Raw genomic sequence first — 42,065 nt, forward strand, 5'->3', positions numbered from 1 at the left:
GGAGTACGCGAAGCTCCGCGCCAGGTCGATGCCGTGCTCCTCGGCGAAAGACCGGACAGCGGTCGCCTTGCCGGAGCGCCACAGCAGCGGACCGCCGGGGCGGCCCGTGCAGATGCCGTCCACGATCTCGACCGGCGAGACCAGGATGTGCTCCACGCCCATGGCGCGGGCGGCCGGCTCCACCTGGAACCGGGTGGCCGACGACGCCAGGACGACCGTGTGCCCCGCCTGCAGGTGGGCGGTGACCAGGCGCCAGGCCTCCGGGTACAGCGAGCCGGCGATGCCCTGCACGAACAGCCGCTCACCGAGCTCGACCAGCTCGTCCTCGCTGCGGCCGGCCCACGCCTTCATGCCGGCGACGGTGAACCGCTCGAAGTCCTCCTCGGTGGTCACCCCGCGCAGACCGGTGAGCAGCAGCTGCCCCAGGTCGGCGGGCGTCACGTGCAGCGACCGCAGGTGGTGCCGGGCGAACGCGGCCAGCGAGTACCCGTCGATCACGGTGCCGTCGAAGTCGAAGAACGCACCGATCCGCGGCCCGCGCGGTGCGGCGTCGACGTCGGCGAGCAGCTGCTCCTCGCTCCACTCGCCCGCCCGCGCCGTGGTGGCCGGTTCCTGCTGGCTGCTCACGGTTCCACTCCCACGCTCTCCCGCCGGGTGGCGGCGTCCAGCTCGTCGATGACCACCACGCGGCGGACGACGTCGCGCACCTGCGCCGCCCACTCCTGCCGGCCGCGGGCCAGCTCCTCGCGGCCGGGGTCCACCAGGTCGAGGTTGCGAGCCAGCTGGAGCGCGGTGGCGAACAGCTCGCGGGAGAGCGACTCGGGCCCGTGCAGCCGGCCCTGGAGCAGCATCTGCTGGCCCATCCCGCTGCACTCGGCGAGGAACTCCGACTCGACCACCGGCGTCCGCGGATCGCGCGCCGCCAGGCGTTCGGCCACCACGAGCTGCGCGTCGACGAACGAGCGCAGCACCCGGTGCGCCACGAGCAGCGGGGCGTCGCAGAGCACCTCGCGCCCGTCCGCGGTCTCCCAGTCGGGGGAGAGGCGCTCGAGCTCCGCGCCGATGCGCTCGCGGTAGGCGTCGCGCTCGGGGAAGAAGAACTCGAACTTCAGGTGGTCGCGCAGCCGCATCGCCTCGTCCCAGCGGTCGACCGGGTCGGCCAGCATGACCAGCTCGGCGATCGCCCGGTCGACGAAGTGGTGGATGGCGCTGTTGCGGTAGAACGCCGCCACCAGGTGCTGGCCCCGCTCGATCGCGTAGACCGGCTCCTCACCGCCCTCGTAGACGGTGACGACGCCCTGCGCCCCGAGGGTGCCCAGCACCGTCCGGACGCCGCGGAAGGTGCGCAGGGTCGCGCCGGAGTGCGGCAGGTCGCGCTCGTCGAGGTAGCTGAGCAGCGGCTCCACCACCCGCCGGACCTGGCCGAGGGTCAGCGCGCGGTCCCGCACCCCGAGCAGCGCGAGGGTGACCAGCGCGGTCGCCGTCGCCGGCGTCACGGAGTTGATGCCCACCGCCACCTGGAAGGCGACCTTCTGCAGCGTCAGCCGTCGCGCGTCCGGGTCGGCCGGATCGGCCCCGGCCCGCAGCGCCGTCGCCAGCGACAGCGGCTCGGCGAACGCGACGTGGGCGGTGCCCAGCGGCGTGCTCAGCTGCTCGCGCGCGTACGAGGCCAGCCACGACAGCCCCTCGCCGCGCTTGGCGGCGCCACCCTGCTCGGCCGCCATCAGCGAGACCTCGCGCAGCTGGTCGTAGGTGATCGACACCGGCACCAGCAGGACGTCGTCGACCCGGCCCCGCTCGACCGCGTCGGCGACGTAGCGCAGCAGCCCGTGCCGCGGCGGGCGCAGCTTCCCGGTCCGCGAGCGGCCGCCCTCCATGTACCACTCGAGGTTGAACCGCTTGGCCAGCAGGAACGCGAAGTACTCGCGGACGGCGAGCTTGTAGACCTGGTCGTCGCCGAAGCTGCGGCGGATGAAGACGATCCCCGCCCGCTTCGCCAGCGGCCCCACCGGCCAGAAGCTGAGGTTGTCGCCGCCCAGCACGTGGTTGCGGGGGAAGTCGTGCGCGGCCAGCACGTCGGCCAGCACCAGCGGGTCGACGTAGGAGCGGTGGCTGGGCAGGAACACCAGCGGGTGCCGGCGGTTGAGCTCGCGCAGCCGCGCCAGGCCCGCGGTGTCGGCCTGGACGTCCCAGGCGCGGGAGTGCAGCGGCCGGAACATCCCGGTGAAGACCTCGACCGCCGCCGGGTCGACGGCGGCGACGAGCCCGTCGAGGGCCGCCGTCGCGCGGGCGCGCAGTTCCTCCTCCGGGCACTCCATCCGCTCGGCGAGCGCGGCCAGCTCGCGGCGGAAGTCGGGGCTGGCCTCGATCGCCTCGACGACGTGCCGGGGCACCTTGACCCGCTCGCCGACGACACCGCGCTCGGCGCGGTCGAGGGCGAGCGACGCCTGCTGCGCCACGAACTCGGGCAGCGAGCCGTTCCCGGACCACCGCCCGGAGAGCTCGGCGACCGTGGCCGGGGCCGCGAGCACCACCTGCGCGCGGTCCGGGTCGCGGTCCAGCGCCAGCTTCTGCAGCGGACCGGGGGGACGGCGGCGCAGCGACGGCATGGCGGCCGCCCAGCGGCTCCGGCGCCGTTCGCCGTCCTCGTGGCCGACCGGGTGGCGTGGCGTCCAGGCGACCCGGACGGCGGTGACCACCGTGTCGGGGGCGGCGCCGGACAGCGGCTGCTCGAGAGCGGCCCCGCGCAGGGGCAGCACCGTCGCGGCGCGGCCCGAGACCTCCTCCGCGAGCGCCACCTCGACCAGTCGGCGCTCGACGTCGCTCGACGTGTCCACCAGGACGATCAGGGAGGCGTCATCGCCCACCTGCAGTCGGGTCACTCCGGTCCACCTCTCCTTCGGGGACGAGACCTTAGGGGAGAACCTGTCCCATCCGCGCCGTGACCGCGACCGCACCGGTCCGCGCGCACGGGAGCGGGACGCCGGACCCCCGGGCTCCGGCGTCCCGCTCCTCGGGTGGGAGGACGGTCAGCGCCTCCCGCAGGCGGTGAGGTCCACCCGCAGCTGCTGGCCGCGGTCGACCACCACCGGCACCCGCTGGCGCACCTGACCGTCGCGCTCACAGGTGAGCGTCCAGTTCTCGACCAGGCCCGGCACCACCGACGTCTCCGCCTCGAACAGCGACGCGGTCAGCGTCCAGCTCGGGGTCAGCGACGCGAAGTTGACCACCCGCAGCACGTAGGTGCCCTGCGCCGGGTCCTGGAGCAGCACCCGCTCCTTCTCGGCGACCGAGTTGCCGGAGCTGCCGGCCTGGGTGAGCGAGCCGTCGGCGTTCTTCCGGTAGACCTCGAGATCCAGGTCGTCCGGCGTCGGCCAGTCGAGGGTGATCTCGAGCAGGTCGACGTCCCGGTCGACGGTGAACTCCTGGTCGGTGCTCTGCAGCGGCGCCGTCGTCCCGGTCCAGGACTGCTCCGCGACCGGCTCCCCGGACACGGTCTCGACCTGGCGGTCCATCACCACCGGGCGCGTCGACGGGTTCACGTGCCAGGTGTACCGACCGTCCCGGCCGACCGTCATCGTCGTGTCGAGGGTGTCCTCCACGACGCCGTCCCAGGTCGGGGTGGCGAAGGTCTTCTGCAGCCGCAGGGTGGCCCCGGCCGGCGCGCGGCCGGTCAGCACCGAGTGGGTCTCCGGGTCGACCGCGTTGGCCAGCGCGAGGAGGAAGGCCTCGCGGTTGCCCTTGCCGGCGTACTGCCCGGCGCCGAGGTACTCGTCGACCACCTCGGGGAACGGCGGGTGGAACTCGTCGGGCCCGATCTCGAAGGTGTAGCCGAAGCCGCCGGTCGCGTTGTACGACCAGTCCTCGACCGAGCCGGTGGTGTCGTAGAGCTCCCAGGCGTGCTGGCTCGTGTAGCCGTTCTGCGCCGCCATCGCGTCGCCGAGCTCCTTGAGCGCCGCCTCGTCGTACGGGTCGCCCAGCGGCACGCCCTCGCTGGGCGGCACCAGGTCGGGGGCCGCGCCGTTGGGGCGCAGCACCAGGTTCGAGAACGTGTGGTTGGTGATCAGCGTGGTCACCTGGCGCCCGCTGATCAGCTCGCGGATGTTCTGCGTCTCCGGCTCGGAGAACGCCGACGCCCCGCGGTACGTCGGGTCGGCGAACACGTCGGAGGCGCCCGGCCCGCCCCAGTAGCCGCCGTAGTTGCGGTTCAGGTCGACGCCGATGCCGTAGCCGCCGTTGCTCGTGGGCGCCAGGGCGCAGGTGCCGTCCGGGGTGTCCTGCCCGTCGACGACGCGGCAGTTCTTCCGCATGTACGCGTTGCCGGGCGTGCCCAGGATCGTCGCGGTGCCGCCCTGGTCCACCTCGCGCAGGTCGACCAGGCCGCCGTCGGTGCGCGACTTGTGGAAGCCGTCGACGTTCAGCACCGGGACGACGACGACCCGCGAGCGGTCCACCAGGTCGGTGATCCGGGGGTCGGTGCCGTAGTTCTCCACCAGGTCGACGGCGAACTCCATCGCGTGCTCACCCGAGGGCCACTCCCGTGCGTGGTGCACCCCGAGCATGAGGAACACCGGCAGGCCGCGCTCGGGGCCGGTCACGTCCCTGCCGATCTCGATGCCGTTGATCGGCCGGCCGTCGAGCGAGGGGCGCGGGAGCGTGAACGACTTCACCAGGTCGGGGTGCGCCTCGGCCAGCGCCGCCATGTCGGCGTTGAACTCGTCGAGGGTGCGATAGGCGTCGCGGCCCGAGGGGAGCGGGGAGGTGGTCGTGGCCGCCGCGTACGCGGCGTTGACCTCGTTGTTCTGCGCCTCGCGGAGGAGCAGGTCGGGGATGCGGACGTCGAAGTCGAGCCCCGCCGTGGTCAGCGCCGCGACGTCGGCCAGGCTGTGCAGCACCACCTCGACGTAGTCCTGCCCCGCGTGCTCGGTGAGGTCCAGGCCGAGGGACTCCAGCCGGTCCCGGTCGGCGGCGGTCGGGGTGTCGACGGTGACCAGCTGCGGGCGGAACAGCTCGGGGTCGGCCCCAGCCGGCGCGGTGGGGCCGGCCGTGGTGAGCACCACCAGGGTGGCCGTGGCCAGGGCGCACAGGCCCGTCCGTCTCGGCAGCGATCGAGGCATCATGTGCGTCTCCGGTCCAGCTCGGCGGCGTGTTGCAGACCCAACGAGCACGGCGCCGGGAGGTCACGAGGCGCGGAGGAGCCCTCCGTCGAGCCGGCGGTGGGTGACCCCGCCCAGCCGCAGCGACACGACGCGGCCGGACGCGTCCCGCTCCACCGGGACCAGCTCACCGGCGGGGCCGAAGCCCGGCTGGGCGGCGACCCGCAGGGTGTCCGCGTCCACCACCTCGAGCTCCTCCGCACCCGGGAGCGGGTCGTCGGAGGTCGGCCGGACCAGCACGAGGCGGCCGCCCAGCTCCGCGACGTCGACGACGCCCCACAGGCTGGCGAACCGGCCGGTGAACGACGCGAGCGGCACCCCCGGGGGCGGTGCGGGCACCTCGGCGCGCGGGCTCAGCGCGACGTCGATCAGCTTGACCAGCCCGACCGCGAGGCCCTCCGCCGGCCCGTCGACCGCGTTGGTCAGCACGCTCACGACCAGCTGCCCGACCGGGTCGACCAGCGTGAGCGTGATGTGCCCGGGGTAGCCGCCGCTGTGCCCGACGAGCTCCCGCTCGCCCACCTTCTGCAGGGCCATGCCGACGCCGTACCGGCCGACCTCGCTCCCGTACGCCGTCACGACCGACTCCAGCCGCTGCATCAGCCGCTTCGAGTCGTCGGTCAGCAGCCGCTCGTCGCCCAGGAAGTGGGCCGATCCGTAGGTGCAGAGGTCCTCCGCGGTGGACCAGAAGCCGGTGGCCGGAGCCATCGCCCCGGTGGGGACCGGCGCGAGCGCCTCCCGCGCGGTCGCGCCCAGCAGCAGCCCGGTGTGCCCCGAGGCGTACTCCCCGGCGCGCGCCGGGTCGTGGTCCGCGCCGGTGCGCGTCAGGCCGAGCGGCTCGACCACCGCCCTGCGCACGTGGTCGGCGTACGGGGTCCCGGTCACCGCCTCGACGGCCAGGCCGAGGAGCGCGTAGCCGAGGTTGGAGTACTTGAAGTGCTCGTTGCGGCGGTGCACGGCCCCCGCGTGCAGGACCTCGCGCAGCACGCCGTCCCGGTCGAGGAAGGGCTCCTCCAGCTGCCAGAAGTCGGCGCGCGCCCCGTCGCGGACCACGCCGCCCTGGTGGCCGAGCAGCTCGCGGACCGTCACGGCAGCGACGTCCGAGCCCTCCAGCTCGCTGACGTGCCGGCCGATCGGGTCGTCGAGCCGGAGCCGGCCGGCCTCGGCCAGCTGGAGCACCGCGGTCGCCGTGAACGTCTTCGAGTGCGACGCGACGGGGAAGAGGTGCCCGGTCGTCAGCGGCGTGCCGGCGACCTCGTCGGCCACGCCCACGGCCGCCGACAGCACCAGCTCGTCGCCGGAGCGGACGGCCACCTGCACTCCCGGCACCCGGCGGTGCGCGGCCTGCGCCTCGACCCACGACCGCAGGTAGGGGGCGGCCGAGCGGATCGTCGCGGTCGTCACGGGCGCCCAGCGTAGGCAATTCGGGCGGGTTCCCTGGACCGGCCGACGGCCAGCCTGTACACCGGCGGGGTGACGACCTCCCTGGCCGACCTGGACATGCCCGTGGTGCTGCCCCGCTGGGTCCCCTCCGGCGCCATCGAGGTCGTGGCGACCGGCAAGGGGAGGACCGGCTCGGGCCCCGAGTACTGGGACGACATCAGCGTCGGGCCGGCCGGGCACCGGAGCGGCCCCCGGCCCTGGACCGTGCGCACGCTGGCCCGCCGCGGTTGCCGGCCCGCCCGCAACGGTGGGTGGACCCAGGACCCCCCGCTTGACCGCGCGGCGGCCACCGCCGTCGTGGAGCTCCTCCTGCAGCGGATCCCGGACGGGCTACCGGGCGAGTCGGTCCGGGAGCTGGTGGACCGGGCCGGCGACACCGGCGACCGGGTGGCCCGGCGGCTGATGGACGAGCGCAGCTGGGACCGGGAGATCGCCGACGTCGACGGGCACGAGTTCGTCCTGTGGTTCCACGGCCGGCGGGAGGGCTTCGCGGCCGTCGCCGACCTCGGGCTGGTCACCCTGATCGCGCACGGCTCGGTGCCGCCCGACGTCTGGGTGTTCTCGCTGGTCTGGCCCGACCAGGCGCGCGCGGTCCTCGACCGGGCCCGGCGTCCTGGACAACGGAGCGGCCGTGCCTGACGCTTCCGGCATGGCGGAGCAGCGGTACTCCATCCCGCTCGACGAGCTGGTGTCGAGCGCGCGCGTCCCGGTCGCCGAGCAGGTCGAGCTGCAGGACGAGCCACGGCAGCTCCCGGCCGACTGGTCGGCGGGCGGTGCGCACCCCTACGGGGACGGGGCGTCCGGCGACGCCGACGGCGACTGAGCCGTCGGGCTAGGGGCGGGGGTTCACCCGGGTCCAGCGCTTCTCGTCGCGCCGGGCCCCGGTCGCGGCCAGGCAGCGTCGGCACACCTCCTGCACGCCCTCCGCGTGCCGGCCCGACTCCGGTTGCACGTCCGCCCAGCTGACGTGCGAGAAGCGGGCCAGGCGCGACCTGCTCAGCGACAGGCCGCAGAACGTCTCGTTCCGCCCCCGCTCCCAGGCGTGCACCTCACCCGCCGGGTACCGGATCCCGTCGTCGGGGTCGGTCCAGCGGTCGGTGGCCGCGACGGCCGCGCTGCGCAGTGCCATGGGGGCTCACTACCCGGGCGCCCGCCTCGGTCACCGGCCGGGCGGCAGGACCCGGTCGTTGCGCTTGCTCCAGCCGAGCGCGGCCGTGGCGGCGAAGAAGAGCACGCCGACGACGGCGAGCCAGAACAGGCCCTTCACCACCGCGCCGATCACGGTGACGGCCAGCCAGATCACCAGCAGCAGTCCGAGCAGGCGCAGCATCGGGTCTCCCCAGGTCGGAGCGGAGGGCTCCACCAGCGTAGAGCCGTCAGCAGCCCACGTCGGCGATGTCGTCGTCGGCCGCCCGGCCGGTCGCCGTCGCGAGGTCGTAGCCGGAGCAGAAGTAGAAGCTCAGCCGCTCCGACCGGTCCAGGGTCACCGGCCGCCAGGTGCCGGTCGCATCGGGCTCGAGGTACTCGAAGCTCTCCGCCAGCAGCGCCTCGTCGGCCGCCGGGTCGTGCTGGAGGTACTTCGCCAGCCACGCCTGCGTGTAGACGCTCGACAGCGCCTGGCCCCAGCGCGAGGCCGGCAGCACGTAGGCGATGTCGGTGTACTCCAGGTGGGTCGAGGCGCGGGGGACGACGACCATCGAGTCGACGCCGGCCGCCGTCCACCCGTCGAAGCCGGTGGCCAGCTCCCGGCGCGGGTCGGGCGCCTCGGTCGGCGAGCTCGCCCCGGAGGTGTCGAACAGACCGGAGTTCGCGAAGTACGGCGCCACGGTGAACCCGTACTCCGACTGGATGCCGAGGGCCGGCACGACCGGCTCCAGCGGCCCGAGGGCGTCGAACTCCTCGCCGTCGCGGACCGCCGCGGTCGTGGAGAGCTTGTCCAGGGCGACGACCGTCTGGATGCGCTCGTCCACCCCCTGCAGGTAGGAGACGGCGATGGCGCCGAGCGAGTGGCCGACCACGGCGAGCCGGGTGGTGCGGCCCGGTGTCGCGGTGTCCGGGTCGGGGGAGCGGTCGAAGGACTCCCACAGCGGGTTGTGGGCGTCGACGTCGGCGCTGCCCGCCGAGGGGTTGCCGTAGGGCGCCGACGGCGTGGAGAGGAAGAAGTCGATCGCGTCCTGGGTGCCGTGGACGAAGTTCGACGTCTGCTGGAACGGCACCCCGGGGCAGCCGGTCTGCTCGCCGGCGAGCGGAGCCGCGGCGAACGAGCAGTACGGCAGGTCGGCCGGGTCGGCCTGGTGGGGGAAGGTCTCGCTGCGGCCCTGCCCCTGGACGTCGTAGGTGAGGACGACGTAGCCGCGCTCGGCGAGGTCCTGGGCCAGCCACCAGTACATGCGCTCGCTGCCCTGCACCGAGCCCGTGGTCAGGACGACGCCCGGGAAGGGGCCCTCCAGCGGTTCGCCCGTGTAGGGGTCGGTCGCGCCCGGCAGCGGCGAGAAGACGTCGCCCTGGATCAGCGCCCCGTACCGGTTCGTGAAGGACACCGGCGTGATCTGCCCGCGCGTGCCGTCCCACCCGGCGCGGTAGGGGTTGCCGCTGTTCCACCCGGGCACCGCCTGCCCCGGCGTGAGCGCCGGCCGGTTCGGGCGCGCGGCCTGCGCGAGCAGGTCGGCGGCGAACAGGGGGTTGATGTGGACCAGGGACGCCAGCCCGTAGGCGGGGGAGAGCTGCCCGTCCGGCGCGGTCTGGCGGCCGTAGGCGTCGGCGATGTTCTGCGCGTCCCGGGCCAGGTACTCCGGCGTCCCGGGTGCGGGGTCGTCCGGCGCCGCGGCGGCGCCGGAACTCCCGGCGAGGACGACGGCGAGGGCGGCACCGAGGGCGAGCACGGCGCGGGGCAGCGGACGGCGCATGCGGACTCCTTCGTCGGCAGGTGCGCTGTCAACGAGCCGCCCCGGATCCGGTTACCGCCGGACACACGTATCGCTCCGCGGACGGGCCGGGCAGCATGGGGCCCATGAGCTACCGCGCAGCCGAGGACCGCTACGACTCGATGACCTACCGGCGGACCGGCCGCAGCGGCCTGGACCTGCCCGCGATCAGCCTGGGTCTCTGGCACAACTTCGGCGACGACGTGCCGTTCGACCGCCAGCGGGCGATCCTGCGGCGCGCCTTCGACCTGGGCATCACGCACTTCGACCTGGCCAACAACTACGGCCCGCCCTACGGCTCCGCGGAGACCAACTTCGGCCGCCACCTGGCCGACGACTTCGCGCCCTACCGCGACGAGCTGGTCATCTCCACCAAGGCCGGTTACGACATGTGGCCGGGCCCGTACGGCCAGGGCGGCGGCGGTCGCAAGTACGTGCTGTCCAGCCTCGACCAGTCGCTGCGCCGGATGGGCCTGGACTACGTCGACATCTTCTACAGCCACCGGCCCGACCCGACGACGCCGCTCGAGGAGACGATGGGCGCCCTCGACACCGCCGTCCGGTCCGGCCGCGCGCTGTACGCGGGCATCAGCTCCTACTCGCCGCAGGACACCGCCAAGGCGGCCGCGATCCTCGCCGACCTGGGGACGCCGCTGCTGATCCACCAGCCGTCGTACTCGATGCTCAACCGCTGGATCGAGACCGAGGGCCTCCTGGACACCCTCGAGCAGGTGGGTGCCGGCTGCATCGCCTTCTCCCCGCTGGCCCAGGGCATGCTCACCACCAAGTACCTGGACGGCGTCCCGGAGGGATCCCGCGCCGCGCAGGGCAAGTCGCTGTCGCCGGACCTGCTCAGCGAGGAGGCGCTCGGCCGCATCCGCACCCTGAACGACATCGCGAAGGGCCGCGGGCAGAGCCTGGCGCAGATGGCGCTGGCCTGGGCCCTGCGCGACCCGCGGATGACGACCGTGCTCATCGGGGCGAGCAGCGTCGGCCAGCTCGAGCAGAACGTCGCGGCGCTGGACAACCTGGCCTTCAACGACGACGAGCTGTGGGCCATCGACGAGCACGCCATCGACAGCGGGATCGACCTCTGGGAGGCGCCCCGCACGGCCTGACCGGCGTTTGCGCTCGTCGGCGCGGGCGGGGAGGCTCGGACCAGCCGGCGAGCGGGGGGACCACATGCGGGCGGACGAGGTCAGGGACGTCTCGGAGCTGGCGCGGCTCACGCTGCGCGGCAGCGCGACGCGCATCCACGAGCTGCACCAGGGGATCGCCGGGCGGGCGTTCCGCGCGGTCGGCCCGCCCGGCCGGCCGGTGCAGGTCGTGCACGACGCGATCGCCGGGCTCAGCTACTCGGGCGTCCGCCTGGCGCTGGGCGCCGGGGCCCGCGTCGCGGGCGAGGTGGCGGCGCTCGGCGCGAGCGGGCGGGCGATCGACACCGACCGGGCCGGCCGGGTGGCGGTCGCGATCCTCAACGGCGCGCACGGCGACCTCGTCCGGCGCGAGGCGCCGGCGCTGGCGCTGGACATGGCGGTGCGGGTCGACGGGCGGGCCGTGCCGCCGGAACCGGCCCCGCTCCAGGAGGCGTTCCCCGGGGCCACCGGCCGGCTGGCGGTCTTCCTGCACGGGCTCACCGAGACCGAGGCCTCCTGGTCCTACGGGGCGGAACGCCGCGGCGAGCCCGGGGTCACGTACGGCTCCCGGCTGCGCGACGAGCTCGGGCTGACCCCGGTCTACGTCCGCTACAACACCGGCCTGCACATCTCCGACAACGGCCGCGCTCTCGACGACCTGCTGGCCGCGCTGGTCGACGCCTGGCCGGTGCCGGTGCAGGACGTCGTCCTGATCGGCCACTCGATGGGCGGGCTGGTCGCCCGCAGCGCCCTGCACCGGGCCGGCGGCGGGACGCCCGAGGCGCGCGGCTGGACCCGGCTCGTCCGGGACACGATCACCCTCGGCTCGCCGCATCTGGGTGCGCCGCTGGAGCGGGGCGTCCACCGGCTCACCGCGCAGCTGGCCCGGCTGCCGGAGACCCGGCCGCTCGCCCGGCTGCTGACGCTGCGCAGCGTCGGGATCAAGGACCTGCGGCGCGGCACGCTGGTGGAGGCCGACTGGACCGACCGCGACCTCGACGCCGCGGGCCCGGCCGCGCACACGCACGTGCCGCTGCACGACGGCGCCCGCCACTTCGTCGTCCTGGCGACGCTGAGCCGGAACCCCTCCGGCCGGCTGGCGCACCTCCTCGGCGACCTGCTGGTGCTCCCGCGCAGCGCGAGCGGCGACACCGGCGACGACGACCGGCTCGCCTTCCCACCCGACCACGTGCACGCCCTGGGCGGGCTCCACCACTTCGACCTGCTCAACCACCCGCGGGTCCTCCAGCAGATCCGGCGGTGGCTGGAGCAGCGGCCGGAGGGCCCCCGTCCCGACGCGCCCGAGGTGCCGCCGGGGCGCTGACCAGGCATCCTGTGCCGGCCCGCGCGGAACCGAGCCATCGCGCGGTCGTTGTCCTTCAAAGACGAGGGAGAAGCAGTGGCCGACGAGCAGCCCAACATCCTGCGGCGGATCATCGACTGGCGCGTGGGCGCCGCCATGGAGCCGCACCCGCCGAACGAGACGGTGATGAAGCTCCAGCAGCCGTTCGTCGACCTGCTCGAGAAGTACTACTTCCGGGTCGAGGTGGAGGGCTGGGAGCGCGTCCCCGACGAGACCTGCCTGGTGATCGGCGTGCACTCCGGCGGGGCGCTGACGATGGACGCCTGGTCGCTGGTCAACGCCTGGCAGAAGCACTTCGACGGCAAGCGGGTCCTGCACGGCACCGCCCACGACGTGCTCATGGCCGCGCCCGGTCTCGGTGACTACTTCCGCGCCGTCGGCGTGATCGCCGCCAACCGGAAGAGCGTCGGCGCCGCCCTGGAGCGCGGGGACGACGTCGTCGTCTGGCCGGGCGGCGAGGTGGACTCGATGCGGAGCTGGCGCAAGCGCGACGTCGCCACGCTGGCCGGGCGGAAGGGCTTCGTGAAGCAGGCCATCCGGTCCGGCGTCCCGATCCTGCCGGTCGCCACCGTGGGCGGGCACGACACCGTGTTCGTCCTGAACGAGGGGGAGTGGCTGGCCGACGCCCTCGACAAGCTGCTCGGGCTGAAGAAGACGCTGCGCGGCTCGAAGCTCCCGATCATCTCCGGCTTCCCCTTCCCGATCGCCGTGGAGATCCTCCCGGCGCACGTGCCGCTGCCGGCGAAGATCCGCACGGAGATCCTGGAACCGATCGAGGTGGACACCGACCCCGCGCGGGCCGACGACGACGCCTACGTGCAGAAGATCTACGACCGGGTGGAGGCCGACATCCAGGCCGGCATGGATCGGCTGGCGGAGAAGCGGACCCTGCCGGTGCTGGGCTGAGCGATAGCCGCTCGACGGGACCCCGCGAGGTTGGCAGGCTGACCCGCGACGACCGACGACGACGACGGACGGAGCAGCGATGGCGGCGCGGTACGAGTACAAGGTCGAGGAGATCCGCGAGGGGATGCTCGGCGGCAAGATGTCCGGTGACAAGCTGGAGAAGGTGCTCAACGACCGCGCCCGCGACGGCTGGCAGCTGAAGGCCATCACGGCAGTCGAGGTCAAGGGGCGCATCGGCCCCGGCGGCGTCGAGGGCGTCCTCGTGACGTTCGAGCGGCCGGTCGCGTGACGACGATCCCGCAGCTGAGCGACGAGGCGGCCGCGCGCTGGCTCACCGAGCACCGCGCCGGCGTCGCCCCGGAGGACGCGCTCGCCTTCTTCGACGGTCTGCCCACGGTGCCGGTCGCCGACATGCTGGGCCGCTGGCGGGGGAGCGGCCTGCCGACCGGTTCGAAGCTGGACGGGCTGCTGGAGGCCTACGGCTGGTACGGCAAGGAGTTCAACGGCGCCGAGTCGGTCCACCCGCTGCTGTTCACCGGCCGCGGAGGCCGGCCGCGGCCGGTCGACCCGGCGTGGCTCCCGCTGTCGCTGCTGCGTGACTACGCGGGGCTGGCGCGGCTCTGGCCGGTCCGGACGGCGTTCGGTCGGCTGCGCCCGCTGCTCCACACGAACCGGCCGAAGGCGCGGCTGCGCACGATCGAGCACCGCGGCGTGAACACCGCCGCGATGGTCTACGACGCGCTGCCGATCATCGACGTCTTCCGGCGGATCGGCCCGGACACCGTCATCGGCGCCATGGACATGCGCGGGCTGCCGGCGCCGTTCTTCTTCCTGCTGGAGCGCGAGGCGGTCAGCGACTGACGCCGAGCTCCCCGACGAGGGTCCGGATGCGGCGCTCGATCTCGTCGCGGATCGGGCGCACCGCCTCGACGCCCTGTCCGGCCGGGTCCTCGAGCTCCCAGTCGAGGTAGCGCTTGCCCGGGAAGACCGGGCAGGCGTCCCCGCAGCCCATGGTGATGACGACGTCGGAGGCCTCGACCGCCTCGGTGGTCAGGACCTTCGGGCTCTGGTCGGAGATGTCGATGCCGACCTCGGCCATGGCGGCGACCGCGGACGGGTTGACCCGGTCGCCGGGCAGCGAGCCGGCCGAGCGGACCTCGACGCCGTCGCCGGCGAGGTGGCGCAACCACCCGGCCGCCATCTGGGAACGGCCCGCGTTGTGCACGCAGACGAACAGGACGCTGGGCTTGTCGGGCACGGCGAGCACCTCTCGGTGGGTCAGGCGGGGGGAGCCGTCGGTCATCGAGACTCCTCGACGGTGGTGTGGGGGGCCGGCCCGGCGGCGTCCTCGTGCGGGACGACCACGGCGTCGGCGACCTCGGCGATGCGGGGGTGGAGCAGCGCCACGGCGACGACCGCGAGGGCACCGCCCACCAGCTGCATGAGGAGGAACATCGGGACCGACGACGGCGCGATGCCGGCGAAGGTGTCCGAGAGCGTGCGGGCGACGTCGATCATCGGGTTGGCGAAGCTGGTGGACGACGACCACCAGTAGGCCGCCGTGATGTACGCGCCCACGGCGAACGGCGCGAGGGAGGCGCGGCCGGCGCGGACCAGGGAGAAGATCAGCACGACCAGGCCGAACGTGGCGACCGCCTCCGACAGCCACAGGCCTCCGCCCGAGCGGTCGTTCCCCGAGATGGAGACCGCCGGCAGGTCGAACATGAGGTTGGCCACGATCGCGCCGACGGCCCCGCCGACCAGCTGGGCCGGCAGGTAGACCGCCACCTGCCGGTTGCTCACGCCGCCGAAGAACCGGTCCGCCAGCGTGACGACCGGGTTGAAGTGCCCGCCGGACACCGGGCCGAAGGCGAGGATGAGGGCGACCAGCCCCGCTCCGGTGGCGAGTGCGTTCTCCAGGAGCTGGAGCCCGACGTCGTCCGGCGACAGCCGCTGGGCGGCGATCCCGGAGCCGATGACGACCGTGACGAGCCCGGCCGAGCCCAGGAACTCGGCCAGCGCCTGCCGGGTGAGGACGCTCAGCCGCACGGCCGCTTCACCGCGAGGGAGAGCCGGGACCGGGAGGCGAGTGCGGCCGACGCGGCCGACAGCTGCTCGAGCCGATCCGGGACCAGCCGGTGGTACGTGTAGCGGCCGGCCTGCTCGCTGACGACGAGGCCCGCTTCCCGCAGCACCCGCAGGTGGTTGGAGACGTTGGTCTGCGTGGCCCCGAGCTCATCCACGAGGTGGCAGGTGCACAGCTGCTCGCCGGCCAGCAGCTCGACGATCTGCTGCCGCATGGGGTCGGCGACCGCGCGCAGCACCGCGCGATCCATCAGCGTGGCCTGATCTATCAGCACAAGCTGATGAGACAGGGCCGGCGGCCAGCGGCGCAAGCGAACTCCTGGTGAACGCGGCTCAGGGGGCGAGGGCGTCGCGGAGCACGTCGAGCGCGGCGGGGACCACCGCGTACCAGACGTTGCGCCCGCGCCGTTCGCTGGTGGCCAGGCCCGCGTCCACGAGGACCTTGAGGTGGTGGGACACGGTCGGCTGGCTCTTGCCCACCGGCTCGACGAGGTCGCACGCGCACACCGCGCCACCTTCGGCGGTGGCCAGCAGGGACACCAGGCGCAGGCGGACGGGGTCGGCCAGCGCCGCGAACTGCCGGGAGAGCGTCTGCGCGTCCGCCTCGCCGAGGGGTTCGGCGGCCAGGGGTGCGCAGCAGGCGACGACCTGGGGCTGGTCCAGCACGGGCAGGTCGCGCAGCGTCGTCACGGGGCTCTCCGGGGGACTCGGCGAAGAAGTATTGACAGACGTCGATACTACGGTCATCGTTCCGTATCGACAACTGTCGATATGTTCTTGACCCCAGGAGGACCCATGTCCCGCGTGCAGCTCGCTCTCCGGGTGGCCGACCTCGAGGCCGCCGTGGACTTCTACTCGCGCCTGTTCGCCACCGAGCCGGCGAAGCGGCGCCCCGGCTACGCCAACTTCGCCGTCACCGAGCCGCCGCTCAAGCTGGTCCTGCTGGAGGGCGAGCCCGGCGAGCCGACGCGCATGGACCACCTCGGCGTCGAGGTGCCCTCCACGGACGAGGTCACGGCGGCCACGGGGCGCCTCGCCGGGGCCGGCCTCGCGACGCGGGTCGAGGACGGCACCACCTGTTGCTACGCCGTCCAGGACAAGGTGTGGGTGACCGGTCCGGGCGGCGAGCCGTGGGAGGTCTACACCGTCACGGGCGACGCGCGTGCCGACCTGGAGGGGCAGACGGCGGCGGACCTGTCCGACGTCGGCGGCGACGGCACCTGCTGCACGCCCGAGGCATCCCGTACCGACGCGCGGCTCGCCGCGTCCTGCTGCTGAGAGGAGTTCCGCCGTGCACGCCCACCTGAGCGACGTCGCCTTTACCGCCCACCGGTCGGACCTGCTGGCCGAGGGTGCGGTCTGGCGGGAGGCCTCCCGACCGGGGCCCTACGTCCGCGTGCCGCGATGGCTCGGCCTCACGGCGGAGCGCTTCGCGGCCTGGGCCGAGCGCCCGCGCGCCGGCCGGACGGCGGGCGTCTGCTGCCCCGCCTGAGGTCGAGTGCTACGAACTCGTGGTGATCAGGCGCTGATCACCACGAGTTCGTGGCGCTCGAGGAGGCGACGGTGGATCTCGACGAGGTGGCCGACGAGCTGTACGCCGTCCCGCCGGAGGAGTTCACCGCGCTCCGGAAGCAGCGGCAGGACGAGGCCAAGGCCGACGGCGACAAGGCCCTGGCCAAGGAGATCGGCGCGCTGCCCAAGCCGTCCGCGGCCGCCTGGGCCTGCAACCTCCTCGTGCGCGAGCAGCGCGCCGAGATCGAGGGGCTGGTCGAGCTCGGCGACCTCCTGCGCGAGGCGCAGGAGAACCTCGCCGGCGACCAGCTCAAGGCGCTCGACGTCCAGCGGCGGCAGCTGCTCAACGCCCTCACCCGCCAGGCGCGGGCGCTGGCGAACGACCGCGGGCACCCCGTCAGCACCGCCGTCGCCACCCAGGTCGAGGAGACCCTCCGGGCGGCGATGTCCGACCCCGAGGCGGGCCAGGCCCTGCTCACCGGCCGGCTCACCTCGCCGATGTCCTACAGCGGCATGGGGACGACGGTGGCCAAGCCCGACCTCCGGCTCGTCCACCCGCCCACGCCGGAGCGGACGGAGAAGCCGGCGAAGGCGCCCGCGCCGAGGAAGCAGGCGGGGGAGTCGGCGGCCGACCGCCGGGCGCGCGAGCAGGAGGAGCGGCGCCGCGCCGCGGAGGAGAAGCGGCAGCGCGAACTCGCCCGGGCCAGGGAGGCGGCCGAGGCCGCCGAGGCCGCGGCGGAGGACGCGGCCGCCGCCGCGGAGGAGCAGCGGCGCGAGGTCGACCAGCTCGACCGGCGCCGGACGGAGCTGCAGGAGCGGGTCGACGAGCTGGCCGAGCAGCTCGCGGACGCCGAGCGGGCGGTCGCCGACGCCGCCGCCACGCTCAAGCGGGCCCAGCGCCGCCTGACCGCGGCCCAGCACGAGGCCGACGAGGCGGCGGAGACCCGCGACCGCGCCGTCGCGCACGCCGAGGCCCTCGCCGGCGGCGGCTGACCGCCGGCCTCTTGCCCGCCCGCCGCGTGAGGTCGACACTCTGCGCCACCTGCCCCGATGACGCGGAGGACACCGTGAGCTCACCCCACGAGGCGGACATCGAGCGGACCTCACCGGACCACTCCCGCAGCGGCGACGACGTGGCCGAGGCCATCGAGGTCGCCGAGCGCGGCAGCTCGGTGCAGGAGGTGCACGACCAGGGCGCCGGGAACACCACCGGGCAGGCGCCGGTGGAGCAGCGGTACGGCGACCCGGAGATGACCGAGGGCCAGGTCGTGCTCGGCGACGGCGAACCCGGACGCCACGCCCCGATCGGCCTCGACCCGGAGGCCGGCAGCTCCGGCGCCGCGCAGTCGGAGCCGGGGGCCCGCATCTCCGACCGCGTCGCCGCGGGCGAGGAGCCGCCCGCCGACCCCTCGGCCGGCTAGTCCTCGATGACCGCCAGTCCTTGCTCGCGCAGCCGCGCGAGCGAATCGAGCATGCCCGTCACGGTCGCCGGGTCGTGCCCCTCCCAGTCGACGACCTCGCCGACGACCCGGACCGGGTGGCGGGTGCGGTAGGACTGCGTCGGGTTGCCGGGGAACCGCTTGTCGGTGACGTTGGGGTCGTCCTCGAAGGGTCCCTGCGGCTCGACGACGTAGACGTGCCCCCGCTCCTCGAGCCCGGCCAGCGCGGTGGACAGCTCCGCGCCCCACGCGGCCGTCTCCGGCAGCGCGGTGAAGTAGACGTTGTTCGAGACCCGGCCCTCCTCGAAGTTGGAGCCGTGCCCGGCGACCAGCTCCTCGCCGACCGCCAGCACGGCCTTCGTCCCGTGGAAGAAGGGGCCGGTGACGTGCGCGCAGTGCTCGTAGGTCACGGGCACGCGGGGTCCGCCGGTGGTGTCCATCGCCGTCCTCTCCGGGGGCTTCAGCTCCACAGCTCCACCCGCACCGTAGGGCGCGCGCGGTCGCTGCGGCCGGAGAGGAGGGCGCTCGTCGCGTCCGGCGTGGTGAGGAAGCGCTGGAGGGCCCGGGCGGCGCTGGTCGCGGCACCTTCACCCGGGACGCCGGCCCACCACAGGCCGGTCACCGGCGTCCCCTCGACCGGCAGCCGGACGACGTCGCCGCGGCGGACGACGTCGCGGACGGCGTGCGCCAGCGCGAGCATCACCGCGCCGCCGGCCCGCACCGCGGCCAGCGCCTCGGCCTCGCTGCCCAGCCGCTCGACGTCCGGGGCGACGGGAAGCCGTCCGGCCCAGCGGGCCTCCTCGCTGCCGGCCTCGATGCCGCCCGGCCCGGCGAGCCACCGGCATCCCGCGAGGTCGGCCGGTCGCAGGACGCCGAGCCGCGCCAGGGGGTGCCCGGGAGCCGCGACGACCACGCGTTGGTAGCGGAGGAAGGGCACGGCGTCGACCGCCTGGCCCGGTGCCGGCAGCGGGCGCACGCCGAGCACGATGTCGGCGACGTCGTCGGCCAGCGAGTCGGCCGCGCACCCGGTCGTGCCGACGCGCAGGTCGACGGCGACCCGCGGCACCCCGTCGGGTGAACGCCGCCAGCACCGCCCCGGCCACGTGCTCGCCGCAGCCCGCCGTGGCGAGGACCCGGAGCCCTCCGGCGGTCGTCGCGTGCGCCACCTCCCGCCGGGTGCGGTCGGCGAGGCGCACCAGCTCCCGGGCGCGGACGGCCAGCGCGCGGCCGCCCGGCGTGAGCGTGATGCCGCCGGCGCTGCGCCGGAACAGCGGGTCCCCGAGGTCGGTGCGCAGGGCCGCGACGGCCGCCGAGACCGCCGGCTCGCTGATGCCGAGCGCCTCGGCAGCCGCCCGCAGCGATCCCAGTTCGGCGACGAGCGCGAACGCGCGGAGCTGGGTGAACGTCATGGTCGCCACCCTCATAAGGGAACGGTTATCGGCATGTTGACAGTGACGTGGGTCACGGACAAGCTCGCGCCGACCGGGGCCCAGAGGCGGGCTCCCCGGTGAGGGGAGACCCCCGTGCAGGTACCGGCTCCGTTCGAGTACGTGCGGGCGACGAGCGTGGAGAACGCGCTCGAACTGCTCGACCGCCACGGCCCCGAGGCGCGCGTCATCGCCGGCGGCCACAGCCTCCTGCCGATGATGAAGCTCCGGCTCGCGCGGCCCGAGTGGGTCATCGACATCAACGACGTCGCCGAGCTCGACCACGTCACCGAGGACGCCGGCGTCCTCCGGATCGGGGCCCTGACCCGGCACGCGACGCTGCTCTCCTCCGAGCTGGTCGGCCGGCTGTTCCCGATCGTGCACGACGCCGAGCGCGTGATCGCGGACCCGGTGGTGCGCAACCGCGGCACGATCGGCGGCTCGCTGGGCCAGGCCGACCCGGCCGAGGACCTCACCACCGTCTGCGACGTGCTGCACGCGCAGATCGTGATCGCCGACCGGACCGGCGAGCGGGTCGTCGGCATCCACGACTTCCACCGCGGTCCCTACGAGACCGCGTGCGAGCAGCACGAGCTGATCACCGAGATCCGCTTCCCGATCCGGCCCGGCCAGGCCAGCGCCTACGAGAAGGTCGAGCGCCGCGTCGGTGACTGGGCGGTCGCCGCGGCCGGGGCCTCGATGGTGCTCGCCGACGACGGCACGATCGCCGAGGCCGCGATCGGGCTGACCGCCGTCGGCCTCGAGGGGCTGGCCGTGGAGGCGGCGGAGGTGCTGGTCGGCCAGCGGCCCGGCGAGGAGGTCTTCGCCGACGCCGGCCGGCTGGCCGCCGAGGCCAGTTCCCCGGTCGAGGACCAGCGCGGCCCCGTCGACTACAAGCGGCACCTCGCCGACGAACTGACCCGCCGGGTGCTGCGCACGGCCGCCGCCCGCGCCGGTGCCCTCGCCGCCGTCTGAAGGAGACCGACCATGCAGGTCACGATGACCGTCAACGGGACCGAGGTCACCCGCGACGTCGAACCCCGGCTCCTCCTCGTGCACTTCCTCCGGCAGACCCTCGGGCTGACCGGCACGCACTGGGGGTGCGACACCAGCAACTGCGGCACCTGCGTGGTGCTGGTCGACGGCGAGCCGGTGAAGTCGTGCACCCAGCTCGCCGCCATGACCGACGGGCACGAGGTGCGGACCGTCGAGGGCCTCGCCGACGGGACCACCCTCGACCCGGTCCAGCAGGGCTTCATGGAGGAGCACGGCCTGCAGTGCGGGTTCTGCACCCCCGGGATGATGCTGACCGCCCGCGCGCTGCTCGACCGCAACCCGCACCCGGACGAGACCGAGATCCGCGAGGCGATCTCCGGCCAGATCTGCCGGTGCACCGGCTACGCCACGATCGTCCGCTCCGTGCAGTGGGCGGCGGCCCACCCGGCGGCGCAGACCACGGACCAGGAGGTTCGGGCATGACCACGGTCCAGGAGCGCTCGGCGATGCCGCAGGAGCGCGAGCCGAACCCGGCGATGAGCGCCGCCGACCGCCCGATCGGCTTCGGCCGGGTGCAGCGCAAAGAGGACCCGCGGTTCATCCGCGGCAAGGGCCGCTACCTCGACGACGTCGTCCTGCCCGGGATGCTGCACGGCGCGATCCTGCGCTCGCCGCTGGCCCACGCGCGGCTGGTCTCCATCGACACCACCGAGGCGCTGGCCCACCCGAAGGTGCGCGCGGTCATCACCGGCAAGGACCTCGAGGGCCTCAACCTCGCCTGGGCACCCACCCTGTCCGCCGACGTCCAGGCCGTGCTGGCCACCGACAAGGTGCGGTTCCAGGGGCAGGAGGTCGCGTTCGTCGTCGCCGACGACCACTACTCCGCCCGCGACGCGCTGGAGCTGATCGACGTCGAGTACGAGGACCTGCCGCCGGTCGTCGACGCCCGGCGCGCCCTCGACCCCGACGCCCCGGTCATCCGCGACGACAAGCAGGGGCAGACCGACAACCACATCTTCGACTGGGAGGCCGGCGACGCCGCCGCCACCGACGCCGTGTTCGCCCGCGCCGACGTCGTCGTCAGCCAGGAGGTGGTCTACCCGCGCGTGCACCCGGCGCCCATGGAGACCTGCGGCGCGATCGCCGACTACGACCCGATCGACGGCAAGCTGACGCTGTACGAGACGACCCAGGCCCCGCACGCGCACCGCACGCTCTACGCGATGGTGGCCGGCATCCCCGAGCACAAGATCCGGATCATCGCCGGGGACATCGGCGGGGGGTTCGGCAACAAGGTCGGCATCTACCCCGGCTACGTCTGCGCCGTCGTCGGCTCGATCGTCACCGGCAAGCCGGTCAAGTGGGTCGAGGACCGCTCCGAGAACCTGATGAGCACCTCGTTCGCGCGCGACTACATCATGAAGGGCGAGGTCGCGGCCACGCGCGAGGGCAAGATCCTCGCCGTCCGGACCCACGTGCTCGCCGACCACGGCGCCTTCAACGCGACCGCGCAGCCGACCAAGTACCCGGCGGGCTTCTTCTCCATCTTCACCGGCAGCTACGACCTCGAGGCCGCGCACTGCTCGGTCACCGGCGTCTACACGAACAAGGCGCCCGGCGGGGTGGCCTACGCGTGCTCGTTCCGCGTCACCGAGGCGGTCTACCTGGTCGAGCGGATGGTCGACGTCCTGGCCGCGGAGCTGCAGATGGACCCCGCCGAGCTGCGGCTGAAGAACTTCATCAGGCCGGAGCAGTTCCCCTACGCCAACAAGACCGGCTGGGAGTACGACTCCGGCGACTACGAACCCGCCATGCGGATGGCCATGGAGCAGATCGGCTACGCCGACCTGCGGCGGGAGCAGGCGGAGAAGCGGGCTCGCGGCGAGCTCATGGGCATCGGCGTCTCGTTCTTCACCGAGACCGTGGGCGCCGGGCCCCGCAAGCACATGGACATCGTCGGCCTGGGCATGGCCGACGGCGCCGAGGTCCGGGTGCACCCGACCGGCAAGGCCGTCGTCCGGCTGTCGGTGCAGACCCAGGGGCAGGGGCACGAGACGACGTTCGCGCAGATCGTGGCCGAGGAGCTCGGCATCCCGCCCGAGGACATCGAGGTGGTGCACGGCGACACCGACCAGACGCCGTTCGGGCTGGGCACCTACGGGAGCCGGTCGACACCGGTGAGCGGGGGAGCCGTGGCGCTGGCCGCCCGCAAGGTGCAGGACAAGGCCAAGCTCATCGCCGCCGCGATGCTCGAGACCCGGCCGGAGGACCTCGAGTGGGAGAAGGGCCGCTTCTTCGTGGCGGGCGACCCGTCGGCCGGCAAGACGATCCAGGAGATCGCGCTCGGCGCCCACGGCACCGTCGCGCTGCCCGAGGGGGTCGACGGCAACCTCGACGCCGAGGTCACCTACGACCCGCCCAACCTCACGTTCCCGTTCGGCGCCTACATCTGCGTCGTCGACGTCGACGCCGGGACCGGCAAGGTCCACGTGCGCCGGTTCGTCGCCGTCGACGACTGCGGCACCCGGATCAACCCGATGATCGTCGAGGGGCAGATCCACGGCGGCCTCGCCGACGGCGTCGGCATGGCGCTCATGGAGTTCATCGGCTTCGACGAGCAGGGCAACTGCCTCGGCGGGTCGTTCATGGACTACCTGATCCCGACCTCGATGGAGGTCCCCGACTGGGAGACCGGCTACACGGTCACGCCGTCGCCGCACCACCCGATCGGCGCGAAGGGCATCGGCGAGTCGGCCACGGTCGGGTCGCCGCCGGCGGTGGTCAACGCCGTCGTCGACGCGCTCGCGCCGTTCGGCATCCGGCACGTGGACATGCCGTGCACCCCGGCCCGGGTCTGGGCGGCCATGCAGGGCCGGCCCACCCCGCCCATCTAGGAGCGCCGCATGACCGTCACCGACACCGCGGCCGAGCTGACCCGGACGCGCGAGCCGTTCGTGCAGGCCACCGTCGTCCGCGCGCAGAAGCCGACCAGCGCGCACGCCGGCGACACCGCGCTCGTCCGTGCCGACGGCCGGATCGACGGCTTCGTCGGCGGCACCTGCGCCGAGGCGTCGGTGCGCGAGTACGGGCTGATGACGCTGTCGACCAACGAGCCGCTGCTGCTGCGGATCGTGCCGGGGGAGGTGCGGCCGTCGGGCCGAGAGGGGGCAACGGAGGAGGGGGCGGTCACCGTCGCCAACCCGTGCCTCTCCGGCGGAGCGGTGGAGATCTTCCTCGAGCCACGCGTGCCGGCACCGCGGATGCTGGTCGTCGGCGACAGCCCGGTGGCCGAGGCGCTGGCGGAGCTGGGGCGGCCGCTCGGCTTCGACGTCGAGCTCGTGGCCGGCGAGCAGGCGGCGCCGACGGCCGGCGACGCCGCCCTCGTGGTCGCCTCGCACGGCCGCGGCGAGGAGCCGGCGCTCACCGAGGCGCTGCGGCTCGGTGTGCCCTACGTCGGGCTGATCGCCAGCCGGATCCGGGGCGCGGGGGTGCTGGCGTCCCTCGACGTCACCGACGAGCAGCGCAGCCGCGTGCACAGCCCGGCCGGGCTGGACATCGGCGGGCGGACGGCGGCGGAGATCGCGCTGTCGGTGCTCGCGGAGGTCGTCGCCGAACGCCGCGCGCGGGAGAAGGTGGTCCCGCCGGCGGCCCCCGCGACGGCGGTCGACCCGGTGTGCGGCATGACCGTCGCCGCGGTGGACAGCACCCCGCACGTGGAGCTCGACGGCACGACGACCTGGTTCTGCTGCCCGGGCTGCCGGAAGACGTTCCTGGCCGACCCGGCCCGGTATGCCCCCGCCTCCTGACCAGCTTTCTGTGCAGAAAGCTGCGCGGGTGGGGGCGGAGGACGACGTCCGGGCCCGGGTGCCGGACGTCGGGACGCTGGCCGCCGCGCTCGACGCGGTCGACTACCTGACCGACCCCGGCCTGGCGACGGCGCTGTTCCTCGCGGTCCGGCTGCCGCAGCCGCTGCTGCTCGAGGGGGAGCCCGGCGTCGGCAAGACCGAGGCGGCGAAGGCGCTGGCCCGCGTGCTCGGGGCCCCGCTGTTCCGGCTGCAGTGCTTCGAGGGCATCGACGCCGCCGAGGCGCTGTACGAGTGGAACCACCCGCGCCAGCTGCTCGGCATCCGGCTGGCGGAGGCCCGGGGCGCTCCGCTCGCCGAGGACGACCTGTTCGGCGCCGACTACCTGCTGCGCCGTCCACTGCTCCAGGCGATCGAGCACCCCGGCCCCGGTCCGGCGGTGCTGCTGCTGGACGAGATCGACCGCGCCGACGCGGAGTTCGAGGCGTTCACCTTCGAGGTGCTGGCCGAGGCGGCGGTGACCGTGCCGGAGCTGGGCACCATCCGCGCGACCCACCCGCCGGTCGTCGTCCTCACCTCCAACCGCACCCGCGACCTGCACGACGCGCTGACCCGCCGCTGCCTCTACCACTGGATCGACTACCCCTCGCCCGAGCGGGTCGCCGAGATCGTGCGGCGGCGGGTGCCCGGCAGCGCCGAGCCGCTGGCGGTGTCGGCGGCGGCCGCCGTGACCCGGCTGCGGAGCCTGGACATGGCGAAGCCGCCGGGCATCGCGGAGGTCATCGACTGGGTGGCGGCGATGGACCTGCTGGGGATCGAGCGGCTCGACGCGGCGGCGGTCGAGCGGACGTGGGGGACGGTGCTGAAGAACCGCGACGACCAGGAGCTGGCCCGCGCGCGGGGCGCGGCCTGGCTGGCCGGTGCCTGACCTGCCCGGCATCGGTCCGGGGCCGCTCGCCGTCGGGCTGACCACCGCGCTGCACCGGGCCGGGCTGCCGGCGCCGCCGGATCGGGCGGCGGGGCTCGCTCGGGCGCTGCAGCTGATCCCACCGCTCGACCGGTCGGCGCTGTACTGGACCTGCCGGGTGGCACTGGTGACCGACCGCGCGCAGCTACCGGTCTTCGACGCCGTGTTCTCCGCCGTGTTCGACGGCCGCCTCGACCCGGCCGACAGCCGGGGCGACCCGACCGCGCCCCCGCCGATCGGCAGCGAGCCCCGCACCCGCCCCGCTCCCCGGGACGACCGGCCGTCCCAGCCCGGGGAGTCCGGTGCGGCCGCCGGCTCGCCCGGCGGAGACGGCGACGGCGCCGAGCGCGAGGTGCTCCTGGCGGCCGCCTCACCCGAGGAGCGACTGCGGCAGACCTCCTTCGCCGAGCTCGACGCCACCGAGCTGGCCGACGTGCGGGAGCTGGTCCGGCGCCTGGTGCTGAGCCCACCTGTCCGGCGGAGCCGCCGGATCCGGGCGACCCGGCGGTCCGGGGACCGGCTGGAGCTCCGCCGCACGGTGCGGGCCGCCCAGCGGTCGGGCGGCGACCCGGCGCGGCTGGTGCACGCAGTCCGCCGGACGACGCCGCGGCGGCTGGTCCTGCTCTGCGACGTCTCGGGCTCGATGGAGCCGTACACCCGGGTCTACCTGACGCTGCTGCAGGGCGCGGTCGCCGCAGCGCGGGCCGAGGCGTTCGTGTTCTCGACCCGTCTGACCCGGCTCACCCGTCAGCTCGCCGGCCGCGACCCCGACCTCGCGCTGGCCCGGGCCGGCGCGACGTCGTCGGGCTGGGCCGGGGGCACCCGGCTGGCCGAGGGCATCGGCCGGTTCGTGGCCGACCACGGCCGCCGGGGGCTCGCGCGCGGCGCCGTCGTCGTCGTGCTGTCGGACGGCTGGGCGACCGACGACCCGGAGGACGTGGCCGACGCGATGCGGCGGCTGCGCCGGCTGGCCCACCGGGTCGTGTGGGTCAACCCCCGCAAGGCCGCTCCCGGTTACGCGCCGCTCGTCGGGGGTATGAGCGCGGCGCTGCCGTTCTGCGACGCCTTCGTCAGCGGGCACAGCATCGCCGCACTCGAACAGGTGGTGTCGGCCGTCGCGGAGGAATCCGCGCCCCCACGGTGAGGACCGGCACCGGCGCCCGTCGGTGAGGTCCCTCTGCATGCGGCCGTCCTCGACGGCCGTCAGGAGTGCTCCATGGATCCCGACATGGCCTGCATCGAGAACCTCGACCTGGAGATCTCGATCGCCTACATCACCCTCGGCGGAGCCCGCGAGGTCTGGAACCGGTCGCCGGTCGACGCGAACCAGCGGCGGGTCCTCGCGGCCGAGGCCGAGGTCAACCGGCTGCTGGAACGGCGGCTCGTCGTCCAGTCGTGACCGCCGCGACGGGCGGCTAGCCCATCGTCTTCTGGCCGTCGATCGTCTCGCGGAGGATGTCGGCGTGACCGGCGTGCTGAGCGGTCTCGGCCACGATGTGCAGGAACACCCGCCGCGCGGAGCGCACCGCCCCCGGCCGGAACCACGGCGCCTCGGGGAGCGGCTGGGCCGCGTCGAGGTCGGGCAGCGTGCGCACCAGCTCGTCCGTCCGGCGGGCGACCTCCTCGTACTCGGCGAGGACGCCGGCCAGGGTCTCGTCCGGTCCCAGGCGGAACTCCTCGGCCCACCTCTCCAGCTGCTCGGGGTCGTCCGTGCCGCCCACGGCGGCCGGGCCCTCCAGGATGAACCGCACCCAGTTCGCCTCCTGGTGGGCGACGTGCTTCACCAGCCCGCCCAGGGTCAGCTCGCTCGCCGTCGGCCGCAGCCGGGCCTGCTCGTCGGTCAGCCCCTGCACGGTGTGCCGCAGGAAGTACCGGTGGGTCGCCAGGGTCTCGAGCAGGTCGGCCCGCTCCGCGGTGAGGCTGCTCGCGGCGGTCAGGTGGGTGGTCATCTCGGGTCGCCTTCCGTCGTCCTCGATCGGTCACCACCCACGCTAGGGACGATCGGTGCCAGATCCTGACCGCGATGCCTGAGAATCTGCAGGCATGGCCGATTCCACCGCTCGCGCGCTCCGCCTGCTGTCGATGCTGCAGAACCGCCGGTACTGGGGTGGCGCCGAGCTGGCCGACCGGCTGGGCGTCTCGGTGCGCACGCTGCGCCGCGACGTCGACCGGCTGCGCGAGCTCGGCTACCCGGTGCAGGCCCGGCCCGGGGTCGACGGCGGCTACGAGCTGTCGCCGGGCGCGGTGCTACCGCCGCTGGTGCTCGACGACGACGAGGCGGTCGCGCTCACCGTCGGGCTGCAGGCCGCCGCGCAGTCGCCGGTCGCCGGCACCGCGGAGGCCTCGGTGCGGGCGCTGGCCAAGATCGTCCAGGTGCTGCCGACCCGGCTGCGCCGGCGCGCGGACGCCCTGCGGGCGGTCACCGTCCCGGCGGTGTGGACGCCGAGCCGCGCGGAGATCGACCCCGAGTGCCTCACCGCCGTCGCGCAGGCCTGCCGCGACACCGAGCGGCTGCGGTTCGGCTACACGACGGCGTCGGGGGAGACGTCCGAGCGCTTCGTCGAGCCGTTCCGCCTCGTCGCGCTGGGGCGGCGCTGGTACCTGGTCGCGTTCGACCTGGACCGCGGCGACTGGCGCAGCTTCCGCCTCGACCGGCTGAGCGACCCCCGGGGGACCGGCGCGCGGTTCGCGCCGCGCACCCTCCCGGGTGGCGACGCCGCCGAGTTCGTCCGGGCGGGGATCACCTCGCGCCAGCCGCTCCGGGAGGTGGAGGTGGAGGTGCAGGCCCCGGCGGAGGACGTGCGCGCCCGCATCGGGCAGTGGTCCACCGTCGAGCCGACGGGCCCGGGCAGCTGCCGCGTGCACATGGAGGTCGACGACCTGAGCTGGCCGGCGCTGGCGCTGGGCACGGTCGGCGCGGAGTTCGCCGTCCTCTCCCCGCCGGAGTTGCGCGACCTGCTGGGGGAGTGGAGCGGCCGCTTCGCTGCGGCTGCGGGGACGCCGGGCCCTGCCTAGCGTGGCCGCATGCCACGCGTCGCGATCGTCACCGGGTCGGAGTCGGGCATCGGACGGGCGACCGCCGTCGCACTCGCCCGGCAGGGCTGCGACGTCGGCGTCACCTGGTTCCGCGACGAGGCGGCGGGGGAGGCGACCGCCGAGGAGGTCCGCGCCCTCGGTCGCCGGGCGGAGGTGCGGCACCTCGACCTGACCCGGCTGCCGGGGGCCGCGGACGTCGTCGACGAGCTGGCCGACGTGCTCGGCGGGGTCGACGTCCTGGTCAACGACGCCGGCACCGGGCACTCGACGCCGCTCCTGGAGCTCGACCTCGCCACCTGGCGGGAGGTGATGGCCACCGACCTCGACGGGGCGTTCCTCTGCCTGCAGCGGGCCGCCCGCCGGATGGTGGCCGCCGGCCGGGGCGGGCGGATCGTGAACATCACCAGCGTCCACGAGCACCAGCCGCGCGTGGGTGCGGCGGCGTACTGCAGCGCCAAGGGCGGGCTCGGGCTGCTCACCCGGGTGGCGGCGCTGGAGCTCGCCGAGCACGGGATCACCGTCAACGCGGTCGCGCCGGGCGAGATCGCCACCGCCATGACCGGCCAGGAGGACGAGGACCCGGCCGCGCCCGGCCACGAGCGGCCCGGCGTCCCGCTCGGCCGCCCCGGGGACGCGCACGAGGTCGCGGCGGTGGTCGCCTTCCTCGCCTCGCCGGAGGCCGGGTACGTCACCGGCGCCTCCTGGGCCGTGGACGGCGGCATGCTGCAGATGGGCCCGATGGCCGGCTCGCACCTGCGGTCGGACGACTGGCGGCGCCCCTGACTCAGGCGGTGCGGCCGCTGCGCTTCTGCAGGTAGAGGTCGGTGTCGGCGCGGGCGAGCACCGTGGTGAGCGTGTCGCCCGGCTGGGCCGCCGCGATCCCGACCGACCAGGCGAACGCGTGCGTGGCGTCCAGCTGCTGCAGGATCTCCCGGGCGCCGGAGGCGTCGGTGGCGGGCAGGCACAGCACGAACTCGTCGCCGCCGTAGCGGCCGAGGAGGTCGGCCTGGCGCAGGCGCGCGGACCAGCCGGCCGTCAGGTCCCGCAGCAGGGCGTCGCCGGCGCCGTGCCCCTCGCGGTCGTTGACCTCCTTGAAGTCGTCGAGGTCGAGGAGCGCGAAGCTCAGCGGCTCACCCGTGCGCGCGGCCCGGGCGAGGTGGCGGGCGGCCTCCGCCTCCCACGCCCGGCGGTTGGCCACGCCGGTGAGCGGGTCGGTGGTCGCGGCCCGGCGCAGGCTGCGGGCCAGCCGACCCTGCGCCTCGGTGAAGGCCACCACCGACACCATCAGGGTGATCCAGGCGACGGCGAAGCGGTCGGGCCGGGCGGCGACCGCGCCGGCGGTCGTCACCGCGACGAGCAGGACGGCGTGCGCGCGGGCGGCCGGCAGCTCGAAGAAGTGCGCCGCGTACAGCCCGACGGCGATCACCGCGGGCCCGAGCCCGACGATGCCCACCGCCGTCGCCGACCGCCACGCGAGCAGGCCGATCAGGACGCTGACGAGGGCGACGGCGGCGTGGAACTCCCAGGAGCGCAGCCGGGCGCGGAAGGCCCAGATGAGCGCTCCGCCGAGGAGCCCGACGACCGCCAGGACGGCGGTCAGCTCGACCGGGGCGTCCGGGTGGATCGGCCAGAGGACCGACGCCAGGCACAGCCCCCCGCTGACGGCGTACAGCGCCGCCAGGAGGAGGGCCGGCGTCCGCCGGTCGGCAGTCATGGCGTTCATCCTGCCTGGGCAACGACCGTTCCCGGCATTGGTTGCCCCCCATGGGGTGGCGCGCCGCGTCAGCCCCCGGTGAGCTCCGTGGGCAGGGTGATCACGTCGACCATCGCGCCCCGGCGGTACACCGTCATGGGCAGCGGATGCCCGATCGCCTCGCCGAACAGCAGCCGCTGCAGGCTCTGCGCGTCGGCCACCGGACGGCGTCCCGCCTCCAGCACGAGATCTCCCGGCTTGAGGCCCGCCCGGTCGGCCGGGGCGCCCGCCACCACGTCGACGATGCGCAGCCCGCGGCGTCGTCCGGTGCGCTCGGCGAGCGGGGCCGGCAGGGGCGCCGGGGTGCTGACCAGCCCCAGGTAGGCACGCCGCACCCGCCCGTCGGCGACGAGCGCGCCGACGATCCGGCGGCTGGTGTCGTTCACCGGGATCGCCAGGCCGAGGCCCCACCCCGCGACGGCGGTGTTGATGCCCACCACCCGCGACGACGAGTCGGCGAGGGCGCCTCCGCTGTTGCCGGGGTTGAGGGCGGCGTCGGTCTGGATGACGTCCTCGACGACCCGCGCCGTCCGCCCGTCGCGCGTCGGCAGCGAGCGGCCCAGCCCGCTGACCACGCCGGCGGTCACCGATCCGCTCAGGCCCAGCGGGTTGCCCACCGCGACCACCAGCTGGCCGACCCGCAGGTCGCGGGCGTCGCCCAGCTCGGCCGGGGGCGGGGTCGCGTCCCGGGCCCGGACGACGGCGAGGTCGGACAGCGGGTCGGCACCGACGACGTCGACGTCGGACTCCGTCCCGTCGCTGAACACCGCCAGACCACGGGTCGCCCGGCCGACCACGTGCGCGTTGGTGAGCAGGAGGCCGTCGTCGCTGACCACGACGGCCGACCCGGCGCCCGAGCGCCCGTCCGGCCCGGTGACCTGGAGCGCGGCGACGTGCGCCGTGAGGTCGGTCGCGACCGCGGTGACGATCCGTGAGTAGGCGTCCAGGGCCTCGTCGGTCCCGGACTCCGGTGCCAGGCTCATGGCGTCCTCCCTCGATTACCGGCTTACACCAGTGAACGCCTGTCCGAGGCGCCGTGGCGGCCGTCACGCCGTGGGCGAACACGACCCCGATACTGGGCCGATGACGCCCGGAGGCCGGCCGTGATCGCATCGGACGCCGCGCGCCGGCGGGCCGCCGAGGAGGCCTGGCGTCGCCTGCGGCCGGTGCTGGCCGGTGAGGCCGCCGCGGCCCTGGGCGACGACGAGGCCGACGCCTTCCTGACCCGGGTCGAGGTCGCGCTCCTCGACGTGCACGAGCCGCTGGCCGTCCTCTACGGCGAGGCCGCCGACGGGCTCTTCGCCCGGGCCCTCCGCCTCGCCCTCGCCGCCGCGGCCGGACGGCCGGCCGACCTGCGCCGCCTCGACCGCCGCCGCGAGATCGACCCCGGCTGGTTCCAGCGGGCCCGGATGCAGGGCTACGTCTGCTACGTCGACAGGTTCTGCGGCACGCTCGACGCCCTGCCCGACCGCCTCGACTACCTGGCCGAGCTCGGGACCACCTATCTGCACCTCATGCCGCTGCTGCAGCCCCGCCCGGGGGAGAACGACGGCGGCTACGCGGTCGCCGACTACCGCGCCGTCGACCCGCGGCTGGGCACCATGGCCGATCTCGAGGACGTCGCCCGCGCGCTGCACGAGCGGGAGATGAGCCTGTGCATCGACCTGGTGCTCAACCACACGGCTCGCGAGCACGCGTGGGCGCAGGGCTGGCTGGCCGGCGACCCCGCCTACGCCGGCTTCTACACCGCCTTCCCCGACCGCCGGATGCCCGACGCCTACGACGCGACCATCCCGGAGGTCTTCCCCGACCGTGCTCCCGGCTCGTTCAGCTGGGTCCCCGAGGCCTGCGGCGGGGCCGGCGGCTGGGTGTGGACGACGTTCTGGCCCTACCAGTGGGACCTCGACTACACCAACCCCGAGGTGACGCTCGCGATGCTCGGGGAGATCACCTGGCTGGCCAACCGAGGGGTCGACGTCTTCCGCATGGACGCCGTCCCGTTCATGTGGAAGCGGCTGGGCACCACCTGCCAGAACCAGCCGGAGGGCCACACGCTCCTGCAGCTGCTGCACGCGGTCACCCGGCTGGCAGCCCCGGGCGTCGTGTTCAAGGCGGAGGCCATCGTCTCCCCGGAGGACCTCGTGCCCTACCTCGGCGGGCACGACCGGTACCGCCCCGAGTGCGAGCTGGCGTACCACAACCAGCTCATGGTCCTGCTCTGGAGCAGCCTCGCGACCGGCGACGCCCGGCTGGCCCGGTCGGCCCTCGGGCGGATGCGGCCCATCCCGCCGAGCACCTCGTGGGTGACCTACGTGCGCGGCCACGACGACATCGGCTGGGCGGTCAGCGACGTGGACGCCGCCGCCGTGGGCGCCGGCGGGTTCGCCCACCGGCGGTTCCTCAACGACTTCTACAGCGGCCGCTTCCCGGGGTCGTTCGCCCGGGGCGCGCTCTTCCAGGAGAACGAGGCGACCGGCGACGCGCGCATCTCCGGCTCGGCGGCCGCGCTGTGCGGGATCGAGGACGCCCTCGAGCGGGACGACCGGGCAGCCCTCGACGCCGGTGTCCGCCGGCTGGTGCTCCTCTACTCGGTGGCCTACGCCTTCGGCGGCATCCCGCTGCTCTACATGGGTGACGAGCTGGCGCTGCGCAACGACCGCGGCTACCTGGCCGACGTCGAGCGGGCACCGGACAACCGGTGGATGCACCGGCCACCGATGGACTGGGCGGCGGCGGACCGGCGGGCGGACCCGGCGACGCTGGAGGCCCGGGTCTTCGCCTGGTTCCGGCGGCTCGGTGCGGCTCGCCGTTCCCTGGTGGCGCTGCGCGGGGGAGTGGAGTCCGAGGTCCTCGACGTGGGGGACGACGCGGTGCTGGCCTGGCGGCGCCGGCATCCGCGCGGCGGGACGTTCGTCGCCGTCGCCAACTTCGGCGCGGCGGCCGCGCGGGTCGACGCGGACACGGTCACTGGCTTCGGCTCCTTCCGGGAGGTGCTCAGCAGCGACGGGCCGCTGGGCGTGGAGGACGGTCGGTTGCTGCTCCCCGCGCACGGCTTCGCGTGGTTCGCCGAACCCTGAGGAGGGTGCGGGGCGGGTCACGAGGCCCTACCGTCGGCAGCGTGGCTGGGTCCCAGCCGCCCCCTCGGCCGGGCAGGCCGGCGACGACGGCGTCGCCTCGCGGCACGGGAGCGGGTGTGGAGCAGGCCGTCACTGCCGGGCCGCCGGTCGCCGCGACCCCGGCGGCCCCGCCCCCGGCCGGCAGCACGTTCGGCGTCGAGGAGGAGTTCCACCTCGTCGACCCGGCGACCTACCGGCTGACGCGCAGCCCCGCGCTGGCCGACGCCGTGCTGCGGGGCGAGTCCGGCCCGCACCTGCACGCCGAGATCACCACCACGCAGCTGGAGTCGGCGACCGGCGTCTGCACCGGGCTGTCCCAGCTGCGCGCGGAGCTGGTCACCACCCGCGCCGAGGCGGCCGGGGCGGCCGCGCGGGCCGGGGTGCGCATCCTCCCCGCGTCGACGCACCCGTTCGACAGCTGGCAGCAGCAGGACATCACGCCGGCGCCGCGCTACCAGGCGATGGTGGACCGCTGGGCGGGGCTGGCCGAGCAGCAGGACATCGTCGGCTGCCACGTGCACGTGGGCGTGCCGGACCTGGACACGGCGGTGGCGGTGATGGACCGGGCCCGCCCGTACCTGTCGGTGCTGCTGGCCATGACCGGCAGCTCGCCGTTCCACGACGGCGTCGACACCGGGCACCACAGCTACCGGACGCTGTGGTGGTCCCGCTGGCCCAACACCGGTCCGCCCGAGTACTTCGGCAGCGCCGAGCGGTTCCGCGAGGTGGTCGCCGGCCTGGTGACCTCCGGGGTGATCGCCGACGCCTCGCACCTGTACTGGGACCTCCGGCCCTCCAGCCACCTGCCCACGCTGGAGTTCCGGCTGGCCGACGTCTGCACCGAGGTCGACGACGTGGTGCTGCACGCGGCGCTCACCCGGTCGCTGGTGCGGGTGCTCGCCGAGCGGGCCGCGCGCGGCGAGCCCTGCCCCCGCCTGCGGCCGGAGCTGCTGCGGGCGGCGCGCTGGCGGGCCGCCCGGCACGGGCTGGACGGCGGGCTGTTCGACCCGCTCCGGGGCGACCTGGTGCCCGCGCGCGTGGCCGTGCGCCGGCTGCTGGCCGAGCTGCAGGACGACCTGCGCGACCACGACGAGTGGGATGTCGTCGTCGACATGGTGGAACGGCTCTTCGAACGGGGTACCTCGGCCTCGCGGCAGCGGAGGACCTGGCTGCAGACCGGTGACTGGCGCGAGGTCGCCGCCCGGATCGTCCGGGAGGGCACGGCGCTGGAGAACCGCTGAGGTGCTCCGGGGGTTCGATGACCGACCACGGTGACGTGCGTGCCCTCGCCCGACCGCTGCGCGGCGACGCCGACCTCGACCCGCTCCTGGAGCGGGTCGGGGACGCGCGCATCGTCGCCGTGGGCGAGGCGAGCCACGGCACGCACGAGTACTACGCCTGGCGGGCGGCGCTCACCCGCCGGCTGATCGAGGAGCGCGGCTTCCGGTTCGTCGCCGTCGAGGGTGACTGGCCCGACTGCTACCGCGTGAACCGCAGCGTGCGGCTGCGGCCGGGGGCCGACGAGGACCCGCGCGACGCCCTGGACGCGTTCGCCCGCTGGCCGACCTGGATGTGGGCCAACGAGGAGGTCGTCGACTTCTGCCGCTGGTTGCGGGAGTTCAACGCGGCCCGCCCGGACGACGAGCGCGTGGGCTTCTACGGCATCGACGTCTACAGCCTCTGGGACTCGATGCACGGGCTGGTGGGCTGGCTGCGCGAGCACGAGCCCGACCACGTCGAGACGGCGCGCCGGGCGCTGGCCTGCTTCGAGCCGTTCGGCGAGGACGGCGCCGAGTACGCCTTCGCCAGCCGCTTCGCCCCGACGTCCTGCGAGCAGGCGGCCGTCGATCTGCTCCGGTCGCTGTGCGAGCAGCGGGGGAAGGATGAGGCGGCGACCGATCCCGAGGCGCGGTTCTCCGCCGAGCAGAACGCCGCCGTGGTCGTCGACGCCGAGCGCTACTACCGCGCGATGGTGCAGGGCTCGGCGAAGTCGTGGAACGTCCGCGACGTGCACATGGCCGACACCCTCGACCGCCTGCTGGCGCACGCCGGTCGCAAGGCGGTCGTCTGGGAGCACAACACGCACATCGGCGACGCCCGGGCCACCGACATGGCCGACGCCGGCATGACCAACGTCGGGCAGCTGCTGCGCGAGCGGCACGGCGCCGACGACGTCGTCCTGGTCGGCCTCGGCGGGCACCGCGGCGGCGTGATCGCGGGGGAGAGCTGGGGCGCCCGAATGCAGCGCATGCCCGTGCCGCCCGCCCGGCCCGGCAGCGTCGAGGCGCTGCTGCACGACGCGCTGGGCGAGGACTCGCTCGTCGTCGTCCCCGGGACCGACCGGGCGGGGTGGCTGCGCAGACGGCTGGACCACCGGGCCATCGGCGTCGTCTACCGGCCCGAGCGCGAGCGCTGGGGCAACTACGTGCCGACAGTCCTCGGGGAGCGGTACGACGCCTTCCTCCACCTGGAGGAGACCACTCCGCTGCGCCCGCTCCACCTGGAGCGGGCCGACGAGCACGTGCCGCTCGCCGCCGAGGCGGTCTAGGCGGACTCGCGCCCGGTGAGGTCCTCGTCGTCGGGGACGGTCTTGGGTCCGCCGGTCTTCGAGGCCTCGAAGTCCGGTCCCAGGTTCTCCAGCGCCAGCCGGCCGAAGACCTGCTGCTGGGTGGCCACCCGCTGCGACCGGCCGCGGCCCATGAAGCTGACCAGCCAGTGCAGGACCGTCGTGATCCGGCTCTTGAAGCCCACGATGTAGAAGAGGTGGATCACCAGCCAGATCATCCAGGCGATGAAGCCCTCGAACTTGAACTTCCCGATGTCGGCCACGGCGTGGAACCGCGAGATCGTGGCCATCGAGCCCTTGTCGAAGTAGTGGAACGGGCCCTTGGGCTCCTTGCCGGCCAGCCGCCGCTTGATCTGGTCGGCGGCGTAGCGGCCACCCTGGATGGCGACCTGCGCTACACCGGGCAGCTTGTCCAGCGACATCATGTCGCCGACGACGTGGACCTCGGGGTGGCCGGGCAGCGTCAGGTCGGGCTGGACGGAGATGCGGCCGGCGCGGTCCACCTCGGCGCCGGACTGCTCGCCGAGCAGCCGGCCCAGGGGGCTGGCCTGCACGCCCGCCGCCCAGATCTTGGTGGCCGCGTTGATCCGGCGCACCTGGCCGTCGGCGTCCTTGATGTCGAGTCCGTCGGCGTCGACGTCGGTGACCATGGCGCCCAGCTGCACCTCGACGCCGATCTCGTTGAGCTGGCGCCGGGCGCGCCCGCCGAGCTTCTCGCCGAACGACGGCAGCACGTAGGGCGCCGCGTCGAGCAGCACGATGCGGGCCGTCCGCGGGTCGATGTTCCGGAAGTCCTTCTTGAGGGTGCGGTGCGCGAGCTCGGCGATCTGGCCGGCCATCTCCACACCGGTCGGGCCGGCGCCGACGACCACGAAGGTCATCAGCCGGTCGACCTCCTCCTGCGTCTCGGCCAGCTCGGCCAGCTCGAAGGCGCCGAAGATGCGGCCGCGCAGCTCGAGGGCGTCGTCGATGCTCTTCATGCCGGGGGCGAACTCGGCGAAGCGGTCGTTGCCGAAGTAGGACTGCCCGGCACCGGCGGCGACGATCAGCTCGTCGTAGGGGTGCACCGTGGTGCGGCCGAGCACCGTCGAGGTGACGGTGCGGGCGGCGAGGTCGATGTCGGTGACCTCGCCGAGGACCACGCGGGCGTTGTCCTGGCGGCGCAGGATCTCGCGGGTCGCCGGGGCGATCTCGCCCTCGGAGAGGATGCCGGTCGCCACCTGGTAGAGCAGCGGCTGGAACAGGTGGTGGCTGGTCTTGCCGATCACCGTGACGTCGACATCGGCCTTGCGCAGCCGCTGGGCGGCGAAGAGCCCGCCGAACCCGGAGCCGACGATGACGACGCGCGGCCGACCACCCGGGGTCGCGCTGCCGGCGGGAACTCGCGCTGGTGATGTCGTCATGACGAATATTCTCCCACTCCGGCCGGTGGAGGGCCTCGGCGGCCCTGGGCGGTTCCGTGCGATCCACGACACACCCTGCCCGCTGCGTCGTCGGCTCGCGCCTCGTGCGAGGGGCCGGTAGACCGGTCGAGATGGCCCAGACCCCCGTTCGGTTCGTCCTCGTACCCGGTCTCGGCCTGGACGAACGCTCCTGGCGGCGGGTTCGGGAACGCGTCGACGCCACCGTCGTGCACCTGCCCGGGATGGGCCTCGCGGAGCCGGTGCCGGGGCTGGAGGCGCTGGCCGACCGGCTGCTGGCGAGGATCGGTGGTGGCCCGGTGGTCCTCGTCGGGCACTCGCAGAGCTGCCAGGTGGTGGCGGTCGCGGCGCGTGACCCGCGGGTGCGCGCCGTCGTCCTGCTGGGCCCGACCACCGATCCGCGACTCCGATCGGTCCACGGGCTGGTCGGGCACTGGCTGCGCACGGCCACCGCCGAGCCCTGGTGGCAGGTGCCCCTCGTGCTCGCGCAGTGGTGGCGCACCGGGCCGCGCGCGATGGCCGCGCTGTGGCGCGTCTCCGCGCCCGACGACACCGATCAGCGGCTGCGCGCGGTCGGTGTCCCGGTCACCGTCGTCCGGGGCGCGCGCGACGACCTCTGCGGGCACGGCTGGGCGGCGCACCTGGCCGCCGCCGCCCCGCGGGGCCGCCTCGTGGAGGTGCCGGGCGCCGCGCACATGACGCCCCACACGCACCCGGACGTCGTGGTGGCGCTCCTGCCGCCGCGCTGAGCGCCGGCTACTGGCCGTCGGTGCGGGTGCGCACCTCGGCGTACCGCTCCCGCACCGCGGTCGCGGGCTCGGCCTCGAACTGCTGGAGCCCGGGCTGCGCCCACTCGGGCGGCGCAGCCTCCCCGGACATCACCCACGCCGCCTGCCGGGCCGCGCCGTCGGCCACGTACTCGCCGGGCGGGGGGACCAGCACCGGTCGCCCGAAGATGCCGGGGGCCAGCTGCTGGACGGCGGGGGAGCGGGCGGCGCCGCCGATCAGCAGCACCCGCTCGACCGCGACGCCCTGCGCCACGACGGCCTCGATGCCGTCGGCGAGCCCGCACAGCAGGCCTTCGACGGCGGCGCGCGCCAGGTGCGCCGGGTTCGCGGTCCGCAGCGTCAGGCCGTGGACGGCGCCGGTGGCGTGCGGGAGGTTCGGCGTCCGCTCGCCCTCCAGGTAGGGGACCAGGACCAGGCCGTCCGCGCCCGAGGGGGCCGAGAGGGCGAGGTCGGACAGAGCGGCGTGGTCGACGCCGAGCATCGCCGCGGCCGCGTCGAGCACGCGCGCGGCGTTGAGCGTGGCGACCAGCGGGAGGTGGTTGCCCGTGGCGTCCGCGAAGCCGGCGACGGTCCCGGTGACGTCGGCGACGGCGGTGGTCGTCACCGCGGACACCACGCCGGAGGTGCCGATCGAGACGATGACGTCACCCGGGCGGGCGGCCAGGCCCAGCGCCGCGGCGGCGTTGTCCCCGGTGCCCGGGCCGAGCGCCGCCGACGTCCCGGCCAGCTCGCCCACCTGCTCGGACGGGCCCGCGACGCGCGGGACGGCCGGACGGCGGCCGCGCATGGCCAGCTCGAGCAGGTCGAAGCGGTACTCACCGGTGCGCGCCGACCAGTACGCGGTGCCGCTGGCGTCGCCCCGGTCGGTGGCCAGGTCGGCGAGCCCGCGCTGGCTCGCCAGGCGCCAGGTCAGCCAGTCGTGGGGGAGGCAGACGGCGGCGGTGCGGTCGGCGTTGCCGGGCTCGGCGTCGGCCAGCCAGCGCAGCTTCGTCGCGGTGAACGAGGCGACCGGCACCAGGCCGACCGCGTCGGCCCAGGCCTGCCGCCCGGCCGCGTCGTCGCCGTCCCCGAGTTCCCGGATCAGGTCGGCCGCGGCGCCGGCGGACCGGACGTCGTTCCACAGCAGCGCGTCGCGGACGACCTCGCCGTCCTCGTCCAGGCAGACCATGCCGTGCTGCTGCCCGCCGACCGACAGCGCCGCCACGTCGGCCAGGCCGCCCGCGGCCTCGGCCGCGGCGCGAAACGCCTGCTCCCACGCACGGGGGTCGACGGCGGTGCCGTCCGGGTGCGGAGCGCGCCCGGAGCGCACCAGCTCGCCGGTCGCGGCGTCGCGGACGACGACCTTGCAGGCCTGGGTGGAGGTGTCGACGCCGGCCACGAGGGTGCGGCCCGCGGTCATCGGGAGCCGCCGGAGGGGGAGGTCACGGGCGGGACTGTAACCACGGTCGGGTGATTCCGGCCGGGGAGGGCGACCCGGCGGTCGTCTGGGTACAGGGGTCCCGGTTGGATAACGACGGCGTGCGACCTTGACCACATCGCGGCCGCATGCCTAATTTGTTGACGCAACCGACAAATGGTCGCAACGAGGCGATCGAGGGGGTGGGACGGCCGTGTTCGAGGAACGCCGGCTCTACGACGGCGCCACCCGCCGCCAGGCCCCGGCCGACCAGGCGACCGTCCGGCGCAGCAACCTCGGCCTCGTCCTGCGGCACCTCCGCGATGCCGGCCCCCGGTCCCGCGCCCGCATCGCCCAGGAGACCGGGCTGAACAAGGCCACCGTCTCCAGCCTCGTCGCCGAGCTGGCCGACCGGCGGCTGATCACCACCGGCGACGTCGACCGCGCCGGCTCCGTCGGGCGCCCTGGGCTGATCGTCCACCTGGACGGCCGCGGGGTCTGCGGCATCGGCGTGGAGCTCAACGTCGACTACATCGCGATCCTCGTCCTCGACCTGCGCGGCGAGGTGCTCTTCGAGGACCGGGTCGCCGTCGACGTCCACGACCTGGGCGCCGAGGGCACCCTGGACGAGGTCGCGCGGCTGGTGAAGGAGGGGACGAGCGCCTCCGCCGTGCACGGCGCGGTCCCGGTGGGCATCACCGTCGCCGTGCCCGGACTCGTGCGCAGCGTCGACGGCGTGGCGACCTACGCGCCCAACATCGGCTGGCGCGACGTGGCCGTCCTCGACGGGCTGCGCGACCGGGTCGGCCTCGACTGCGCGATCCGGGTCGAGAACGACGCCAACCTCTCCGCGATCGCCGAGTGGGCGATGGGCCCGGAGGCCCGGACGCCGGACCTCGTCTACCTGACCGGTGAGGTCGGTGTCGGTGGCGGCCTGATCGTCGACGGTCGACTGCTGCGCGGGGCGGGCGGGCTCTCCGGCGAGGTCGGGCACACCGCGCTCGGTGACCCGGAGCTGGTGTGCGGGTGCGGACGCCGCGGCTGCTGGGAGACCGTCGTCGGCCTGACCGCGCTGCTCCGGGCGGCCGCCGACCCCGACGACCCGGTGCACGACCACACCCGCGACCTCGAGACCCGGCTGGCCGAGATCGCCGCGCGCGCCGACGCCGGCGACCGCCGGACGCTGGCGGCCCTGGAGCAGGTCGGCACGCAGCTGGGCCACGGCGCCGCCGTCCTCATCAACGTCTTCAACCCGCAGGTCGTGCTGCTCGGCGGCTACTTCGCCGTCCTCGGCCGGTTCTTCCTGGAGCCGATGGCCGCCGTCCTGCGCGCGCGGGTGTTCGGCCCCGACCTGGCGGGCGCCCGCATCGTCCTCTCCACCCTCGGCTTCACCGCCGCGGTCCGCGGCGGAGCCCACGTCGCCCTCGAGGCCGTCTTCGACGACCCCACCCTGGTCGCCGGGGCCGGCGACGTGTCGCCGGCGCCCGCCGCCCGCTCCTGACCTCCCGCACCACCCATCGATCGATCCGGACGGAGAACACCCGCATGACCGACTACACCCCCACCAAGGACGACAAGTTCAGCTTCGGCCTCTGGACGGTGGGCTGGCAGGGCGTCGACGTCTTCGGCGGCGCCGTCCGACCGGCGCTGGACCCGGTCGAGACCGTGCACAAGCTCGCCGAGCTCGGTGCCGCGGCCGTGACCTTCCACGACGACGACCTGGTGCCCGACGACGCCACCCGCGAGGAGACGCTGAAGCGGTTCCGGCAGGCGCTCGACGAGACCGGCCTGGGCGTCGAGATGGCCACCACCAACCTGTTCGGCGCCCCCGTGTTCAAGGACGGCGGCCTGACCGCCAACGACCGCCAGGTCCGCCGCTACGCGATCGCCAAGGTGCTCCGCAACATCGACCTGGCCGCCGAGCTGGGCGCGAAGACCTACGTCCTCTGGGGCGGGCGCGAGGGAGCGGAGTCCGGCGGCAGCAAGGACGTCGCCGCGGCCCTCGACCGCTACAAGGAGGGCCTGGACCTCTTCTGCGCCTACGTGCGCGACAAGGGCTACGACATCCGCTTCGCGCTGGAGCCCAAGCCGAACGAGCCCCGCGGCGACATCCTGCTGCCGAGCATCGGGCACGCCATCGCCTTCATCAACGAGCTCGAGGAGCCCGACCGCGTCGGCCTCAACCCCGAGGTCGGCCACGAGGAGATGGCGGGGCTGAACTTCGCCCAGGGCATCTCGCAGGCGCTGTGGCACGACAAGCTGTTCCACATCGACCTCAACGGCCAGCACGGGCCGCGCTTCGACCAGGACCTCCGCTTCGGCGCGGGCAACCTGCGGGGTGCGTTCTGGACCGTCGACGCCATGCTCGGCGCCGGCACCGGCAAGGCCTACGACGGCTACGTCCACTTCGACTACAAGCCGCCGCGCACCGAGGACGTCGAGGGCGTCTGGGAGACCGCGCGTGCCTGCATGCGCAACTACCTGATCCTGCGCGACAAGGTGCGGGCGTTCCGGGCCGACCCGGAGGTCGCCGAGGCGCTCGAGGCCGCCCGCGTGGCCGAGCTCGCCGTCCCGACGCTGGGCGAGGGCGAGTCGCTGGACGACCTGCGCGCCGAGTCCTTCGACCCGCAGGCACTGGGGGAGCGCGGCCTGCAGTTCGAGCGGCTCGACCAGCTCGCGATGGAGCACCTGCTCGGCGTCCGCTGAGCCGCACCGGGGGGGGGGGGGGGGGGGGGGGGGGGGGGGGGGGGGGGGGGGGGGGGGGGGGGGGGGGGGGGGGGGGGGGGGGGGCCGGGGGGGCCGGCGAGGTCGAGGACCACAAAGCACCAAAGC

Annotated in this window: 44 protein-coding genes and 1 pseudogene (1 of these 45 running past the window's edge); 26 read left to right on the plus strand and 19 right to left on the minus strand. The window is 74.6% G+C overall.

Features of this window, described 5'->3' with window-relative positions; all coding sequences use genetic code 11:
• The 4 genes from ACI78T_RS18090 to ACI78T_RS18105 all read right to left on the minus strand — a co-directional run.
• Positions 1 to 627 carry the 5' end (the start) of a wax ester/triacylglycerol synthase family O-acyltransferase gene (locus tag ACI78T_RS18090; protein WP_456559513.1) on the minus strand. The gene continues 2,295 nt to the left of window position 1, outside the view, so only the first 627 of its 2,922 coding nucleotides appear in the window; it begins with the start codon at positions 625 to 627; the stop codon falls past the left edge of the window.
• A complete protein-coding gene (locus tag ACI78T_RS18095) occupies positions 624 to 2,882 on the minus strand; it encodes a glycerol-3-phosphate 1-O-acyltransferase (protein ID WP_456559514.1) in 2,259 nt (752 codons plus the stop codon). The genes ACI78T_RS18090 and ACI78T_RS18095 overlap by 4 nt, the downstream gene beginning before the upstream one ends.
• 147 nt (positions 2,883 to 3,029) lie before the next feature.
• A complete protein-coding gene (locus tag ACI78T_RS18100; RefSeq protein ID WP_456559515.1) occupies positions 3,030 to 5,120 on the minus strand; it encodes a M14 family metallopeptidase in 2,091 nt (696 codons plus the stop codon).
• A 60-nt stretch (positions 5,121 to 5,180) separates the two neighbouring features.
• The gene (locus tag ACI78T_RS18105) at positions 5,181 to 6,560 is read right to left on the minus strand and encodes a serine hydrolase domain-containing protein (RefSeq protein WP_456559516.1); all 1,380 of its coding nucleotides are present in this window, start codon (positions 6,558 to 6,560) and stop codon (positions 5,181 to 5,183) included.
• 69 nt (positions 6,561 to 6,629) lie between these two features.
• On the opposite strand from ACI78T_RS18105, the gene ACI78T_RS18110 reads away from it, so the two are divergent.
• Both ACI78T_RS18110 and ACI78T_RS18115 read left to right on the plus strand, forming a co-directional pair.
• Positions 6,630 to 7,238 carry a hypothetical protein gene (locus ACI78T_RS18110; RefSeq protein ID WP_456559517.1) on the plus strand — a complete coding sequence of 203 codons (609 nt, stop codon included), beginning with the start codon at positions 6,630 to 6,632 and terminating at the stop codon, positions 7,236 to 7,238.
• A complete protein-coding gene (locus ACI78T_RS18115) occupies positions 7,231 to 7,422 on the plus strand; it encodes a hypothetical protein (protein WP_456559518.1) in 192 nt (63 codons plus the stop codon). The genes ACI78T_RS18110 and ACI78T_RS18115 overlap by 8 nt, the downstream gene beginning before the upstream one ends.
• Before the next feature lie 9 nt (positions 7,423 to 7,431).
• Here ACI78T_RS18115 and ACI78T_RS18120 read toward each other — a convergent pair whose 3' ends face one another.
• From ACI78T_RS18120 to ACI78T_RS18130, 3 genes are read right to left on the minus strand one after another with little or no spacing between them, the layout of a single operon-like run.
• Entirely contained in the window at positions 7,432 to 7,728 is a 297-nt protein-coding gene (locus ACI78T_RS18120) for a hypothetical protein (RefSeq protein WP_456559519.1), read from the minus strand.
• A 30-nt stretch (positions 7,729 to 7,758) separates the two neighbouring features.
• Entirely contained in the window at positions 7,759 to 7,929 is a 171-nt protein-coding gene (locus ACI78T_RS18125) for a hypothetical protein (RefSeq protein ID WP_456559520.1), read from the minus strand.
• A 46-nt stretch (positions 7,930 to 7,975) separates the two neighbouring features.
• Positions 7,976 to 9,505 (minus strand): hypothetical protein, encoded by a 1,530-nt coding sequence (locus ACI78T_RS18130; protein ID WP_456559521.1) that lies wholly within the window; start codon positions 9,503 to 9,505, stop codon positions 7,976 to 7,978.
• A gap of 104 nt (positions 9,506 to 9,609) precedes the next feature.
• On the opposite strand from ACI78T_RS18130, the gene mgrA reads away from it, so the two are divergent.
• From mgrA to ACI78T_RS18155, 5 genes are all read left to right on the plus strand, one after another.
• The gene (gene mgrA, locus ACI78T_RS18135) at positions 9,610 to 10,641 is read left to right on the plus strand and encodes an L-glyceraldehyde 3-phosphate reductase (RefSeq protein WP_456559522.1); all 1,032 of its coding nucleotides are present in this window, start codon (positions 9,610 to 9,612) and stop codon (positions 10,639 to 10,641) included.
• Between the two features lie 64 nt (positions 10,642 to 10,705).
• Positions 10,706 to 11,983: a PGAP1-like alpha/beta domain-containing protein gene (locus tag ACI78T_RS18140; RefSeq protein ID WP_456559523.1), complete on the plus strand. Its 1,278-nt coding sequence runs from the start codon at positions 10,706 to 10,708 to the stop codon at positions 11,981 to 11,983.
• Positions 11,984 to 12,058: 75 nt separating this feature from the next.
• Positions 12,059 to 12,928 (plus strand): lysophospholipid acyltransferase family protein, encoded by an 870-nt coding sequence (locus ACI78T_RS18145; RefSeq protein WP_456559524.1) that lies wholly within the window; start codon positions 12,059 to 12,061, stop codon positions 12,926 to 12,928.
• A gap of 79 nt (positions 12,929 to 13,007) precedes the next feature.
• A complete protein-coding gene (locus ACI78T_RS18150; RefSeq protein WP_116453007.1) occupies positions 13,008 to 13,217 on the plus strand; it encodes a DUF4177 domain-containing protein in 210 nt (69 codons plus the stop codon).
• Complete coding sequence (locus tag ACI78T_RS18155; RefSeq protein WP_456559525.1) at positions 13,214 to 13,789, plus strand: DUF4334 domain-containing protein; 576 nt, start codon at positions 13,214 to 13,216, stop codon at positions 13,787 to 13,789. Before ACI78T_RS18150 ends, ACI78T_RS18155 begins: the two co-directional genes overlap by 4 nt.
• Here the strand turns inward: ACI78T_RS18155 and ACI78T_RS18160 are convergent.
• The 4 genes from ACI78T_RS18160 to ACI78T_RS18175 all read right to left on the minus strand — a co-directional run bounded on the left by ACI78T_RS18160 (position 13,779) and on the right by ACI78T_RS18175 (position 15,703).
• The gene (locus ACI78T_RS18160; RefSeq protein WP_456559526.1) at positions 13,779 to 14,231 is read right to left on the minus strand and encodes an arsenate reductase ArsC; all 453 of its coding nucleotides are present in this window, start codon (positions 14,229 to 14,231) and stop codon (positions 13,779 to 13,781) included. The two genes, ACI78T_RS18155 and ACI78T_RS18160, sit on opposite strands and share 11 nt — an antisense overlap.
• Positions 14,228 to 14,977 carry an aquaporin gene (locus ACI78T_RS18165; RefSeq protein ID WP_456559527.1) on the minus strand — a complete coding sequence of 250 codons (750 nt, stop codon included), beginning with the start codon at positions 14,975 to 14,977 and terminating at the stop codon, positions 14,228 to 14,230. The genes ACI78T_RS18160 and ACI78T_RS18165 overlap by 4 nt, the downstream gene beginning before the upstream one ends.
• On the minus strand, positions 14,968 to 15,264 hold the full coding sequence (locus tag ACI78T_RS18170; protein WP_456559528.1) for an ArsR/SmtB family transcription factor: 297 nt from the start codon (positions 15,262 to 15,264) through the stop codon (positions 14,968 to 14,970). The genes ACI78T_RS18165 and ACI78T_RS18170 overlap by 10 nt, the downstream gene beginning before the upstream one ends.
• Before the next feature lie 82 nt (positions 15,265 to 15,346).
• Positions 15,347 to 15,703: a metalloregulator ArsR/SmtB family transcription factor gene (locus ACI78T_RS18175; RefSeq protein ID WP_456559529.1), complete on the minus strand. Its 357-nt coding sequence runs from the start codon at positions 15,701 to 15,703 to the stop codon at positions 15,347 to 15,349.
• A 105-nt stretch (positions 15,704 to 15,808) separates the two neighbouring features.
• Here ACI78T_RS18175 and ACI78T_RS18180 point away from each other — a divergent pair, with 105 nt between their 5' ends.
• From ACI78T_RS18180 to ACI78T_RS18195, 4 genes are all read left to right on the plus strand, one after another.
• Positions 15,809 to 16,291 carry an ArsI/CadI family heavy metal resistance metalloenzyme gene (locus ACI78T_RS18180; protein WP_456559530.1) on the plus strand — a complete coding sequence of 161 codons (483 nt, stop codon included), beginning with the start codon at positions 15,809 to 15,811 and terminating at the stop codon, positions 16,289 to 16,291.
• 13 nt (positions 16,292 to 16,304) lie between these two features.
• Entirely contained in the window at positions 16,305 to 16,505 is a 201-nt protein-coding gene (locus ACI78T_RS18185; protein WP_456559531.1) for a hypothetical protein, read from the plus strand.
• A gap of 71 nt (positions 16,506 to 16,576) precedes the next feature.
• A complete protein-coding gene (locus ACI78T_RS18190) occupies positions 16,577 to 17,518 on the plus strand; it encodes a hypothetical protein (RefSeq protein WP_456559532.1) in 942 nt (313 codons plus the stop codon).
• A 74-nt stretch (positions 17,519 to 17,592) separates the two neighbouring features.
• Positions 17,593 to 17,946: a hypothetical protein gene (locus ACI78T_RS18195; protein WP_456559533.1), complete on the plus strand. Its 354-nt coding sequence runs from the start codon at positions 17,593 to 17,595 to the stop codon at positions 17,944 to 17,946.
• On the opposite strand, the gene arr is transcribed toward ACI78T_RS18195, so the two are convergent.
• The 3 genes and pseudogenes from arr to ACI78T_RS18210 all read right to left on the minus strand — a co-directional run.
• Positions 17,943 to 18,404: an NAD(+)--rifampin ADP-ribosyltransferase gene (gene arr / locus ACI78T_RS18200; protein WP_456559555.1), complete on the minus strand. Its 462-nt coding sequence runs from the start codon at positions 18,402 to 18,404 to the stop codon at positions 17,943 to 17,945. The genes ACI78T_RS18195 and arr overlap by 4 nt on opposite strands.
• A 20-nt stretch (positions 18,405 to 18,424) precedes the next feature.
• Positions 18,425 to 19,030, minus strand: coding sequence for a substrate-binding domain-containing protein (locus ACI78T_RS18205; protein WP_456559534.1), 606 nt, complete (start codon positions 19,028 to 19,030; stop codon positions 18,425 to 18,427).
• A gap of 169 nt (positions 19,031 to 19,199) precedes the next feature.
• Positions 19,200 to 19,388: pseudogene (locus ACI78T_RS18210) on the minus strand (helix-turn-helix domain-containing protein); the annotation flags it as partial.
• 99 nt (positions 19,389 to 19,487) lie between these two features.
• Between ACI78T_RS18210 and ACI78T_RS18215 the strand changes: the two are divergent.
• The 7 genes from ACI78T_RS18215 to ACI78T_RS18245 all read left to right on the plus strand — a co-directional run bounded on the left by ACI78T_RS18215 (position 19,488) and on the right by ACI78T_RS18245 (position 26,556).
• On the plus strand, positions 19,488 to 20,366 hold the full coding sequence (locus tag ACI78T_RS18215; RefSeq protein ID WP_456559535.1) for an FAD binding domain-containing protein: 879 nt from the start codon (positions 19,488 to 19,490) through the stop codon (positions 20,364 to 20,366).
• Between the two features lie 12 nt (positions 20,367 to 20,378).
• Entirely contained in the window at positions 20,379 to 20,870 is a 492-nt protein-coding gene (locus tag ACI78T_RS18220) for a (2Fe-2S)-binding protein (RefSeq protein WP_456559536.1), read from the plus strand.
• Positions 20,867 to 23,281: an aerobic carbon-monoxide dehydrogenase large subunit gene (locus ACI78T_RS18225; protein WP_456559537.1), complete on the plus strand. Its 2,415-nt coding sequence runs from the start codon at positions 20,867 to 20,869 to the stop codon at positions 23,279 to 23,281. Before ACI78T_RS18220 ends, ACI78T_RS18225 begins: the two co-directional genes overlap by 4 nt.
• 9 nt (positions 23,282 to 23,290) lie before the next feature.
• Complete coding sequence (locus ACI78T_RS18230) at positions 23,291 to 24,193, plus strand: XdhC family protein (protein ID WP_456559538.1); 903 nt, start codon at positions 23,291 to 23,293, stop codon at positions 24,191 to 24,193.
• A gap of 28 nt (positions 24,194 to 24,221) precedes the next feature.
• Complete coding sequence (locus ACI78T_RS18235; RefSeq protein ID WP_456559539.1) at positions 24,222 to 25,118, plus strand: AAA family ATPase; 897 nt, start codon at positions 24,222 to 24,224, stop codon at positions 25,116 to 25,118.
• Entirely contained in the window at positions 25,111 to 26,301 is a 1,191-nt protein-coding gene (locus ACI78T_RS18240) for a vWA domain-containing protein (RefSeq protein ID WP_456559540.1), read from the plus strand. The genes ACI78T_RS18235 and ACI78T_RS18240 overlap by 8 nt, the downstream gene beginning before the upstream one ends.
• Positions 26,302 to 26,373: 72 nt before the next feature.
• Positions 26,374 to 26,556 (plus strand): hypothetical protein, encoded by a 183-nt coding sequence (locus tag ACI78T_RS18245; RefSeq protein WP_456559541.1) that lies wholly within the window; start codon positions 26,374 to 26,376, stop codon positions 26,554 to 26,556.
• Between the two features lie 16 nt (positions 26,557 to 26,572).
• Here the strand turns inward: ACI78T_RS18245 and ACI78T_RS18250 are convergent, their stop codons facing one another.
• Positions 26,573 to 27,106, minus strand: coding sequence for a DinB family protein (locus ACI78T_RS18250; protein WP_456559542.1), 534 nt, complete (start codon positions 27,104 to 27,106; stop codon positions 26,573 to 26,575).
• A gap of 94 nt (positions 27,107 to 27,200) precedes the next feature.
• Between ACI78T_RS18250 and ACI78T_RS18255 the strand changes: the two genes are divergently transcribed.
• Entirely contained in the window at positions 27,201 to 28,172 is a 972-nt protein-coding gene (locus ACI78T_RS18255) for a helix-turn-helix transcriptional regulator (RefSeq protein ID WP_456559543.1), read from the plus strand.
• 9 nt (positions 28,173 to 28,181) lie between these two features.
• A complete protein-coding gene (locus ACI78T_RS18260; protein WP_456559544.1) occupies positions 28,182 to 28,976 on the plus strand; it encodes an SDR family oxidoreductase in 795 nt (264 codons plus the stop codon).
• Between the two features lies 1 nt (position 28,977).
• Here ACI78T_RS18260 and ACI78T_RS18265 read toward each other — a convergent pair whose 3' ends face one another.
• Both ACI78T_RS18265 and ACI78T_RS18270 read right to left on the minus strand, forming a co-directional pair.
• A complete protein-coding gene (locus ACI78T_RS18265; RefSeq protein WP_456559545.1) occupies positions 28,978 to 29,907 on the minus strand; it encodes a GGDEF domain-containing protein in 930 nt (309 codons plus the stop codon).
• A 68-nt stretch (positions 29,908 to 29,975) separates the two neighbouring features.
• A complete protein-coding gene (locus ACI78T_RS18270) occupies positions 29,976 to 30,929 on the minus strand; it encodes a S1C family serine protease (protein ID WP_456559546.1) in 954 nt (317 codons plus the stop codon).
• A 120-nt stretch (positions 30,930 to 31,049) separates the two neighbouring features.
• On the opposite strand from ACI78T_RS18270, the gene ACI78T_RS18275 reads away from it, so the two are divergent.
• The 3 genes from ACI78T_RS18275 (at position 31,050) to ACI78T_RS18285 (ending at position 35,610) form a co-directional block, all read left to right on the plus strand.
• A complete protein-coding gene (locus ACI78T_RS18275; RefSeq protein ID WP_456559547.1) occupies positions 31,050 to 33,023 on the plus strand; it encodes an alpha-amylase family protein in 1,974 nt (657 codons plus the stop codon).
• A 116-nt stretch (positions 33,024 to 33,139) separates the two neighbouring features.
• Positions 33,140 to 34,303, plus strand: coding sequence for a carboxylate-amine ligase (locus ACI78T_RS18280; protein ID WP_456559548.1), 1,164 nt, complete (start codon positions 33,140 to 33,142; stop codon positions 34,301 to 34,303).
• A gap of 17 nt (positions 34,304 to 34,320) precedes the next feature.
• Complete coding sequence (locus ACI78T_RS18285; RefSeq protein WP_456559549.1) at positions 34,321 to 35,610, plus strand: erythromycin esterase family protein; 1,290 nt, start codon at positions 34,321 to 34,323, stop codon at positions 35,608 to 35,610.
• Here the strand turns inward: ACI78T_RS18285 and ACI78T_RS18290 are convergent.
• Complete coding sequence (locus tag ACI78T_RS18290) at positions 35,607 to 37,031, minus strand: NAD(P)/FAD-dependent oxidoreductase (RefSeq protein ID WP_456559550.1); 1,425 nt, start codon at positions 37,029 to 37,031, stop codon at positions 35,607 to 35,609. The genes ACI78T_RS18285 and ACI78T_RS18290 overlap by 4 nt on opposite strands.
• Positions 37,032 to 37,162: 131 nt before the next feature.
• Between ACI78T_RS18290 and ACI78T_RS18295 the strand changes: the two genes are divergently transcribed.
• Complete coding sequence (locus ACI78T_RS18295) at positions 37,163 to 37,798, plus strand: alpha/beta fold hydrolase (protein ID WP_456559551.1); 636 nt, start codon at positions 37,163 to 37,165, stop codon at positions 37,796 to 37,798.
• A 7-nt stretch (positions 37,799 to 37,805) separates the two neighbouring features.
• Here the strand turns inward: ACI78T_RS18295 and ACI78T_RS18300 are convergent, their stop codons facing one another.
• The gene (locus ACI78T_RS18300; protein WP_456559552.1) at positions 37,806 to 39,236 is read right to left on the minus strand and encodes a xylulokinase; all 1,431 of its coding nucleotides are present in this window, start codon (positions 39,234 to 39,236) and stop codon (positions 37,806 to 37,808) included.
• A 211-nt stretch (positions 39,237 to 39,447) separates the two neighbouring features.
• On the opposite strand from ACI78T_RS18300, the gene ACI78T_RS18305 reads away from it, so the two are divergent.
• A complete protein-coding gene (locus tag ACI78T_RS18305) occupies positions 39,448 to 40,734 on the plus strand; it encodes an ROK family transcriptional regulator (RefSeq protein WP_456559553.1) in 1,287 nt (428 codons plus the stop codon).
• A 44-nt stretch (positions 40,735 to 40,778) separates the two neighbouring features.
• Positions 40,779 to 41,939 carry a xylose isomerase gene (gene xylA / locus ACI78T_RS18310; RefSeq protein ID WP_456559554.1) on the plus strand — a complete coding sequence of 387 codons (1,161 nt, stop codon included), beginning with the start codon at positions 40,779 to 40,781 and terminating at the stop codon, positions 41,937 to 41,939.
• Positions 41,940 to 42,065: the final 126 nt, after the last annotated feature.

It is taken from the genome of Blastococcus sp. SYSU D00922, from assembly GCF_054050495.1.

What these genes read in the sequence shown, in the direction of transcription:
- ACI78T_RS18170 (WP_456559528.1), bottom strand. Translation starts at nt 15,264, where the DNA reads ATGGATCGCGCGGTGCTGCGCGCGGTCGCCGACCCCATGCGGCAGCAG.
- ACI78T_RS18250 (WP_456559542.1), bottom strand. Translation starts at nt 27,106, where the DNA reads ATGACCACCCACCTGACCGCCGCGAGCAGCCTCACCGCGGAGCGGGCC.
- ACI78T_RS18290 (WP_456559550.1), bottom strand. Translation starts at nt 37,031, where the DNA reads ATGACGACATCACCAGCGCGAGTTCCCGCCGGCAGCGCGACCCCGGGT.
- ACI78T_RS18260 (WP_456559544.1), top strand. Translation starts at nt 28,182, where the DNA reads ATGCCACGCGTCGCGATCGTCACCGGGTCGGAGTCGGGCATCGGACGG.
- ACI78T_RS18300 (WP_456559552.1), bottom strand. Translation starts at nt 39,236, where the DNA reads ATGACCGCGGGCCGCACCCTCGTGGCCGGCGTCGACACCTCCACCCAG.
- ACI78T_RS18245 (WP_456559541.1), top strand. Translation starts at nt 26,374, where the DNA reads ATGGATCCCGACATGGCCTGCATCGAGAACCTCGACCTGGAGATCTCG.
- ACI78T_RS18270 (WP_456559546.1), bottom strand. Translation starts at nt 30,929, where the DNA reads ATGAGCCTGGCACCGGAGTCCGGGACCGACGAGGCCCTGGACGCCTAC.
- ACI78T_RS18160 (WP_456559526.1), bottom strand. Translation starts at nt 14,231, where the DNA reads ATGACCGACGGCTCCCCCCGCCTGACCCACCGAGAGGTGCTCGCCGTG.
- arr (WP_456559555.1), bottom strand. Translation starts at nt 18,404, where the DNA reads ATGGACACCACCGGCGGACCCCGCGTGCCCGTGACCTACGAGCACTGC.
- mgrA (WP_456559522.1), top strand. Translation starts at nt 9,610, where the DNA reads ATGAGCTACCGCGCAGCCGAGGACCGCTACGACTCGATGACCTACCGG.
- xylA (WP_456559554.1), top strand. Translation starts at nt 40,779, where the DNA reads ATGACCGACTACACCCCCACCAAGGACGACAAGTTCAGCTTCGGCCTC.
- ACI78T_RS18150 (WP_116453007.1), top strand. Translation starts at nt 13,008, where the DNA reads ATGGCGGCGCGGTACGAGTACAAGGTCGAGGAGATCCGCGAGGGGATG.
- ACI78T_RS18230 (WP_456559538.1), top strand. Translation starts at nt 23,291, where the DNA reads ATGACCGTCACCGACACCGCGGCCGAGCTGACCCGGACGCGCGAGCCG.
- ACI78T_RS18140 (WP_456559523.1), top strand. Translation starts at nt 10,706, where the DNA reads ATGCGGGCGGACGAGGTCAGGGACGTCTCGGAGCTGGCGCGGCTCACG.
- ACI78T_RS18225 (WP_456559537.1), top strand. Translation starts at nt 20,867, where the DNA reads ATGACCACGGTCCAGGAGCGCTCGGCGATGCCGCAGGAGCGCGAGCCG.
- ACI78T_RS18100 (WP_456559515.1), bottom strand. Translation starts at nt 5,120, where the DNA reads ATGATGCCTCGATCGCTGCCGAGACGGACGGGCCTGTGCGCCCTGGCC.
- ACI78T_RS18265 (WP_456559545.1), bottom strand. Translation starts at nt 29,907, where the DNA reads ATGACTGCCGACCGGCGGACGCCGGCCCTCCTCCTGGCGGCGCTGTAC.
- ACI78T_RS18180 (WP_456559530.1), top strand. Translation starts at nt 15,809, where the DNA reads ATGTCCCGCGTGCAGCTCGCTCTCCGGGTGGCCGACCTCGAGGCCGCC.
- ACI78T_RS18285 (WP_456559549.1), top strand. Translation starts at nt 34,321, where the DNA reads ATGACCGACCACGGTGACGTGCGTGCCCTCGCCCGACCGCTGCGCGGC.
- ACI78T_RS18255 (WP_456559543.1), top strand. Translation starts at nt 27,201, where the DNA reads ATGGCCGATTCCACCGCTCGCGCGCTCCGCCTGCTGTCGATGCTGCAG.
- ACI78T_RS18220 (WP_456559536.1), top strand. Translation starts at nt 20,379, where the DNA reads ATGCAGGTCACGATGACCGTCAACGGGACCGAGGTCACCCGCGACGTC.
- ACI78T_RS18120 (WP_456559519.1), bottom strand. Translation starts at nt 7,728, where the DNA reads ATGGCACTGCGCAGCGCGGCCGTCGCGGCCACCGACCGCTGGACCGAC.
- ACI78T_RS18295 (WP_456559551.1), top strand. Translation starts at nt 37,163, where the DNA reads ATGGCCCAGACCCCCGTTCGGTTCGTCCTCGTACCCGGTCTCGGCCTG.
- ACI78T_RS18130 (WP_456559521.1), bottom strand. Translation starts at nt 9,505, where the DNA reads ATGCGCCGTCCGCTGCCCCGCGCCGTGCTCGCCCTCGGTGCCGCCCTC.
- ACI78T_RS18125 (WP_456559520.1), bottom strand. Translation starts at nt 7,929, where the DNA reads ATGCTGCGCCTGCTCGGACTGCTGCTGGTGATCTGGCTGGCCGTCACC.